Genomic DNA, 43,574 nt, shown 5'->3' with positions numbered 1-43,574 from the left:
TACACAAGCCAATAAATAAGGTGTTAATGCCTGAAAAGTAATTAATTTCAAATGGTTCTATTTGCTTTACTAAGGCATCTAAATCACGAGGATTTGGTATAAGCACATTAAATTGTCCCATTGCGAATAGGCCAACCATATTCACCGTAAAGGCGTAAATATGATAAAGCGGAAGTGGACAAATACCCGTTTCTTGGCCAGGGGTTAAAATTTCGTCAAAGCGTTCATTCATTTGCTCGGCATTAGCTAAGATATTGCCATGACTAAGCATTGCAGCTTTAGCAACTCCTGTTGTTCCCCCCGTATATTGCAAAACGGCAATATCATCACGGCTTGCTTGGTGTGGTTTAAGTGGAGCGAGTTTTTCCCCTTGGTGAATGAGTTCAGGTAATGACAATTGGCCCGGTTGCAGTGAAGGTTCACCCACCGCTGAAGTAACAATCACTTTTTCTATGGAGGTTTGACTAATGATAGTGGCTAGTTTATCGGTTAGTGCGTCCAGTATTACGATGGCATTTACGCCTGCGTCATTGAACTGATGAAGCATTTCACGAGCAGTATAAAGCGGATTGGTATTAACAACGATTAATCCGGCACGAAATGCAGCATAAGTAACGACAGGGTAGTCAACTATATTAGGCAATTGGATCGCGATTCGGTCGCCAACCTTAAGGTTACTTTGCTGTTGAAACCACTGAGCTAAGTAACGAGATTGCTGTTCGATTTGTGAATAAGTAAGTGTTTTACCCGCACTATTATAGGCTGGGAGTTCTGCATAGGTTTGACATGTTTGGTCTATCAATTGCGTGAGGTTATCATGTGTGTTCATGGTTGTTCCTTAGCGTGTTGTTCTTATTAGTTGTTGTTTGATGAGGCGATCCATTACAGAGTCCATAACCCAATTAGGTAAATAATGGCTCATGACATAAGTTAGTTTAGATTGTAAGCCAAGGATCACCATTCGTTTTTGTTTATCTAAGCTTTTTACTATTTGCTTAGCTGTGTCTGCAGCATTTTCTGAGGCGTTATGTGCTTTGTTGAAACACATCAAGCTGAGTTTAATTTTGTTTGGCTTAAACGTTTGGCGTAGTTCCTTTGCAAGTATCAATACACTTGGTTCTGGTGAAACTTGAGCTTTATTTGTAACAGGAATCATTAATGCAAGGTGGCTATTCATCGCTAGTTCTGGGCTTATAACTGTGGCAATGTTTCGTAGTGCAAGAGCGTGATCACAGTTGGTTACTTCATCCGAACGGTCACAATAAATTGCCAATTCAGGTTTACCAATAGCGGCAATTGCATTATTTACTTGGATTTGTAACCCTTCAATATCGCAGATATGGGTGGCAAAAAATTCTATATATTGATTGCTGTGTGCAAGGCTACACAAGGTTTGCTTTGTTATATCGCTAAATTGCTTGTCGAATAACGCAACATCATCACCACGACGAATATATTGCTTTGCTAATTCGAACCCAATACCACTATTACTACCGGTAATAAACACTCTTCTTAACATTACACGACCACTGATTAGCGAAACTAGCTAGTCAATATATATAAATTGTTAACCAATTAATTAACTTTATACGACCTGTTTTTAGCTTTTTGCGCCATTATAATCAATGTGACTTACGATAGTCTTTTGGTGGCATGCCATACCAGCGTTTGAATGCTCGGGTAAATTCGCTGTAATTAGAAAAGCTTAAGATATCTGAAATGTTTGATAAGCTTAGGCTTGATTCAGTTAAATATTGGTGAGCTAAATTGCAACGAACCTCATCAACGAGTTCGCGAAATGTTGTGTCATACTGGGCTAAATGTCGCTGTAGACTTCGCGCACTCATTGACAACTTTTCAGCGATTAAATTAACACCAAATTGTTCATGAAGTAGATATTGTTTTATAAGCACTTCAACATGTTCACAAATATTTTCGCGTTTAGACTCGTTCGGGTGTCCAAGTTGTTGACTAAGAATAGAAAACAACTGCTTATCTGAGTTCTTAATGGCCAACTTTAGGTATTTTTTCTCAAACACTAATGCGGTATGAGCACAGTTAAATACTGGTATTTGACCAAGGGCTTGGCGGTATACACTGGTGTTTGCATCACAGCTGTGAGGCAGTTCTAGGCGGTGAAGTTTTATTTGGTCATCGGTTAATTGTTTTAAAAGATTAACCCCAACACTCAGAGCTAGGTCTGCTCCGTGATATACACCGACTTTTAAACTACTGCGCACTAAAAAAGACAGTTTTACAAAGTCTTGGCCACTTTCGAGCAACAGATCAGCACTATTTTGATGAATATGATAGTACTTGGTTAAGTTTTTTAACGCCATTTCAAGAGTCTCGCAGTTACCCATCAAATAACCAACCGAACCTAAGATGTTGAGACTTTGCCAACGACCTAGCTCTAGGCCGAAATAGGGCAGGTTTAATTCTTTCGCTGTGATTTCTAGTAACTCAATGAGCTGCTGATATTGCACAAAATTATTGGGCTCAATGAGCTGTTTTCTGTCTAAGCCTACGCGCTCTAATAGTGCATCTGGGTTTACTAATTTACTTTCAATCAGTTCGACATAGCCATGTAAAGCAGATGCTCTAATTAGGTCGGGTGTGTGTGTTTTGCGAGGCATAGTTTGCTCTTTTTTAGTGCGCTGGCGTAAAAAGTAAAAAATTTTGCGTAAAAAGTAAAGTAATAAAGGTCATTAAAGTTTAACAATGTATTAACCAAATGGCCTGCTAAATGCAATTGAGGCTTTAACGTGCTTAGAGGAACACACAATGAACTACTCAAAAGTTTTTATAAGTGGTGGTAATGGCTTTATTGGCCGCACGCTGGCGCGCTACTTTGAAGCGAATGGAGTCGATGTATGCGGCGTTGATTTAACGCCCTCTAAAGAATTCAATATTGTTGCAGGTAACTTGAATGAGCCTGCTGGCTGGCGTTCATTATTGAATGACTGTGATTTGGTTATTCATACTGCGGCAATTGTTTCAAATGCGTTTAGTTACAAGCAAACATGGCAGGCGAATGTAGGCTGGACGAAAAACTTACTTGATGCAGCGGTCGCAGCAAACACAGTAAGGCGTTTTATTCATATTTCGTCGACTGCCATTTATGGCAGTAATTGGCAAACAGATATTAAAGAAGATGCGCCTTTGTTACCTGATGGGCGAGCCTATAACGACTCAAAAATGATGAGTGAACATTTAGCGCTAAGCTATCACGCCAGTAAAAAACTCAATGTAACAATAATTCGTCCTGGCGATGTTTATGGCCCTGGTTCAAAGCCTTGGATAGCTTACCCATTGCAAGAAATCGCCAAAGGCACGTTTATGGTGCCACAGGGCATGTTCGGCCCTGTTTATATTGATGATTTAGTGAGAGGCATTTATCAAAGTGCCATGAGCGAGGGGGCAAATGGTGAGATTTTTAATCTATCAGGCCCAGAGCAAGTAACTAATCAAACTTATTTTAATTATTTAGCGCAAGCACAAGGGAAAAAGCACGTCACAGTTGTGAACTTGTCCTTAGTGCTAAAACTAACGGGCTTTATAGAGTGGTGTTATCACCTTTTTGGTAAAACCACCGATATCAATCCATCAACTATGCGCATGCTAAGCCGAAAAAGTGCGGCATATAGTAGTGAAAAAGCGCACCGTGTTTTTGGCTATCAACCTGAATTTACCTTACAGCAAGGTATGCAACATGCGTTGCAGTGGGCGTATGAGCAAGGGCTTTGTAAAGAAGAGCTATGCACTAATACCGTAGAAGCAAATTAAAGACAACTAGTTAACTTATTGAAAGCAATTGAAAAGAGGGCACACATATGGCATTACCAGATATTATTAACCATCAAGATTTCTTACTGACAATTCATACCAATGATGAAAAGCTAATCAAAAACGCCTTACCGGGCGTGCATATCTACCCACTGATGCTGGATTCTGAAAATGGAGTATGGGTTTTGCGTGTTTTATTTGAACCAGGTACGGTTTTACCAAAACATTTTCATACTGGTGTTGTGCACTTATATACGTTAGCGGGAAGTTGGCACTACACTGAATATCCAGATGATTTACAAGTGGCGGGCAGCTATTTATTTGAGCCAGGCGGTTCGATTCATCAATTTCAAGTACCTGAAGACAACACTGAAGTGACAGATACCTTTATGGTGGTTATGGGTTCTAACATCAACTTTGACCCTGATGGCAACTATATGAACATTATGGATGCAGGTTGGATTGAGCAAGTGATGTTAGCAGCTGCAAAAGAGCAAGGAATTGAGCCTAACTACATCAAACCTAAGAGCTTATACGGCTTTAGTAAATAATTTTATTCCCTGAAGCAAAGCCCTTAATTGCAGTAAGCTATTGAGGGCTTTATATTTATTACGGGTTATTTGTAGTTCAATCTAAAAAACAAATCAATTTAATCTAAACAATCAATTTTATTTTAATCGCTCACACCTCTATTGTATTAATCAAGCAGACGCAAGGCTGCGTTAATTAAACTTTTTTAAATACATCAATGAGGAATACTATGAGCACTTCATTAATTAACACAAAACTACAACCATTCAATGCAACAGCTTACCACAATGGTGACTTTGTAGAACTAACAGAAAAAGACGTGCTAGGTAAGTGGTCAATCTTCTTCTTCTACCCAGCAGATTTTACTTTTGTATGTCCGACAGAGCTTGGTGATGTTGCAGACTACTACGAGCAACTACAAGAAATGGGTGTTGAAGTTTACTCAGTATCAACCGACACGCACTTCACTCACAAAGCATGGCACGATACGTCTGAGACAATTGGTAAAATCAAATTCCCAATGATTGGTGACCCAACAGGTCGTATTACACGTAACTTCGGTGTGATGATTGAAGATGAAGGTCTTGCACTTCGCGGTACATTCGTAATGAACCCTGAAGGCGAAATCAAAGTAATCGAAACTCACGACCTAGGTATCGGCCGTAGCGCGAAAGAGTTAGTTCGTAAAGTACAAGCTGCACAGTACATTGCTAACCACGACGGTGAAGTATGTCCTGCATCATGGCAGCCAGGTGAAGAGACACTTGCTCCTTCATTAGACCTAGTTGGCAAAATCTAATTTGCCACGGCATTAAATGATAGCAAAGCTTTGCTTTGCTGTCCCAATGCAACCTTAATTGCCCATCACAACTCACATTAAGCACATTAGCGGGTGGTGGGCAGTTATACCCAAAATTTTTCTAGATTATTTATTCTGAACTCAAGGGCTAAGCCATGTTAGATACGAATATCAAAAACCAATTAACAAGCCACTTTGCTTCTATTACCAGCCCTGTTGAGCTGCTTATCGCCTTGGATGACAGCAATAAATCAACAGAACTTAAAAACTTAGCAAACGATTTAGCATCGTTAAGCGACAAATTCTCGGTGCGAGATAACCCTAACCAAGACGTACGACGTCCGTCTATGGTGGTATCTTCACCTATTAACAACACGCAAATTACATTTGCGGGTGTGCCTATGGGCCACGAATTCACCAGCTTGATCCTTGCACTTCTTCACACAGGTGGTCATCCAAGTAAGGCATCACAGAGTGAAATTGAACAAATTAAATCATTACCTGGGCCACTTAACTTTGAAGTGTATATTTCATTAAGTTGTCAAACCTGTCCGCAAGTAGTGCAAGCACTCAACTTAATGGCAGCACACAACGAAAACATTACGGCCACTATGATTGATGGTGCTTTGTTCCAAGACGAAGTGAATGAGCGCAATATCCTAGCGGTGCCAGCGGTGTATTTAAATGGCGAGCTGTTTAGTCAAGGTGCAGTTAATCTGACTGATATCTTAAATAAAGTAGATACCAAAGCGGCTGCACGCCAAGCCGAAGCACTAAACGACAAAGAGTTATTTGACGTACTTGTTGTTGGTGGTGGTCCGGCAGGGGCTTCTGCGGCAATTTATTCAGCACGTAAAGGCTTAAATACAGGCGTGGTTGCAGAGCGTTTTGGTGGTCAGGTTTCAGACACGTTAGCAATTGAAAACTTTATATCAGTTAAAGCGACCGAAGGTCCTAAATTAGTTGCTCAACTAGAAGAGCACGTAAAAGAATACGACGTTGATGTTATGCAAAACCAACGTGCGGCATCACTTACTAAGCAAGGTAATTATCAAATCACGCTAGAAAATGGTGCGATTTTAAATGCTAAGTCAGTGGTATTAGCAACCGGTGCCCGCTGGCGCGAAATGAACGTACCGGGTGAGAAAGAGTATCGCGGTCATGGCGTTGCTTACTGTCCTCACTGTGATGGTCCGTTATTTAAAGGCAAAGCGGTAGCGGTTATCGGTGGTGGTAATTCAGGTATTGAAGCTGCAATCGACCTTGCTAACATTGTTGAGCATGTTACCGTGCTTGAGTTTGCTGATACCTTACGCGCTGATGAAGTCCTTATTCGTAAAGCAAATAGCTTAAACAACATTACGATTATCAAAAACGCGCAAACGACAGAAGTTGTTGGTGATGGTAAACGAGTAACAGGCTTAAACTATATTGATCGTATCTCTGGCGATGAAAAATCACTTGAGCTTGCAGGTATCTTTGTGCAAATCGGCTTGGTGCCAAACACTGAATGGTTAAAAGATTCTGGGTTATCACTAACTCGCTTTGGTGAAATCGAAATTGATAGCAAAGGTGCAACATCATTACCGGGTGTTTACGCGGCAGGTGATGCAACAACAACACCGTTCAAGCAAATCATTATTGCAATGGGCAGTGGTGCAACGGCCAGTTTAGGCGCATTTGATTACTTAATTCGCCACAGCGAAGAGGTACAAAGCACTGAAGATGCAGCTTAATTAGCGACTCTTGATTAGGCAGCTCACACCCATAGCTGCCGCTTTAAAGCCGCCCTCTCCAAAGGCGGCTTTGTTTTTATTAATCCAGCTATTGATACTGTGCTGCAGTAATAAATTCCTCAAAACTTTCACACCAAATAACCACTGTATTGTAATCGCTGACATCAATACCTTGTGGCACAACTAATTTAAAGCCATTGAATGAACGTACTCCTGCAACACGTTGCATGGTTCCTTTTTGTGCTAAAAAATCAGCTTCGTTATCAACAAAATTGCGCGATAAGTAAAGTTGATAGTCAGGTCCAGGTGATAAAGTACCTTGCATAGAAATAGCATCATTTGTTAGATAGACCATCCCATCACCATAATGAAGGCGATCTGAGCCTTTAAGGTCTGGCTTAAACGCGGCACTAAACTGAGCTCTATCTTGATGCTGCTTCAAAATAGCAACATCGGGCGCTGGTTGCTCCGTTAAAATAGGCAAACTGTAAACCCCTGCCATAAAACCCATGGCAAAAATAGCCAATGCCATGATGATAATTAGCACTGCTTTTAGCATGCTTACTCCTTGTTCTTTAGCGTTATGGTGTGGCGTTGATTTAAAGAGTATTGTTTTTCAACATCACCAAAATATTGCAAATAGAGCCGCTCAAGTTCACCTGATTGCTTTAGCTTTTGCATACCTTGTTCTAGCAAATCTCTAATGTGTTGATTCTCTTTGCTTAAGTAAAAGTAATAGTCGCTGGGATATTGCAGCATAATGTCTGGTGCAATGATAAAATTGAACTGTTTGAGTCTATTGAGTTCAGTGCCAATAGCCAGTACTGAGCGTGGAAAGTAATCGGCAAAACCTGTCTCTAGAGCTTTGATCATGCCAGGATAATCAAGCTCGCCATTAACAGTTAAGTCATTGTCTCTTAGCACCGTATAATCAGACCAACTTTGCTGCTGTAATGCAATTAATGGTTTTAATTGATCAAGGCTTTTTATTGCACTGAACTTTGCTTGGTCATCACCACGAATAATAAGCAAACGCTTACCGTGCAAACCCTTGTATAAAGGAATTGTGGTGTTAACTAATGAAGTGGGTTGCTTATAAGGGAAAGACAGCCAAGCTAAGGTAATTGTTTTATTATGACTAAGTTGTTCAATAATACGTTTATCATTCATTGGCTTGGCGTTGTACATTAATACAGCGTCTACGCCCATTGCGGCGAAGCTTTTAATGAGAATATCGTGGATGTATTGATTTTTTACCGCGTCGGTATAGCTCGGTTTTGCAAGTTGAATAACAATTTGCTCTTGACCAAAGCTCTGTTTAATGAATAGCGCGAATACCATCAATAAAATAAATATTGTTCTATTCATTTATTTGAGTCTCTGCATTTATACTTTGAAAACATGCACCTGCTGTTGTAAACGCGAAGCCAAAGAAGCCAATTCTTGGCTGGCTTGTGCATTTTGTTGTGAACTTTCGCTAACCAGTGAAATACTGCTACTAAATTCATTAATATTACAACTTAGCTCGTTTGCAACAGTCGTTTGCTCATCTGTTGCGGTGGATACTTGGTTGTTCATATCGGCAATAAGTGCCATTTCTTGAGTGATTTCAGTGAGTAATTGTGAAGAGCGCTCAGCGTACTCAACACTTTGTTTGGCACTGTCATCTGCATTACCCATGGCGGTGACTGCTTGCTGTGCCATTGCTTGTAGTTTAGTAATCATTTCATTGATATTAGCGGTCGCTTTTTGGGTGTTATGTGCAAGCTGTCTGACTTCATCAGCCACAACTGCAAAACCACGACCTGATTCTCCCGCACGAGCTGCTTCAATCGCCGCGTTAAGAGCTAATAAATTAGTTTGTTCAGCGACTCCTTGGATCATCATCACGACTTGGTTTATATCAGTTGTTTGTGTATTTAACTCATTGATAAGTTGTGTATTTGCATTAACTATTTGCGATAAGCGGTTTATTGCATCAATGTTTTCTTGTACTGATTGCTGGCCAAGTTTAGCTGTTTTATCTGTGTGGGTGGCTTTTTCTGAGGTTGAAAGCGCATTTGCGGCCACTTGCTCAATCGCGCTACTCATTTGCGTAATTGCGGTGGCAATCATTGCTGATTGATGCTCTTGCTCAGTGGCAGTGCTTGCTACTTGATCACTAATTGAGTTCATTTGCTCTGCTGCTGAAGATAAGGTTAATGTTGCATTAGTTACATCATTTACTAGGTCGTGTATTCGCTTCATCATCGCGTTGAAATGAGTGGCTGCTTGAGCTATTTCATCGTTGCCATAAGTTTCTGCTCTGAGCCGTAGGTCAGCACTTTTAGAGATAGAACCAATAGTTTTACTTAATGATAACAGAGGGTTATGAATAGAGCGATAAATGACAAATGCAATAAATAATAAGATGATTATCAAAATACTGATGGATGCGCTCATGGCTATAGTGACTTGTTTAAAATCTTTTTCAGATGCAAGTTTAAACTTATTAGCTTCATTGATTTGAAGGTTTATCAACCCTTGATAGCTTTCGCTGAGTGGGTCAAACACATCGTAAAGGCTTTTTACAAACACCTCATTAGGAATTGCTTTTAATTCATTGTTTTTAACTTGATTTAAAAGTTTGCTGAGTTCGCTTTCTACCACAGTGAGATTCTTTTCGACGATATTTACTAAGCGTTGCTCTTCATTGGTGAGCTTGGTGCCTAAATAGCTTTTCCATTTGTTGTCGGCAACACCCTTTGCGTTTTCAACCGCAGCAAGAAAATCATTTTTTGAAATTTGCTCAGCACGGTATTTATGAAATAAATCGACAATGCTAACGGCATAATTGTCCGATACTGTTTTTATTTGCTCAAGCGGGATGACTCTATCGTCGTAAAGACTGTCGATGCCTTTTACCATGCTCGACATAATGGACATCGTAAATATTGACGTAATCACAAAAACGCAGACCGGTAACAAAGCCAAAATGGCTAATCGCGTACGAACGGTATAGTTGTTTAACATGAGCATTAGAATGTTTGTAAGGACTTAGTATTAAAACTAATAGAGAATATTATTTAAGCAAGTTTTTGCAATAATTTGGGGTGTGTATTGCAAAAATTCGTTTCTATACGCGACTAGCTATTAAGCTAAATTGCTTAAAAACTGTTTTCCTGCCGCAATACCCATTTCATATCCTGCTGATAACTTAGCGTAAGACTTTGTTGTTCGACCTACAGCAAAATCAGGAGGAGGAGCGATGATGTTAACTTTACAGTCACTCGGTGGATTCATAACAAAGTCAATGCTTTGATTATAGTTTTCTGCTCGTAAGATGGATGCCTTAGCAAGCGCGGGTGTTTCTTTGTAAAGTCGTTTAACTAGCCAAGGTGCTTTCGATGGTTTTTTTCGATAGCCAATCGGCTGAGACAAAATAACTGTAATTTCCTTATTACCCATTTCGTAAGCTTTACGAATAGGAATAGAATCGGCTACACCACCATCTGTTAATTGCATACTGTTGATCTGTGGGTATTGGCGGTATGCAATTGGTAGTGCACATGAGGCTTTCAATTGCTCTTCTATAAGTTCAGCAGTTGCTTTTAAATACTCAGCATTACCTGTTTTAATATTGGTTGCAACGATATAAAACTCACTCGCTTGTTTTTCGAAGGTGTCTAAATCAAGGCGAATATCTCGAATGGTTTCTTGCCATAGCCAGTCTAAATCAAACAGGTGACCGCCTTTTAAAAAGCGAACATAATTAATGAACTCAGGTCGACACGAGTAATCTGTGATCACAGCATGGTTACGTTTATATTGAGCACATAAATAAGCTGCGATGTTGGTGGCTCCTGCTGAAACACCATAGCATTGCTTGAAAGGTTGGTAGCTTTCTTTAATAAACGTATCAAGCACACCTGTGGCGAAAATACCGCGCATAGCGCCGCCTTCTACAACGAGTGCCTTGTTATTATCCATTACTGCTACCTTGCTTATAACCGTGATTGCTACTAACCATAACAAACACGGTTACAAAATTAAATAGAGTTTTGACTCTAAGCGAGTTAAATAGCTTCAACCCAAAGTACACCGACTTGTTTGTCGGTGACTTTTACAGTGCTCCCAGCCGCAATGGGGGAGTGGCTTTTTAGTTGCCACTGAATGCCCGAATATTGGTGTGTGGTTAAACCTTGGTCATCAACATCTGCATTTACAACAAAGGTAAGTTCAGCAAAGTCACTGTGAACAGGCTGAGTCTCTGTTTTATCTTGCATGCGTTTTAGGGGACGCCACAGCACGACCGCAAAACCAAGAGTAAACACAATATTACTCCAAAGTGCCGTGGTGTAAGTACTTGCAAGTAGCTCTATATTCATAAGTAAGCCACTGGCAAATAAAGATAAGCCTAAAAACAATAATACGTAGGTGCTCATCCCCAGTACGGCAACCTCAACGATTAGCGCGATAACACCTAAAATCATTAATGCTTCGGCTAAATGGGTATCTAAAAACGCCATCGCTTCACCTAATTTTGTTGTTTCTTATTTAAAGAATTAATAATAGACATACCTTGAGCAACCAGTGAGCTTGCATCGGTACCGCTCTCAGGAAGTAATACCACAGATGATTCACGAGCAATCGCTTCTTTAGCGGCAATGGCTTTAGTGGCTAGGTCTAGTTGAATTGCTTTTTGGCCTTGTTCAGTGTCAGCGGCTTCACCGACTTTACGAAGTGCATCTGCCTGCGCTTCAGCAACGGCGATAATCGCTTTAGCTTCACCTTCAGCGCGTAAGATTTGCTCTGCTTTTTCAGCTTCTGCTGCAAGAACTTGCGCTTGCTTCTTACCTTCTGCCACGTTGATAGCAGACTGACGGTCGCCTTCAGATTCTAAAATTTGTGCACGCTTTACTCGCTCTGCTTTCATTTGTGCTTCCATGGCTTCCATTACAGAATTAGGCGGCACAATGTCTTTAATCTCGTAACGTAAAACTTGAATACCCCATGGCTCAGAAGCCTGGTTAATAGCACTAACTATGTTGGTGTTTAACATGTCACGTTCTTCAAAGGTTTTATCTAGCTCCATTTTACCAAGCTCTGAACGCATGGTTGTTTGCGATAGCTGAGTAACGGCAAATACATAATCATCAACACCATAGGTTGCTTTATAAGGATCAAGTACTCGGAAATACAGTACGCCATCGACGATAAGTGAGATATTATCTTTAGTGATAGCTGACTGAGAAGGCACATCTTGTGCTTGCTCTTTTAAACTTCGGTCTGCTGCAATTCGGTCGATAAATGGCACAATAAAGTTTAAGCCCGCTTCTTTAGTTGAATGATATTTACCAAATCGCTCTATAAGCCAAGCGCGGTTTTGTGGCACGAATTTAACGCTGCTTTTTAGTAGCACTAATACAAAAATAAGAATAAAGGTTTCGACATTCAAAAGTAAGTCGAGAATTTGTGATACTGGATCCATGTACTTTCCTTAGATACGGTTAATGTTTTTACCAAATATTGAGACTATCACTACAGGATAAGTGCTGCCATCATTTTGCAATATAAAAATACAGTTGATAGCTCCCATTTTTTAAAAAGAAGTATGTAAGGCTTTGGTAAATGAACGTTTTTTCATTACAGCAAAATGCTGGTGTTGGCCTGGTGTCACAAACGAGTAAAAACAAAACATGGCACTATGAAAAACTCTGTCATCTGGGCCTATAACTAGATAAAAATTAGCGAGTGACACCACCTTATTGCATTAATGAGGTGGTGTTTATGATTTATGCTATTCATTACACATCTCTAGCTAAGCTCTTTTTGCTAATAGGTTAGCAATCAATACGTTTGTTAAGAGAGTGTTTTATGAGATACATGCTTTGATCAGCTTGAGCAACGACTTCTTCAGCACTTTTGGTATTACCATAAAACATGGTAACCCCAACACTAGCCGAACCATAATACGTAACATGAGGGTGTCTAAATTCGACCTCTATTGCTGATTGGATCTTATGGGCAACTCTACGCGCATTATCTTTTGCATGTTGCTCTTCACGTCCAAGTCCTTCTAAAAGAATAACAAATTCATCTCCTCCTAGACGCGCTATACAGTCGTTATCACGCATAGTGGTTTTCATTCGCTTTGAAATTTCTATTAAGTAGTCGTCACCAACATTATGGCCATACATATCATTTAGCTTTTTAAATTTATTGAGGTCGATAAAGATAACAGCACCGTAAGTTTGCTTGCTTTTACTTAACTGTAGCGCGAGAGCGAGGCGAAGGAAGAAATAACGTCGGTTTAATAAATCGGTTAATGGGTCTGTGGAGGCATCGTATAGGAGTTGTTGTTCAAGTTCTTTTCGTTCGGTTATATCGGTTGAAATTCCCAATATGCCAATGACTTTATTAGGATCCGAATCGGAAAAGATGGGGGATTTTACCTCCCAGAAAATACTTTTCTCTCCTTTTGATAAAGTAAGTTCAATTTCTTCACGAGTGCGCTCTCCACTAAGAACACGCGCATCGATGTTTAATAGTTTTTCTGCAGTACTTTGCGGAAATAGATCCATATCGGTTTTAAAAAGCAGCTCTGATTCATTACATGCTAATAGGTTTAACGATAAACATATCGTGAGTAATCATCTTTGATGTACACATACGCAGGTAAGTTGTCGAGCGCTAGCTTTAACTCGGCGGTATGAATTGGTAATTGAGTATCGTTATATTTGGCCACACTATGTCCCTATAAAAACAGCCATACAGAGATATTGACCCAAAAAAAGCCGATGTACAAGAACGATTACAAATGTAAAAAGCGCCAAGTAAGTCCTTGGCATGCTTTAGTTTTAAGGTTGTTTTTTTTGGTCAGAAATAGGTGTGATTGTTATGGCTTGTCTTTAATAAGTTGTAGCGCTTGTCTGTTATTTTGTAACTTGAATAGAGCACAAAAAGCATACCCCGTTACGAACATAAATAAGCTGTAAGTTGCCCCTGGAATAGCAATTGTAGGGTTATTCATTAAAGTGCTGGCAATTAAAATCGCCAGTGTGCCATTTTGCAAGCCAACCTCTACGGCAATACTCATTTGTTGTTTGTTTGATAACCCCGACATTTTAGCAATTAAGAGTCCAAGTAATAAGGTACTCACGTTTAATGTGAATGTTGCGATACCGCTACTGGCGAAGAAGCCAATCATTTGCTCTGAATTTTTATGAATTATTGCAATGACAATAATGATTAAAAAAATACTAGAAAAACTGCGAGTAAGAGGCTCAAGTTTTTTACTTATGTGTGAGCGATAATGATTAAACAGCATTCCCAAACTCACTGGTAGTAGGGTGATGACTAACATTTGCACAATTGTTTTTACGATAGGTAACTGGAATTCGTGTCCTGGAACGCTAAACATTTCCATTGCAAAATGCATAATTATTGGCAGTGTAAATGGCGATATAAAGGTTGCTATTGTTGTTAAACTAATTGAAAGGGCAACATCACCCTTAAATAAGTATGTGTATAAATTAGAGGTCACTCCTCCTGGACAACAGGCTACTAAAATCAAGCCTATCGCCAGCTCTGCTGGTAAGTTAAAACTTACAGCTAGTAGAAACGCCACACAAGGCAGTAATAACAGTTGGCAGCTTAGACCGATACTGAGCGCTTTGGGGCTGATAAATAAAGCCCCAAAGTCTTTCTTTTTAAGCCCTAAGCCCATGCCAAACATGATGATAAATAGTGCTAAAGGCAGCACTACTTTAGTCATGATATCTACTTGCATAGGTAATCCTTATTGATCATATCCGGGGCTCTTATTGTCCAATAAACGCAATAACGCAGGCCATGCGATTGCACCACCTAGCCCTTTAGTTGCTATTTCTGTTTGTCCTTTAATCCCATCAATGATAGCGCTTGGCACTTGCACGAGTTGCTCGGTGTTTTGTGACGTACGGGTTTGCACAGCACACGCTGCTTCAAATACGTACATAAATAAAAATGCATCAGCAACAGTTTTACCTACTGTTAATAGGCCATGATTGCGCAGCATTAAAAAGTTGTTACTACCTAAATCATTAACTAATCGGTCTTGCTCAGCGGGATTTAGCGCAATGCCTTCATAGTCGTGATAACTTAACCCTGAATGCACCACAACAGCCTGTTGTGAAATTGGCAGTAAACCATCTTTATTAGCCGACACAGCTGTGCCATTTAGTGAATGAGTATGAATAACGCAATGGGCATCATTGCGCGCCATATGAATACAGCTGTGAATATTAAATCCCGCAGGATTGACCGGGTATTCACTGTCGTGCAGCTTATTACATTGTTGGTCTACCTTGATAAGACTAGATGCAGTGATTTCGTGAAACATCATGCCGTAAGGATTGATCAAAAATTCGTTTTCAGTGTCTGGTACACGCATAGAAATATGGGTAAAAATCAAATCATCCCAGCCATACAATGCAACCAATCGATATGCGGCAGCAAGCTCAACACGGGCTTGCCATTCTTGCTCTGATACTGTGTTTTTTATGGTCATGATAGCTTCCTAAAATGGCACTTTACGAATAATAATGTCTTTAAACATCACCCAATCGCCTATGAAGCTATAAAATGGGTGCGTAAAGGTCGCTGGGCGATTTTTCTCAAAAAAGAAATGCCCCACCCAAGCAAAGCCATAACCCACAAGTGGGCATAAAATTAGCCAGCTATATTGCTGTTGATAAATAGCGGCAAACAAAATTGCCAAAACTAACCAACTGCCAAAGAAATGTAAGCGACGACAGACTTTATTTTTGTGTTCTTGTAAGTAGTAGGGGTAAAACTCTTTAAAGCTCGCGAACTCGCGTTTACTTGCTACAGTGCCCATATTGTTGTCTCCTTTGTTAATTACAGGTAAACAATAGGCTTTTATTTATTATTTTACTTGATAATATGGGTCATTAAATTGTTTTTACAGGACATGTATGCGCACCCTATCAAGCTGGTGGCTTAGGGCTATGGCTGAGTCATTTAAGTGGCAAGGTTTGCCGATTAATGAGTTATTTGCACAAGCTAATATTCCGTTAGCCGATTTGAGCAGTCAAACAGCACGGTATCCACAGGCTAATGTCAGTACACTATGGAAACAAGCACAAGCTTTATTGCCCGATACGCACTTGGGGTTGTATGTAGGCAGTAATATGAATGTGCGTGCTATTCCTGTCGTTGGTATGGCCATCATTCAAGCAACACATTTGCTGAGTGCATTTCGACTGATTTTACGCTATCAAAAACTGATGGGAGATACCCATAATGTGTCGTTAATTGATCATGGTAACGAGTATGAGTTGCGATTTAACTTTAACGATGGTGAACGCGATATGTCCTTACTTAGCTATGAAGCGCCAATGGCATTTTGTTTAAAAATAGCTCGAACAGTAAAGGGAAAGGACTGGTGTCCAAGTCGAGTTTATTTACAACGTAAAGAGCCTAATGCCGAAATTAATGAACATTTTAACTGCCCAATTGAATATGGCGCTAAAACCCATAGCTTATTTTTTAGTGAATTAGTAGAAAGCCAGTCAGTCGTGTCAGGTCAAATTAAAATCACAACTCAAACTAATGTCACAGATATTTTGCGCATTTTACTGGAAGAGCATTTAACCCAAGGACAAGTTAGTTGCAGTGTAATGGCGCACGCACTAAATGTGAGCGAGAAAACGCTGCAAAGGCGCCTTGCAAAAGAAGGCACGACTTTTAGTCAAGAATTAACCAAACTTCGACAACAAAAAAGTACTTCGCTTATAAGCGAAACAGACTTATCACTAACAGAAATTGCTTTTTTGTGTGGCTATTCAGAGGTTAGTGCATTTCATCATGCATTTAATCGCTGGTACGGCATGTCACCTAAAGCATATAAACAAAAAATAACAATAATCACCGAACCTTAGAGTCAAAGTATTTACGACAATCAGCGTTAATTTAGTGAGTCTTTTAGAGTGGGAGAGAAGCAGCGTGGAATCTGTTAATGGTGTGCTTGAGTTTGATAGTCATTTAACTTAAAACAATAATAAAAGCTTAAATTGCAATTGCTTAACATTGACTTGTTATCTAAAATTGCAAATAAGACGCAAGGATGGCCTCTAACCTAAAAATCCACTATTAAAGTATGAGGTTTGCCACATGCGAAATCTATCGCTGCGGACTATTTTTATTAGTTTTGTATTAATTGCACTATTTGTTGTCACTGTGGTTAGTGCTTTAATCAACACCAGCCAATTTTCAGGGCTTTATTATCAACAAACTGAACAACAGCTTCTGCCAGATGCTGTGGGTAAAGTTGCTGCTGAAATTGATGCTCAAATGCGTTACCCCATCTCTGTTTCAAAATCATTGGCAGGAAACCAAATTCTGCATACGTGGATGACCGAAGGTGAGAAAAACTCGCCTATCCATCAACGCGTAATGGCTTACTTTGCTGATTTACAAAAAAAGAGTGGTGCATCATCGGTGTTTTGGGTGAGTAAAAACTCGATGAGTTATTACACACAAGATGGCTTTTTTAAATCAATCTCACAAAGTGAGCCAAGAGACAGTTGGTTTTTTGATTTCATCCGCTCAGATAAACGCCAAGCGCTCGCATTAGATGTCAGTGAACAAGGTGGACACCTGACTCTATATGTAAATACTTTGGTTGAAATAGCAGGGCAACGTCTTGGTGTTGCTGGGCTTGGATATGATATTTCAGATATTTCTAGTATTGTCACGTCGCGCAAAATAGGCGAGCAAGGTTACTTATTTTTAATTGACGATAGTAAGCGCATTATTGCCCATGCAAATGATGCCTACATTGGCAAACCAGTTTCAGATGTAAGTTCATTGAGCACATTGCAGCAGCTAATGAAAAACCAACATGATGGTTTTATATTATCGCAAGTAGAACTGAGTGGTGAAGATGTTTACGCTGGGGTTATGCCAATTGAGGGGACAGGTTTGACCTTAGTTGCGATACAGCCAAAGCAAGAGATTTCCAGTGCGATTAATAAGGTTGTTTGGATATCTATTGTTGTTAGCGTTGTGCTTGCTGTTATCTTTTTGGTACTGACTCTGTATTTTGCGAATTGGTTAAGTAAGAAAATACGCGGTGTGGGAGACGAACTGCTCGGTATGGCCGGCCACGGTGGTGACTTAACAAAGCGTTTGGACGATAGCGTTGATAACGAATTGGGTCATCTTGCTAAGGGATTTAACGCAATTATAGGCAAAGTCGCTGAGCTCGTTGATGAAATCAGTGTTACAGAGCAAGCCATGCGTGAAGGCATTGATGAGCTAGCAAGTTTTGCAAACAAGACATTTACCGCAACTGATGACCAACGAGCCCAGACCGATCAAGTTGCGACAGCTATCACAGAAATGGGACAAACGATCAATGAAGTGTCTGATATCGCCCATCGTACTGCTAACGACACCGAAGAGGCCGTAAAAGAAACCGTTGCAACGAATCAAAGCATGGCTGCGACCGCTCAAACTATGAATGAACTTAACGACATTCTGCTCACGGTTGATAAGAGTATCGGCGAATTTGCCAATCAGGCTGCAGAAATTAACTCAGTTGTTGAAGTGATCAATGCTATTTCGGAACAAACTAATCTGTTGGCGCTCAATGCTGCTATAGAAGCCGCCAGAGCAGGTGAACAGGGGCGTGGTTTTGCTGTTGTTGCAGATGAGGTGCGTTCACTTGCACAACGTACTCAAAAGTCGACATCAGAAATAAGAGAGCAGGTATCACGTTTACAAAGTTCTTCATTGCAATCACAAGAAGCGATAGCTGAAGGTACTCAAAGTAGTCAAAAGGTGACTGAGCTGACACATATTGCAGTGTCTGCGTTGCAATCTATTCAGCAAAAGTTTGAAGTTATTAGTCAAGGTAATCATCAAGTTGCTGCTGCGACTGAGGAGCAGGGCACAGTCGTTGAACATATCAATCAGTCGGCACATGATATTTCAGACAGTGCAACACAAATTCATGATAACGCAGAGCAACAACAACGTGGTACGCAAAGCTTATTATCGCGTGCACAGCACCTTAAAGATTTAGTGAGCCAATTTAAGGTGTGATTTGTCATTGTCATAAGTGTTAACCATTTCGTTGTTAACGCTTTACTCTCTTCTGTAGGTTGAACTCTTTTTAACTTATGAATTGCGCAAATAACTTTCAAAAAGGGCTAAGTACCTAAGTTTTTAGTGCGTTTAAGTGCTTCTCGTATTACAATTGCTACTTTATATCATTTCTTTATACAGCGAATAGGTTTTTCACTTCTTCATGACAGATATTACTACGCACCAAGCATCTAGACGCCGCTTGTTAATTGCCTTAGCAATAACATGCTCGTTTATGGTTATTCAAATCATCGGTGCCTACTTTTCAAACTCGCTTGCTGTACTTGCCGATGCTGGGCATTTATTTGTTCATAACAGCTCTTTATTTATTGCTTTGATCGCTTCAAGCATGGCGATTCATTTTGCAAAAAATTATAACGATGGTTACCAGCGTGCTGAACTGACAGGGGGCCTAATCAATGGCATTTTGTATCTGAGCATTAGTGTGATCATCTTATTTGAAGGGGGAGAGCGGTTTTTACACCATTCTGATGGACATGATTTACAGATTAATAGCTATTTAATGTCTGTGATTTCAGCGATTGGCTTCTTATTTCATGGTGCTGCTGCATGGGTTCTGTATAAAGGACGTAAAGCCAGTATTAATGTGTATGCGGTATTTTTGCACTCATTTTTTGACTTAATCTCTACAGTTTCTACTTTCTTTGCAGGTATTTTAATTCATTTAACTGGCTGGCCTGAAATCGATATCATCTCAAGTATGTTGATCGCTTCCTTTGTTTTGTTCACGGGAGTAAAAGTAATTACCCGCTGTATCAAAGGACTTATGGAAAACAAAAGTAAACTTCCAGATGTATCAGAGATAGAGCAAAGTATTGCCTCAGTTGAGCATGTACAAAATGTTCATAATGTTACAGTGGTACGCCATGACAAAGACATCGTGGTTGGTGCGCACGTGGTCTTAAAGCGCCATTGTACTGTTGAAAAGCATGATGAGGCGTGTCGCTTAAAAATTGAGACGCTCCTACGTGTGCGCTTTAATATCGAAAAAAGTGTTTTGCAGGTAGAAAGTCATGAATGTCACCATGTTAATTAAATTGGTAAAATGTTAATTTTTCTTTTAAGTTAAAGGTAGAACATATTAGTGGAATAGCGCCTTTGCTTAAAAATAAACCAGTATATTTTAACTTTATGACTGCGGTGCTTTTAGGATGCATCGCAGGTGTTGTTAATTTACTGCCTATTTGGTTTCTAGATAGCTCTGAATTTTTACTCGGTCAGCTTTTCGTTATCTTAAGCTTATTGCTTTTAGGCTGGCGATTTGCAGTTATCACCTTTATTTTGAGCACTGGATTTATCTTTTATCGATGGGGTCATGCATGGCCGTCCATTGTTTTTGCACTCGAATTAATTTATCTGCAGATAGTTTGTTTATCTAAAGCAAAGCCGGTTTTTCTCAGAGGGATGATGTTTTGGTTTGCTTTAGGGTTACCTGCATTGTGGGCCTTTGGGCACTTCTTCTTAGCTCTTCCTATTCTAACTATCGCAATTGCGTTGGCTAAATATTGCTTAAATGCCGCGATTTATCTTTCGGTTATCGACTTATTAAGTTTCTTTTTCAGCCGTTACTCTTGGCATAAACATTACTCGTCTCTTTATAAAATTTTAAATTACGTTGTTACCCTACTCGTTGTGTTAGTTGTTATTTTGACCTCAATAGTATTAACCAACAATCACTATGCACGGATTGAGTATGAGATAAATGCCCAATTAAAAGAAAAAGCTAAGGAGATCACACGTAATATTGATGCGCATCTTGATCATCACAAGAAGGGGGTTGTTCTAACTGCAAAAAGTATTGCTAGTGGTGTTCCTAAGCAAATTGCCCTCGAAAACATGGCGCATTTATACCCTGGTTTTAGGACACAAATCATCGTTGATGCGCTTGCTGATGTTACACATTTTTATCCTAAGTCATTAGCTGTCAGCCTACAGCAATCTAATATTCGCGCCAATGTTGCAGATAGAGACTATTTCATTAACGCCCCTAACAATCACAACGGCTACATATCAACAATCTTTAAAGGCCGGGGATTTGGCTCTTTACCTATAGTGGCTGTATCTGCGCCAATATACACCGATGGGATGTTTTCTGGTGTTGTAGAAGGTTCACTGATGTTTGATTATTTTGCTGGCTTGCGACCAAGTTTGTTTACGCACGAAGGTGAGTTATTAATACTTGATGCATCAAACAAGGTTGTTTATAGCACTTTAGATGATTTTACTGAGCTACAGCAACTGACAACTGATGAACTAACAACCTTTTACGATGATACACGCTTTAAAATGTTTAATATTGAAAATGAGCAACAATTTTATGCTCGTGAGGCGCGTTCAAGTGAGCATAATTGGTTGGTTGTAACCATGCTTAATCGTCGTTATGCAAATGACGTTGCGGTCAGTGCATGGGGGCAATCTATTGTGATGATTATTTTTATTATCTTACTGACCAGTATTTTCATCACTCAACTTAGCCGCTGGCTTACTACGCCAATATTAAAGTTGGCAGAGCAAATAGATAAGTTTGATCCTGAAAATGCAATTACCAAAGCTCACTTACCCGAAACATGGTTAGAAGTAAGTCGATTGCAGGCTCAGTTTTCGAGTTTGGCAAATAAGCTTGCCTTGAGCTTTAGTCGCTTACATCACGCTAATCACGAAAATGAACAGCTTAATAATAAATTACAAGACTTTAACGCCAAACTCGAGCAGCAAGTAAATGATAAAACGAATGAGCTTGTTGAAGCGGTAAGGCTTGCCAATCAGGCTAATAGAACTAAGTCACAGTTTTTAGCAAATATGAGTCATGAAATACGTACCCCACTCAACGGCATTTTAGGGATGACGCAACTGTTGTTAGATAACCAAACCTTACCTGAGACTGAGCGTGAAGAGTTGGCGATGATACATCAAAGTGCTAGTAATTTACTGCTGATTTTAAATGACATTTTAGACTTTTCAAAAATTGAAGCTGGGGCGCTTAAATTAGAGTATCGGGCTGTTGAAATCAAAGCTTTGCTTAGTCAACTCGCCAAGGTGTTTAGCAATACAAGTGTTAAGCCGACAGTAAAGTTCAGCTTGTCTATTGCAGACGACATTCCAAATTATATTAGTTTAGATCCATTAAGGTTTAGCCAAGTCGTTAATAATATTTTGAGTAATGCGGGTAAGTTTACAGAAACTGGTGAAATTTCATTAAACTGTACTATTGAAGAGCCGTATTTAGTTATTCGAGTGCGTGATACCGGTATTGGTATTTCAGCTGAGCAGCAAGCTAAACTATTTAATGAATTTACCCAAGCAGATATTTCAACTACCCGTAAATACGGTGGAACGGGTTTAGGCTTAACAATCAGCCAGCGTATTGTGGAGTTGATGAGCGGTACGTTATCACTGGAAAGTCAACAAGGCCAAGGTAGTGAATTTACAATTAAAGTGCCTATTGTGCAAAGTGACGCAAAAGTAATGCAAAGCCAAAATGTACAAAAACCTGATTTAAAAGGGATCCAAGTTTTAATTGTTGAAGATAATCCTATAAATCAAATTGTCCTTAAAAAAATGATGTTAGATACCTCGTGTTCATTGCATCAAGCTAATGATGGTATTGAAGCGCTTGCGCACTTAGAAAAGTCTGATGTAGATATCATTCTAATGGATTGTCAGATGCCAAATATGGATGGTTACCAATGTACTCAAAAAATAAAACAAAACCCTGAACGTTATGGTGATGCAGTCATTATTGCTATCACTGCAAATGCGTTTGAAGAAGATCAAAAGCGTTGCTTGGTCGCGGGAATGGATGACTTTATATCTAAACCAATAAACAAAGATGAGCTTTATCAGTGTTTAAATAAGTGGCTTACAACTCGTTTAAACGATCTACAATAGCTTGAATGGTACTTTCTTTGATTAGATCTTCAGCTTCCATTGGCTTTGCAAAGTAATAGCCTTGTAAATCATCACAACCCATATTGCGTAAAAAGTTAATCTGCTCAAGTGTTTCAACACCTTCGGCGATACAATACAAGCCTAGGTTCACGGATAAGGCGTGAATGGTCTTAATGATTGATTCATTACTGTTATCAGAACCAATGTTACGTACGAAACTTTGGTCAATTTTTATGACATCTATCGGGAATTGGTTTAAATAGGTTAGTGACGAGTAACCAGTTCCGAAGTCATCAAGTAACAACTTAAAGCCTGCATTTTTGAGTTTTTGCAGTTGTTTTGATGCTTTGTCTTTGTCTTCGAGTAGCGTGTTTTCTGTGATTTCAAGACGCAGCTGAATAGGTTTAACTAGATGATTGTTGAGGATCATTAGCAAACGTTCAGTTAAGTTTGACTTTAGAATATGGGTGGGCGACAAGTTCAAAGACAAGTAAAATTTTGGGTTGGCACGCAGTATAGGTTTTAGCTCTGTCAGTGCTCGGTCAAGTGCTTGCTCGGTCATTAAATCAATCAAACCAATTTCTTCGGCAATAGGAATGAACTCTGCAGGAGACACATAACCTTGTACGGTCTTCCAGCGCATTAGAAGTTCTGCACCATTAATGGTTTTCGTGTTTGCATTGACAATAGGTTGATAATTGTTGAATAAAATATCGTCTTTGAATGCGTCTTTTAACGCATTTTCTAGCAATAACTTTTTAGTTAACTGGTTATTCATTTGCTCAGTAAAGTATTTAAAGTTATTTCTGCCAGATTGTTTGGCATGCATCATAGCAATATCTGAATTTCGAATGAGATCATCTGCTGTTTTTGCATCGAATGGGTAAAGTGCTACGCCGATACTTGCTGATATATTGATAGAAAAATCATCAATGATTACTTTATTGGCAAGCTCTTTGGTGAGCTTTTTAACTAGCTCACTCAATGCTTGAGGAGATTGTAAATCTTTAACAAGCACTAAAAATTCGTCACCACTTTGACGGCCAACGAGCGCACTTTGTGGCAGTATCTGTTTAACTCGTTGTGTTACATTACATAACAGTTGGTCGCCGACAGCATGACCAAATGAGTCATTTACAGGTTTAAATTTATCTAAATCAATGAATAACAAAGCGGCTAACTTATTGTGCTTTTTAGCGCGATTAATGCTGCTATTGATTTTTGCATACATTAAGGTACGGTTTGGTAGCCCAGTCAAAGAGTCGTAATTTGCTAAATATCTTAACTCATCCTCAGCGCGTTTTTGTTCCGTTAAGTCAGAAATCACGATGACGTAATAGTTAATCGTTTGACTGTCTTTAGCAACCGCTGTGACACTAATATGCACCGGGTGCGAAGCATTTTTTAAGGTGCGAATAAAGGCTTCTGTTTTCCAGTTTTGCTTGGGTTTGAGTGTTTTTAAAATACTTACATATTCAAAGTATTTAGTTCGACCTATCGCGTTGATAAAGTCTCTCGTTGTTAAGTCAGCAATATTTGCTGGTGTTGCAAATGCTTCGCTAAAACTGGCGTTTGCAGAAAAAGGCATGAGTGTATTATCTAAAATAAGCAGCCAATCATTAATTTGACTAAAGGCTTCCCCAAGTACACTTGCTTGCTGGGCATTAGCTCTTTGTTCGGTGATATTAGTGTAAAAGCCCGCAACCTTTAAGGGGCCGCCTGTCTCATTCGTTTCTACTACCCGGCCAACATCTTCATACCAAAGCCAATCGCCATTATTATGTTTTAAACGATAGGTAATATTCCACTGTTGTTTGTTGGCTTCTTTTAAGAACAACTGCCATTTATTGATAACATAATTGCGATCGTGTGGGTGAATTAAGGCAATAAAGTCTTTAATCGCTATGCGGTCTTTGAACTCATTATAGCCAAGTTCAGCCGAAAAACGGTTGGTGTAGAGTATGTCATTGTCTAGATTGATCTCCCATACGCCACTTTTGTTACTGCTTAAGGCAAGCTCTGTTTGTTGTTGTGATTTTAAAACCTCAACATGAGCACGACTGATCGCTTGTTGGCGAGCTCGATATTGCCAAAAGATGATCAGTAATATTGTAAAAATAATTACGCCATATGAGGTCTTTGCTATGGGGGATGTCCAAGGGGCGTGAGCGACATTAAAGCGCAGTTGCCTTGTTGCTGAAATAGCCTCACTCATTTCTGATGAAGACGAAATCGATAAAACGTAATCACCGGGAGGTAATTTTGTGAAGAAAACTTCATTGGTCTTTAATTTATCGTATTGCAACGATGTTGGGCCATCCAGCGTAACCTTATACAGTGTCTTATCTTTATTAATGGTATCAAAATTAGAAAAACTCACACCTAAGCCCATATCTTCTGAGGTGATCTGCAATGGTGAGTTTACATACTTGTAAGGATGATAATTGAGCTCTCGCGATAGTAATGATACATCCGTTATTTCGGTCGTGATGTTACCTATTTCTACAGCAGGTGATAAGAAGTCTTCGGGAGCTGCGATAAGTACACCACGGGTAGAGCCAAAAGCAATCTCACCGTTATCAAAAGTCGTATCTGCGTCGAAATTAAATTCATTAACAGCCAGACCATCTCTTATAAAATAGCTATCGAGCGCAAGTGAGCTCAAATCTAAACGATATAGACCATTTTGTGTACTCATCCATAAAAAGCCGAAACGATCAATTTGAAGACCGAATACTGATTTAGCTTTTAAACCTGATTGACGATTAATGCGGTGTTTTATTTCGTATGTATCTGCATCAATACCTATTAACCCTTCATCAGAAGAGGCGAGCCAAAGTATATTGTTATAATCAATCACCCAATCATGGATAGTCGCAAAAGCTAATGGGTTAAAGTTTGTAGCCTCGTAGACAAGCGTGAGCTTTTGCGTGCTTTCATTATACCTAAACAGCTTACTAGACATACTGATTAGGTACTCGTCAGGGTGAGTTGATAGAGGTTTTAAAAAAGTGTAAGTGTTCGCGGCCTCTAGCTGTTCTTTTAATCCTTTTATAGGGCTAAGTTCACCTGACTTACCATTGTATTTGTAAAAATTTTCTTCATCTACAAATGCAAACTGGTCTGGTCCCATGGTATGAAAACCCCAATTAGGCGTTTTGGTAAGCGTCTCGATTGTTTCTGGGTCACCGTTTAGTTGCACAAGCTTGCCTGTTTGTTTATCAAATAGGCCAAGCCCTATGTACTTCATTAACCATAAAAAGCGGTTATTGCCATTAAGTTCGGCTTTAGCTATTCCATAAATCCCATGTTCACCATGGAAAGCTTTTTCATCATTGCTTACTAAATAGGGCGTTAGCTCTTTGTTGTTTTGGTTATACTTTATAAGGCCATTATCAGTGCCTATCCACAACACATCATCTTCTTGTAATACGGTCCATACATTATTGTTATAGCTATATTGAGGTGTTTTTAACTCAATATGCTTAAACCGCCTTGCTAGTGTTGACCATGTAAACACCCCTTGCGAGCGCGAAGCAAGCCAAAGCAAGCCAGTTTTATCAACCATAACATCAGGTATGGTGTTATCAGTCATCAAAAACTTACTTTGGTCGAAGCTTAGGATAAAGTCGATAGCTAAAGATTCACGGTTGAACTCATACAATCCTTTTTCGGTGACAATATATTCACCAAATGAACTTGCAGAATAGTCCCAGATATTTAACTGAGGAATTAAGAGATTGACCTTTTCAAATGCAAGTAAACGATTAGCGTTAAAGGGAATATCATACATTCCTTCAACTGTACCAACGAGTAAGCCTAGTTGAGGGTCAACATGAAGAAGTTTGACGTTTCTATTATCTTCGGTGATATTTTTTTTCTCGGTGAGCGGGATATGAGAAACATGGTCATCCGCTAAATTTTTAGAAAAGAGCCCCGTCGATGTCCCTATGTATAAAAAGCTATCGTAAATTGTTAGTGCACGAACAATATGTTCTTCTTTATTGATTGAAAACTCATGTAAAAACTTTTTCGACTGCTTATTGTAAGAGTAAACGTGCTGAGAGATTGCAAAATAATAAAAATTATCATCTTCTGTGATAGATAAAATCGGTGAAAAGTAGGGATCTTCTGGATTGAGTTTGCCTGAATATATTTTTTCGACTTTTAGAGTCTTTGGATCAATAAAAAACGCCCCAGAAAACTCCGTACTCACAAATATTTTACCGTTTTGTGTTTTGGCTAGAAATGTAATTTGGCGTTGATCGAGAATATACTCACCAGCAAAAGAGCTTACTTTATAGCCATCATAACGGTTTAAACCTTGATAAGTACCAATCCATATAAAGCCCAGATCATCTTGAACAATTTTAGTTACGCTACCTTGTGTTAGGCCTTCATCGGTAGAAATGCGTTGGATTTGCAGTGCATAGTTTTGTGCCAACGCAGTGGGAATGAGCGCGGAAAAGACAAATAAGAAAACAAAAAGAAAACGTTTAGGCACTGACTGATTAACCCTAAATTAGTGTTTGCGCATAATTTTTAACAAAATATAGCACAATTATGAACGTAATTTATGGTTCTGAAAAGATAATTTAGTAACAATGTCTGCTTAGTTCATATTTAGAAAGCTATGCTATAACTTTAATAATTATCATAGTTTGAGGAAGTAATGCGCCATTCATATATATGCCAACAAAGCCAAGCAATGCTGCTGATCATTGATGAGCAAGCTGGATTAGCCCCTGTTATTGACGATTTTACTAATGTTGTACAACACACAGCTACCTTGTTAAATAGTGCTAAGTTACTGGCGATCCCCTATTTATTTACAGAACAAAATCCTTCGAAATTAGGCCATACCAGTGAAGAACTCGTGCCGTTTATTACAGCAGAAAATTGTTACCATAAAATTCATTTTAGCGCCTGTTTAGAAAATGATTTTAACCACAAGTTAGCTGACTATAAACGAGCTCAGGTAGTAGTCACAGGAACTGAAGCACATGTGTGTGTGTTGCAAACATGTTTAGACTTGCTGGCTGCAGGCTTTCAAGTATTCGTTGTTGAAGATGCCATTGCTTCTCGAAATCAAAACCATAAAAAGCTAGCTATTAAGCAGCTATCTGCAGCGGGTGCTATTATTACTTGTACAGAGAGTGTGATATTTCAATGGCTAGAAAAAGCAGGGACCGATCAATTTAGAGCATTATTGCAATTAATAAAGTGAACCGTTATGCGTATCAAGCCGTATTGGCTCGATTAATTGTGTTTTTGTAAATTATTTAATAATTAAGGCTTTAACTATGACGAGTGTGCGCCGCCTTTTTACTTATTTGTTCCTGTTGTTGTTTATTGAATCTTTGGTTTTAGGTTTTGTTTATTCGACGCTAATAACGGGTGTGGTCACAGGCCTATTACTGCTGTCTTTACCACTTTGGATGCTCTATCAATATCCAACGAGCAAATTAACAGCTCATGTAGTCGCTGCCGGTTGCATGATGTTTTCGTTTTTACACATCCAACAAAGCTACGGCCTCATTGAAGTTCACTTTGAAATATTTATTTTAATGGCAGTATTGATCATGTTTGTTGAATGGCGCGTGTTTATTACAGCGCTTGTCTTTGTTGCCGTTCACCATTTGAGCTTTTACTTTTTACAGATAAACGAGTCTGGTTTTTATGTTTTCGATCCAGACAGGCTGTATTTTAGCACTGTACTTATTCATGCTGTGTATGCCATCGTTGAAGCATTTGTGGCAGGTTATATTGCCAAAACTTTGCATCTGGAGAGAAGCTCGGGTCTTTCTTTAAGCGATACAACAGAACAAATTATGGCTGATGAAAACCGTATAAATATTAGCCTAAGAGCAGATGAGCGCCATAGTAAAGCTGTGGCGGGTTTTAATCGCTTACTTGGCTTTTTATCTCGGGTTGTGGGGGATGTGAAAAGTCAAACTAATGTTCTTAAAAATCAATCTAAACAATTGCTTGAGGTTCATGATGAGCTGCATGAGCAAGCCGTGTTACGTGAGCAGTTGTCTATAGATATTGCACAATCAGGCGAGCGTGTTGCTGAAGGCTTTGCCCATGTTGAACACGAAAGTAATGAATTACAAATGCAATTTGAGCAGTTGCATGTTAGTGCCGCAGACGCATTAAATGAAGTTGCAAATACCGATACCAAAGCAGCAGAGTTGGCAAGCAACTTACAAGAAGCTGATCAGAATATTTCTCAGTTAGTGAATGCTTGTAGTCATATTTCTGAACTCCTTAATGAGATTTCATCAATTGCTGAGCAAACTAACTTACTTGCGCTAAATGCAGCTATTGAAGCTGCGCGTGCTGGTGAACAAGGCCGCGGCTTTGCTGTAGTGGCTGATGAAGTCAGAAACCTGGCAACGCGCAGTAAACATACCACCGATAAAATAACCAATACGCTCGAAAGCTTGATGCAAAACAGTGCTTCATCAACTAAATCAATGCAAGGCAGTGTGGCGTTAATTGAGCAATTGTCAGCGATAAGCTCACAGATGAAACTACAAATTACTGAAATGACAGAGCAAGTTAACCTTGCTGCAAACAGCTCTCAATCGGTTGCGCATGTAGTACAGAGCCAAGCGGGAAATACACGTGCCATTGCCGAGAATTCACAAGCATTAATTGCCAACCAAGCCAAAGACAACCTGATGATCGAAAAGCTTACCGAACGCGTGCAACTCATTGATGAAAGTATTGATGTGATGGAGCAGGGTATTGCCAAATTCAAGTAGCAAGAGAGTGATTGTGGCAATCCTAGTTTGGATTGCCTTGGTTGTAGCTGCTTTATCGATTGCCTACTCTCAACAAATCACACTTTTTGACCCAGATAGAAAACTAGCAAAGCCAAATTGGCTGTCATTATTTCAAACCTCCATGGGGCTTAGCTCAAAGAACAGCAATACCTTATATATTATTGATGATAATAGCTGTGTCTGTTCAGCTCGCTCCCAAGCCCATATTGCTAGCCTTACAGATTATGCTACTGAACAAGATGTTAAAGTTATAAAGCTTAAACCAACCTCAGCAGTGGCGGCACTATTACCCGCTTACCCGGCTGCTGTACTAATTTCGGAAAATCAACAACTTGTATACGCAGGTCCATTGTCAAAAGGACTAGCGTGTTCAAGCTTAGATGGCTTTGTCGAGTTAGTAATTGCAAACTTACGTGCTGGGTTTAATAGTCGGTTTATTAATTCAGATGCCGAGGGGTGTTATTGTGAGATTAGGTAGCAAGAAAATTACACATTCGCTATTTACAATAAAGTTGAAAGTATAATTTTAATTATAGGGTCTAATTTTCGCTTAATTAGATAAAGAGGCCAATTAACTATTGGCCTCTGTAACACGGGAATTATTGAATTTGGCCTCTTATCTCTCCATTTGGATTAGCAGGAGTATGTACATTTACATAATGACCTCCTGAAGCGAGAACAGAGAAAATTTCAGCATTAATCATTAAGCCTGTAGTGCTCATCCAGCGATTCATATCATCATTGTCTTGCTCAAGAGGAGCTAGCACAGGGCCATTTTCACCTGCAAAACCGGTATGAATGTGCGCAGCGCTCGCATCGCTTACTCCTGATGTAAGTACTTGCAATTCAACGCTGTAATCATTGGTGTTTACTAATGCATAGCCATCGCCAGAGGCATCTGTTGTCACCGCAGGAACTTGTTGTTCACCACTTAGTGGGAAGGTCACGAATACATAGTTATCGGTAAGGATTTGGCCTCGCAGTTCACCACTTGGGTTAGCAGGCGTATGCACATTAACGTAATGGCCACCTGATGCGAGTATTGCGAAAATGTCGGCATTGATCATGGTGTTTTCAGGTGTTTGCCACAGATTTGTATTCTCGCTTGACTGCTCTAGCGCAGCAAGTACATCACCATTCATACCGATACGGCCAGTGTGAATGTGTGCAGCAGTAGCATCACTAACACCTTCAGTTAATGCTCTTAATTCTAGATGGTAATTATCCATGTTCACTAATGCATAACCACTGCCTGATGCCATAGTGTCGACAGCAGGAACTTCTTGCATTCCACTGAGTGGGAAAGTAACAAGCTGATAGTTGTCTGTTAGGATCTGGCCTCTAATTTCGCCACCTGGGTTAGCTGGCGTATGAACATTAATATAATGGCCACCTGAAGCAAGTACTGCGAAAATATCAGCATTAATTTGCGTGTTTTCCGGTGTCATCCACATTCCTGTGTCAGTACTTGATTGCTCAAGCGCAACTAATACATCGCCATTTGTGCCAATCCGGCCTGTATGAATGTGAGCGCCTGTTGCATCATCAACGCCCATGGTGCTAACACGTAGTTCTAAGCCGTAATTATCCATGTTAATTAATGCATAAGCTTCGCCGCTAGCGTTACTCATAACGGCAGGTACCTCTTGCTTACCGCTAAGTTTAAAGGTTGTGAAGATATAATTGCTGGTAAGAATTTGTCCGCGAAGCTCGCCACCAGGGTTACCCGGAGTATGGACATTCACGTAATGGCCTCCAGAAGCCAGTACTGCAAAAATATCAGCATTGATTTGAGTATTGCTTGGCGTCATCCACACGTTGCTGTCGTCCATTGATTGTTCAAGAGCGACTAATACATCGCCATTTGTACCAATACGACCTGTATGAATGTGCGCAGCGCTGGCATCGTCTAGGCCTGAAGTTACAACAGTAAGCTCGACACTGTAGTCGGTAGTATCAACTAATGCATAGCCATCACCACTTGCCATTGTGTTAACCATTGGTACTTCTTGATTGCCACTTAAAGCGAATGTAGCAACAGCGTAGTTATCCGTTAGGATCTGGCCGCGGATTTCACCACCGGCATACTCCGGCGTATGAACGTTGACATAATGACCACCATCTAAAAGGATTGCTAGGGTATCACTATCGATTGTTGTACCTTCTGGGACTACCCAATCTGTCATTACTTCATCATCTTGCTCTAGAGCAACAAAAACATCACCATTTGAACCTAATTTTCCAGTGTGGATATGAGCCGCCGTTGCGTCATCAACACCCATAGTCACTGCACGAAGGCGCAATTCTGTTGTGACACTGTCGTAAGACGCATAGCCATAACCCATTGCGTCGCTGTCGTTCATAGGTACTTGTTGTTCGCCATTTAAAACAAAGGTGATGATACTGGTTGTATCAGGCACAATTTGCGCACGTAATTCACCATTAGCATACTGCTCAGTGTGTAGATTTATATACCAATCGCCATCCATCAAATCAGCGATTAAGCTTTCATCAAGGTCAGTAATTGCGACTTCATACATACCATCGGTGGTGGCTTCAAATGTGAATGCAACATCGCCATTAGCACCTAAGTCGCCGTCATGTATATGTGCTGCGCTAAAGCCCTCGACTGAGCTTGCGTCAAGTGTTGCGCGAAATTGCATTAAACTTTCGTCAAGCTCTACTGTTGCAGTTGCTGTTTGCATTGAGTTATTCATCGGCACTTCTTGCTTGCCGCTCAATGTAACGGAGTAGGTCATACTTGGGCTGAATTCTTGAACTGGGGGTGGAGTAACCACTTCGGTTTTTTCGTCGTCATCATCGCTGCATGCTGTGATAAATAGCAAGCTTGTTGCCAAGAGTAAGTATTTCATCGTTCTGCCTTATATATTTGTATGTTCGGACGTTACGACGTGTCCATCACAACAAAGTGAACGAGGGAGATTTGAAAAGCGATCACAAAAGGTTATTAAAAAGTTATCAAATAGTAATTTATAACTAGTTTTTGCAATTAACTAAATTATGCTTTGGGGAAACAAGTACAAGGTGAGTGCTTGAGTATGCTTTAAGACTTTAAATAGAAAGATTTGGATGCTTAATAGGTACGTTTTGTGCATTAATTTCTTTTTAAACAGCACAGCTTAAAAGTGTCAAAAAAATAACCTTAGGAATATCATGCAAGTTACTCCATTTTCATCTTCTGTATTGTCAGACCCTGTGGGTCAGAAAAATAAAAATGATCTAAATCTAAACACCAATAATGCAACAAACAGCTATGCCAAAAATAATGAGCAAAATAACAATGTAGATTCTGACACAGAGACAAAACCAGATACCCCACTCACTCAGCAAGAGTTAGTTGCTAAGATTAAAGAACTGCAAAATAAAATTAATATTGTAGAGACAAATGAAGAGTTAACGCCTGAGCAGCGTGAAGTGCAACTAAAAGAATTAAATGAGCAGTTAGACGATGAGGTTAATGCTGTTCAGCGAGCAGTGAAAAGCAATGTTTCTTCGATGATCAATTCACTATTTTCAATGCCTAGCAATAATCACTCAGGTATGCTTTTCAATAACAAGGCATAAAGTGTAATTAGAGGGACTCTTTTGCGGTTTAAAGTTTGGGTAAGTAGTGCAAAATTGCCGCAGGCTTTAATAGCTAAATTATTAAGCCTGTTAATTTGGGGTTACTGAAAAATCATTAACTTTAGTTATGCTTTTGGTGCGGTCGTCTTAAGTAGCTACTTGCCCACATTACTGACAAACAACAACTAGCAAATTAGATCTTACAAAAAAATTTAAAAATTTTTCTTTCCCCGCCTTTGACTAACCGTCCATAACATAAGGGGAAATTTTTATGCGTGTGCCATTTAGACAGTTCTGGTTCAAAAGTTATGTAAATATTGTCTATAACACTATTGCGAACTATTACCGTTTAGATTAATATGCATTCCATCAACAGAAATGAGAGTGGTTTGCATTCATGTATATTTGCCTTTGCCATGGTGTAACTGACAAAAAAATTGAACAAACAATTGATGATGGCGCGATGACTATGCGTGAATTATCAAAAGAGCTGCAGGTGGGTACCCAGTGCGGCAAGTGTTGTGGTTGTTGTAAAAAAATTCTCAATCGTAAACTAATCGAAATTGCTGATATTACTGAGCAAGTAGCTTAATCTATTTGCTCTTAAAGCCGTTAAAACCTTTTTATTACTACTTTTTACTTCTTTATCCCTCCATATTAGTTTTTATTTGCTTTTAATCCGTTCATTTATTAGGGTAATAGTATAACGATCACGTGTATCTCACGTTAAATCAATGGTAGGAAGCCATGATACTAGACTCTTCAAAACTCCTTTTTTGTGTATTATTTTTGTATATTTCTGGTTGCGCACAATTACCTTCAAGAGAGTCTATTCAACCAAGTTATGCCATTGCAGCAGATACACCCAGTACTATAGGAGATGCGGTGGGTAATAATCATCCTGGATTATCTGGTTTTTATCCTCTAGCAGATGGGGTCGATGCCTTTGTAGCTAGATTGGCACTTATTGATTCTGCAGAGCACACCATTGATGTGCAGTACTATTTATACCACAGACAGCAAACCACTATATTATTTACGGCTTTTTTATTAAAAGCTGCGGAGCGTGGGGTAAGAGTACGTTTACTACTCGATGATTTATCGCAAGCAGATAGTGAATTAGACCTCGCTGCACTGGCTGTTCATCCTAATATTGAAGTTCGTTTATTTAATCCCTTTCCTAACCGTCGTTTTAAAGCGCTTGGCTTTCTAAGTAATTACAGTCAACTGTCAAGACGAATGCATAATAAGAGTTTTATTGTTGATAATCGGATTTTTATCACTGGTGGCCGAAATATTGGCAATGCTTATTTTTCGGCAGAAGATCATTCTGAATTTATTGATTTAGATGTCATGAGTGCTGGAGAGATTGTTCCAGAGGCATCAAAAGCCTTTGATTTGTATTGGAATCATCAACTTTCTTACCCTGTTGAAGAGTTACATGGTTCACGAGATGAGCAATCTTTGGTTGATATTACAAACACACTTTCAAGCTATGTTGAGCAAAACCAGCAAAGTAATTATGTTGAACAATTACGTGAAAGTGAGTTTGTAAAACGGCTTCAAAATGATGATATTAAGTTTGATTGGCAAAAATCTGTGCTGTTTTACGACCATCCCGATAAAGTGATGAATGATGTCAATGAGCGCTCTGCAAACATGTCACCACTATTATTTAAAGAAATGGGTGAGCCCAAGCACAGAGCAATTATAATTTCACCGTATTTTATTCCTCGCGATTCAGGTGTGAAACTGTTAACAAACTGGGCTCAAAAAGGTATTGATGTCACTATTTTAACGAATTCTTTAGCTGCTACGGATGTATCCGCGGTGCATGCCGGTTATAAAAAATACCGAGAAGATCTCATCAAGGCTGGGGTAAAGCTTTGGGAATTAAAACCCAGTGATCTAATGGCTATTAAGCGCAAAGCAGGGCGCAAAGTTACAGGGTCATCGCAAGCAAGCCTACACGCAAAAACCATGACCTTTGATGATGAAAGGATTTTTGTGGGCACCATGAACCTTGACCCTCGCTCACTTGATTTAAATACCGAGATGGGAGTGTTAATCGAAAGCGAAAAGCTTAGTCGCTTTTTAGCCCATTGGGTTGATACGCAAATGCCCGAATATGCCTGGAAAGTTGAACTTAAAGATGATGACTTAGTTTGGCTCGACACAGTAAGTAATGAGCAGTTTGATGAAGAACCACAAACATCATCTTGGCGGCGTTTTCAGGTTTGGTTTATTTCGCTATTCCCCATAGAAGATGAGCTCTAAATCATTCACTCAGTATTTGTATCTAAGCCCAACTTTTTAGTTGGGCTTTTTGTTCTCAGTCTTTAGTTGTTAGCTATTTCGGGATAAAAAATTGCAATTGAGCGTACACGTGTAAACCCATTGTATTCAAGTGCTTAGCATACAAAGAAAAAATAAATATAAAAAAATGTTAAAAAAACTGGTTGGACCAATTGATCTATTGCTCATTTTGTGACGTAATGTAGGTATTACTATCTGGTCGGATGAGTTTATTATGAGCTTACGTACAAAATTAAAAAAAGTATTACCTAGTATTTCAATTACAGAACAAGAAGCGTTAGATGCGGGTGATGTTTGGTTAGAAGGTTCAATCTACCAAGGTAAACCTGACTTCGATGCACTTCGTGACGTGCCAGCAGCTAAGCTGAGCGCTGAAGAACAGGCATTCTTAGATGGCCCAGTTAAAGAATTATTATCAATGATTGATGATTCTGAAATTCAAAATGGTGTACATCTTCCTGACTACATTCTTGATTTCTTGAAAAAAGAGCGCTTTTTCTCGCTTATCATCCCTAAATCATTCGGCGGTTTAGAGTTCAGCCCTTATGCAAACTCTACTATTGTTGCGACTATTGCGACTAAGAGTTCTGCGGTTGCGGTAACCGTGATGGTTCCTAACTCTCTAGGCCCAGGTGAGCTATTACTACACTTCGGTACTAAAGAACAGCAAGATCACTACTTACCACGCCTTGCAAATGGTCGTGATATTCCATGTTTCGCGCTTACTAGCCCAGAAGCGGGTTCAGATGCGGGTGGTATTCCAGATATCGGTGTTGTTAAACGTGGTCAATTCAATGGCGAAGAAGTTTTAGGTTTAGAAATTACTTGGGACAAACGCTACATCACACTAGCACCTATTGCGACAGTATTAGGTTTAGCATTTAAAGTGGTTGACCCTGATGGTTTACTAGGTGGTAAAGAAAACCTAGGTATTACCTGTGCGCTTATTCCTAAAGATCACCCAGGTGTTCAGCTTGGTAATCGTCATGACCCTATGGGTATTCGTTTTTACAACGGTACGACACGCGGTGAAAAAGTATTTGTACCAATGGACTTCATCATTGGTGGTCAAAAGAACATCGGTCGTGGCTGGCAAATGCTGGTTAGCTGTTTAGGTGCAGGCCGTGGTATCTCGTTACCGGCACTAGGTGTTAGTTCATCACAAGTGGCATTTAAAGGTGCTTCTGAGTACGCAGCTGTGCGTGAGCAGTTTGGTTTGGCGATTGGTCAATTCGAAGGTATTCAAGAGAAGCTTGCTGATATCGCAGGTAAAACTTACCTTCAAGAAGCAATGCGTGTATTAACAACAGAAGGTTTAGGCATGGGCTTAAAACCATCTGTAGTCACTGCGATTGCTAAATACCACATGACAGAAATTGGCCGTAACGTGCTTGATTCAGCAATGGATATTCAAGCAGGTAAAGCGATTCAAAATGGTCCGCAAAATACATTAGCAAGTGGTTATGTTGCTCAACCTATCGCAATCACGGTTGAAGGTGCAAACATTCTTACTCGTAACCTAATGATTTTTGGTCAAGGTGTAATGCGTTGTCACCCTTACCTGCAATCTATGGTTGAGTCTATCCACAGCGAAGACAAAAATGCAGACAAAGAATTCAACAGTATCTTACGTAAAACAGTGGGCTACAGCGTAGCTAACAGCTTACGAGCTTTCCGTTTAGGTGTATTACCGTTTACTGCGGGTGCTAAATCGTCACTACCAGAAGTACGTGAATACGAAAAAGCAGCGCACAAACTATCTGCAAAACTTGCAGTTTACGCTGACTTCTCGTTATTGGTACTGGGCGGCAAACTTAAGCAAGCAGAAATGTTATCTGCACGTTTAGGTGACGTAATGAGCTTCTTGTATGCGGCGATGGCATCGATTAAATACTACGAGCAAAAAGTAGCAAGCAGTGAACGTGAGCAAGCTGCGCCTTACTTCCACTATGCGACTCGCTTTGCACTACAAAGCGCTGAAGAAGCACTGCATAAGTTCCTAGATAACTTCCCTGCAAGTGGTACTCGTAAGTTTATGCGTTTCATTACTATGAACTACTCAAAGAAAATGCCTAAGATCAGCGATGATTTAATCCTTGAACTTGCGACTCAAGCGCAAATGGATACGGCATTTAAAGCGCAAATCACTCACTTGGTTAATCCAATTGAAGGTGATGGTCATTACATCAATGAGCAAGCGTACAAAGCGAAAATGGCGTGTCTTGATTTACTTGCAAAAGTTAAAAAAGCACTGCGTGCTAAAACTATCAAGCCGGGCGTTCGTTTTGCAGAAACTCTTGATAATGCACTTGTTGCAAGTGTTATCAACGAAGAAGAGTATGCAAAACTGATTGACTACAACAAGAAACGTGAGAAAGCGATTCGTGTTGATGAGTTCGATTTTGATATGAACTTACTGGATGACAATGCAAAGCCAGTTAACCCACTTAAAAGTGTGGTAAACGAGTAATTCAACAATGCAAGTCCTTAGCAGTATTAGGACTTTATCTTCGAAAACCCGTGTTTAGCACGGGTTTTTTATTGCCTATAGGCCGTTGTGCCAGTAGCTAATTTCACCTACCATTGCCATTCGTTTTTTAAATCATAGAGCGTTATGGATCTTAGGCAATTTGTTACTTCTCACTTTTCAAACATTACAGAGCTACAGCAAGCGGCATCAGTATGGAGCGGATGCGGTGAGATTATTCGTTGCCAAATGAATGGTGCTGCTACGGTAATTAAAGCGATTGAAGTGCCTAGCCAGATTAATCATAGTCGTATAAAACAAAGTGATTTTGCACTTGCCAGAAAGCGCCAATCTTACTTAGTCGAATTTAACTGGTATCGGCATTATTCTAATCAATTACCCCATGAAGCTGCAACAATCCACTGTGTTGATGCAATACAAGAGGGCACTAAGCAAGCGTTATTATTTAGTGATTTCGTAGCACATGGTTACCAGCAAGCACATGCTACACACAGCCACATTCAAGCAATTATAAACTGGCTTGCACATTTTCATGCTTTTCATTTAGCAAGCTCATCCGAGGGACTTTGGCCTCGAGGTAGTTATTGGCATTTAGCAACACGGCCAGATGAGTTACAGCGTATGAGCGATTTAAGCTTAAAAGCGCAGGCGCAACCTATTGATACTGCGCTGAGTGAGTCACCTTACCAAACGTTAATTCATGGTGATGCTAAGCTTGCCAACTTTGCGATTGCGCCACAAAACCAACATGTTCTTGGCTATGATTTTCAATATGTTGGCAAGGGTGTTGGGGTGATTGATCTGATGTATTTTTTAGGCAGTTGTTTAGATGATACAGCATTAAAATCAGTTGCAGATGATTATTTAAATCGTTATTTTGACACTCTTACCCTAGCACTAAAACGCTTTCAACCGAGTATAAATCCTGTGCATGTTGTTAGTAGTTGGCGAGCGCTATGGTGTTACGCATGGAGTGATTTTTATCGTTTTTTAGCAGGTTGGAGCCCAACTCATGCAAAAATAAATGGCTACATGCAGCAGCAATTTGCAACGTACTTAACAAATACAAAGGAATAACAATGAATAAGCCAATGCGATTTGCCATTATTGGCTGTGGTGCTGTAACCGAAGTGAAAAGCGGCCCAGCTTATCAACAAGCAGAAGGTATTGCGCTTATTGGAGTGACACGCCGCGACCTAGAAAAAGCCCATGATTATGCTAAACGCCATAATGTAGCAAAGGTGTACACTTCGCCAAGTGAACTAATAAACGATAACAGTGTTGATGCAGTGTATATCGCCACGCCGCCAGATAGCCATAAAGCGTTTGCTCTTGAAGTGGCAGCGGCAGGTAAACCTTGTTGTATAGAAAAGCCACTTGCGCCAAGTTATCAAGATAGCCTTGACATTGTCGCAGCGTTTAAAGAAGCTAAACAGCCGCTGTTTGTGGCTTATTATCGTCGTTCGTTACCGCGCTTTAATCAAGTTAAACAGTTACTTGAACAAGGTGCCATTGGTAAGCCGCGTCATGTAAGTTGGCATTTAAGTAAGTCGCCGAATCCCCTAGATTTATCGGGAGAGTATAATTGGCGTACCGATCAAACAGTAGCACGAGGCGGTTACTTTGACGATTTAGCCAGCCATGGCCTTGATTTACTTGCCTACCTTTTAGGTGATTTTAATAAGGTGCATGGTTTATGTGCCAATCAACAAGGCTTATATTCTGCATTCGATGCCATAACCGCGCACTGGCAGCATCAATCTGGTGTTACAGGCACCGGAAGCTGGAACTTTGCCTCAGCAAATCGTTTTGATGATGTAATGATTTATGGCAGTGAAGGCGAGCTTAGCTTTAGTGTATTTGATGAAAAGCCCATTGTGCTTAACAACGCAAAGGGAACACAACAGTTTGTAATTGATAACCCAGCACACATTCAACAATATCATGTTGAAAACATGGCGAATTATTTTTATGCCCAGCAACCACACCCATCAACTGGTGAAACTGCACTACATACAAGCTGGGTTATGGAGCAGATTTTATCGGCTTAGTGCTCAAACGCTGCATTGAAGGCATTTACAATTTGTGTGTTTTCACCTTCGTGAAATAGCGCCATTAAACGCTGAGTAATTAATGTGCGTACCTTTTCGGTTTTAAGTGCTTTGTCGAACAGTGCTACGGCTTGTTTGCCGACCTCTGTCGGTGAACAGGCAATATAACCAAACAACGCGGCTTTTTCTGGCTTAAGGCTGATATAGCGAATGTGACTTAGACCCGGTGCTCGCTTATAGCGATTGTTAAATACAGTTTGGTATTCTAAAACTGCATCAATTTTATTTTGAAATAGCATCTGACCAAGCCGAGGTGCATTGGTTGCCCCTTCTAACATAAAAAAGTGCTCATCATCTAAGCGTATAAAGTTATCAATTTCTTCTGAATATGAGCGGCCCTTGATGATGCCTATTGTTAAATTGAAGTCATTAATAGCTTGTAGCAGGGTAATGGAATCAGGGATCTTTGGCTTGTTGAATACCACCAATTTGTTAGCAGGAAAAGCCATCAGAGGGTATTGACTAAATACGGCTTGGGCCTCACGGTCAGGGGTTTTTAATTTATTGTATAAGCAAACATTATTCATTTTGCTCAACTGCTGCCATTCTCTTAACCGACTTGCCGGTATAAAGTGCAGGCTGATTTCATCACCTAACTCAGCGGCAGCAGCAAGTAAAAACGTAGTGGCTTCATTTTCTGGATTGCCGCCATCTTGGGGGATAAAGTCAGCCATCATCTGAATATTGAGTGTTTCACTGTGGGTTGGTAAGGAAATGCAACAAAATAGTATTAAGGTAAATGTGAGTGTTTTCATTACAGCTTAACCCAAAAAATAATTAAATCTTAAATATTGACCGTACGTGTTGTTGCAAAAAAATTAAAATTTGCACACAGCTGTTTAATTTTAGACCAGTTGTTCGAATTAATGCAGTAAGTATGCAATTTTTGCAGTCGAGTAGACTATTTTGCGCTAAAATAGGCGTAATTTATTTCATTTAGGTTCTACTTATGTCTATCCATGTTATTACTCATCCGTTAGTTCAACACAAACTTGGCCTTATGCGCGCACAAGGTATTAGCACAAAAAGTTTCCGTGAGCTGGCGTCTGAAGTAGGTACTTTGCTTACATACGAAGCAACAAAAAACCTACCATTAGAAAGCGTGCAGATCACTGGATGGGATGGTTCAAACCTCAATGTAGAGCACATTAAAGGTAAAAAAATTACTGTTGTGCCGATTCTACGTGCCGGCCTTGGTATGATGGATGGCGTTATGCAATTATTACCTGCTGCAAAAGTAAGTGTTGTAGGTTTGCAGCGTAACGAAGAAACATTGGAGCCAGTGCCATACTTTGAAAAACTGGTTGGTAAAATTGATGAGCGTTTAAGCCTTGTTATTGACCCAATGCTGGCAACGGGTGGTTCAATGATCGCCACAATCGATATGCTGAAAAAAGCAGGCTGTAAAGATATTAAAGTGATTGTACTAGTGGCAGCACCTGAAGGTGTAGAAAAAACCCTTGAGGCGCACCCAGATGTTGAAATCTTCACGGCATCACTAGATAGTCACTTAAACGAAAAAGGCTATATCATCCCAGGCTTAGGAGATGCCGGTGACAAGATCTTTGGTACAGTGTAAGGCGTGCACGTGGAAAATCATCAAACATTTTCGTTAAAAACAATTCTAACCGGCGCGCAAATGCTGTTTGTTGCATTTGGCGCACTGGTACTTGTGCCGTTACTGACAGGCCTTGATCCCAATGTGGCTTTATTTACCGCAGGCCTAGGAACCTTGCTGTTTCATGTGGTTACCAAAGGCCAAGTTCCTATCTTTTTAGCATCGTCTTTTGCTTTTATTGCACCTATTATCGCCTCAGTACAAATGTGGGGTATTCCTGCAACTATGGGCGGTTTAATGATGGCAGGCTTTTGCTATTTTGCACTTAGCTTGATTGTAAAATTTAAAGGCGTGAATGCACTGCATAAAGTGTTACCGCCTGTGGTTGTTGGCCCAGTCATTATGGTGATTGGTTTAGCCTTAGCGCCCGTTGCTGTGAATATGGCAATGGGTAAAGCAGGGGATGGCAGTGCGCAACTAGTTCCTTATGAACAAGCTATCTGGGTGTCTGGTTTATCATTATTGGTTACGCTGATTTTTGCGGTATGGGGTAAAGGTGTATTTAAACTTATTCCTATTCTTGCTGGTGTTGTAGCAGGTTACCTTGCTTCGTTATTTATAGGTATTGTGGAATTTAATGCGGTTACTGAAGCTCGCTGGTTTGCTGTACCTGCATTTACTTACCCTGAGTTTAAGTGGCAAGCTATTTTATTTATGGTGCCTGTGGCCATTGCGCCAGCTATAGAACATATTGGCGACATGATGGCAATTAGCCAAGTCACGGGTAAAGACTATTTAAAGAAACCGGGCTTACATCGCACTTTATTGGGTGATGGTTTAGCAACCTCAGCGGCATCGGTTTTTGGTGGTCCACCTAATACAACCTACTCTGAAGTAACGGGGGCGGTCATGCTTACGCGTAACTTCAACCCTCGAGTGATGCTTTGGACTGCTATCATCGCGATTGTGCTCGCATTTGTGGCAAAAATGGGTGCGGGTTTACAAACTATTCCGGTTCCTGTGATGGGCGGCATCATGATTTTACTATTTGGCTCAATTGCCGTTGTAGGCTTAAATACTTTAGTAAAATCAGGTGAAGACCTTACCGCGCCTCGCAACTTGACTATCATCGCACTGATTTTAGTGTTTGGTATTGGTGGCATGCACCTCGGCGGTGACGAGTTTAGTTTGCAAGGTGTGAGCTTATGCGCAATTTTAGGGATTATCTTAAATGCTGTCCTCCCCAAAGCAGTGCAACAAGTTGATTAGAACTTAAAAACTGCTTAAATATTGCACCAAAAAAGCGCGTTAAATACGCGCTTTTTTTGTAACTATATAAAAAATAACGAGTTATAAAACTGGTCTACTAACTGCATTTATCTCTATGTCATACTGGTAGGAGCGATTATGCAAGAGGCAAATGTTGTGGATATTACCCCGTTTTTAGCGAAACATCAGTTACCACTCAAGTATCAATACTTAAGTGAGCAGTTTTTTATACCCCTCGCGCAAGATATTTTGAGCGCAAAAATGACCGGTCAATCTATGCTGGTGGCTATCAACGGCTGCCAAGGCTCAGGAAAAACAACCCTCGCTGATTTTTTAGTGACTTGGGTTAATAGCAATACTGAATTTAACAGTGTGTCATTATCAATCGATGACTTTTATTTAAGTCGTGATGCACGCACTGAGTTTGCTAAAGATGTTCATCCCTTGTTTGCCAGTCGTGGTGTACCAGGTACGCATGATACGCAATTAATGGAGCAAACCTTATCGGCCTTGTTGGCAGGTAAAGTGGATGTGCCATTACCTCAATTTGATAAGCTAACCGA

At 39.9% G+C, this 43,574-nt stretch carries 35 protein-coding genes and 1 pseudogene; 20 read left to right on the top strand and 16 right to left on the bottom strand.

The window, feature by feature from the left end:
* The 3 genes from L1267_RS18215 to L1267_RS18205 form a co-directional block, all read right to left on the bottom strand.
* A partial coding sequence (locus L1267_RS18215; protein WP_235383710.1) for an AMP-binding protein occupies positions 1 to 829 on the bottom strand: 829 nt, incomplete at its 3' end.
* A gap of 9 nt (positions 830 to 838) precedes the next feature.
* Positions 839 to 1,519: a hypothetical protein gene (locus L1267_RS18210; RefSeq protein WP_235383709.1), complete on the bottom strand. Its 681-nt coding sequence runs from the start codon at positions 1,517 to 1,519 to the stop codon at positions 839 to 841.
* Positions 1,520 to 1,622: 103 nt separating this feature from the next.
* A complete protein-coding gene (locus L1267_RS18205; RefSeq protein ID WP_135926907.1) occupies positions 1,623 to 2,636 on the bottom strand; it encodes an AraC family transcriptional regulator in 1,014 nt (337 codons plus the stop codon).
* Positions 2,637 to 2,784: 148 nt separating this feature from the next.
* On the opposite strand from L1267_RS18205, the gene L1267_RS18200 reads away from it, so the two are divergent.
* The 4 genes from L1267_RS18200 to ahpF all read left to right on the top strand — a co-directional run bounded on the left by L1267_RS18200 (position 2,785) and on the right by ahpF (position 6,852).
* A complete protein-coding gene (locus L1267_RS18200) occupies positions 2,785 to 3,786 on the top strand; it encodes an NAD-dependent epimerase/dehydratase family protein (protein ID WP_235383708.1) in 1,002 nt (333 codons plus the stop codon).
* 47 nt (positions 3,787 to 3,833) lie between these two features.
* The gene (locus tag L1267_RS18195; protein ID WP_138557779.1) at positions 3,834 to 4,337 is read left to right on the top strand and encodes a 2,4'-dihydroxyacetophenone dioxygenase family protein; all 504 of its coding nucleotides are present in this window, start codon (positions 3,834 to 3,836) and stop codon (positions 4,335 to 4,337) included.
* Between the two features lie 209 nt (positions 4,338 to 4,546).
* Positions 4,547 to 5,116: an alkyl hydroperoxide reductase subunit C gene (gene ahpC / locus L1267_RS18190; protein WP_135926910.1), complete on the top strand. Its 570-nt coding sequence runs from the start codon at positions 4,547 to 4,549 to the stop codon at positions 5,114 to 5,116.
* Between the two features lie 155 nt (positions 5,117 to 5,271).
* Positions 5,272 to 6,852 carry an alkyl hydroperoxide reductase subunit F gene (gene ahpF / locus L1267_RS18185; RefSeq protein WP_235383707.1) on the top strand — a complete coding sequence of 527 codons (1,581 nt, stop codon included), beginning with the start codon at positions 5,272 to 5,274 and terminating at the stop codon, positions 6,850 to 6,852.
* Between the two features lie 88 nt (positions 6,853 to 6,940).
* On the opposite strand, the gene L1267_RS18180 is transcribed toward ahpF, so the two are convergent.
* The 10 genes from L1267_RS18180 to L1267_RS18135 all read right to left on the bottom strand — a co-directional run bounded on the left by L1267_RS18180 (position 6,941) and on the right by L1267_RS18135 (position 15,712).
* On the bottom strand, positions 6,941 to 7,411 hold the full coding sequence (locus tag L1267_RS18180; RefSeq protein WP_138557777.1) for a DM13 domain-containing protein: 471 nt from the start codon (positions 7,409 to 7,411) through the stop codon (positions 6,941 to 6,943).
* 2 nt (positions 7,412 to 7,413) lie between these two features.
* The gene (locus L1267_RS18175) at positions 7,414 to 8,220 is read right to left on the bottom strand and encodes a substrate-binding periplasmic protein (RefSeq protein ID WP_235383706.1); all 807 of its coding nucleotides are present in this window, start codon (positions 8,218 to 8,220) and stop codon (positions 7,414 to 7,416) included.
* An 18-nt stretch (positions 8,221 to 8,238) separates the two neighbouring features.
* Entirely contained in the window at positions 8,239 to 9,864 is a 1,626-nt protein-coding gene (locus tag L1267_RS18170) for a methyl-accepting chemotaxis protein (RefSeq protein WP_138557808.1), read from the bottom strand.
* 120 nt (positions 9,865 to 9,984) lie between these two features.
* On the bottom strand, positions 9,985 to 10,821 hold the full coding sequence (locus L1267_RS18165; protein WP_235383705.1) for a patatin-like phospholipase family protein: 837 nt from the start codon (positions 10,819 to 10,821) through the stop codon (positions 9,985 to 9,987).
* Between the two features lie 86 nt (positions 10,822 to 10,907).
* Complete coding sequence (locus tag L1267_RS18160) at positions 10,908 to 11,360, bottom strand: NfeD family protein (RefSeq protein WP_138557774.1); 453 nt, start codon at positions 11,358 to 11,360, stop codon at positions 10,908 to 10,910.
* 8 nt (positions 11,361 to 11,368) lie between these two features.
* A complete protein-coding gene (locus L1267_RS18155; protein WP_135926916.1) occupies positions 11,369 to 12,322 on the bottom strand; it encodes an SPFH domain-containing protein in 954 nt (317 codons plus the stop codon).
* Positions 12,323 to 12,674: 352 nt separating this feature from the next.
* Positions 12,675 to 13,433 (bottom strand): GGDEF domain-containing protein, encoded by a 759-nt coding sequence (locus tag L1267_RS18150; RefSeq protein ID WP_328248225.1) that lies wholly within the window; start codon positions 13,431 to 13,433, stop codon positions 12,675 to 12,677.
* A gap of 296 nt (positions 13,434 to 13,729) precedes the next feature.
* Positions 13,730 to 14,623, bottom strand: a complete 894-nt coding sequence (locus tag L1267_RS18145; protein ID WP_235383703.1) for a bile acid:sodium symporter family protein — start codon at positions 14,621 to 14,623, stop codon at positions 13,730 to 13,732.
* Between the two features lie 9 nt (positions 14,624 to 14,632).
* The gene (locus tag L1267_RS18140; RefSeq protein ID WP_135926919.1) at positions 14,633 to 15,382 is read right to left on the bottom strand and encodes a class II aldolase/adducin family protein; all 750 of its coding nucleotides are present in this window, start codon (positions 15,380 to 15,382) and stop codon (positions 14,633 to 14,635) included.
* A gap of 9 nt (positions 15,383 to 15,391) precedes the next feature.
* Positions 15,392 to 15,712 carry an Mpo1-like protein gene (locus tag L1267_RS18135; RefSeq protein ID WP_135926920.1) on the bottom strand — a complete coding sequence of 107 codons (321 nt, stop codon included), beginning with the start codon at positions 15,710 to 15,712 and terminating at the stop codon, positions 15,392 to 15,394.
* A gap of 97 nt (positions 15,713 to 15,809) precedes the next feature.
* Here L1267_RS18135 and L1267_RS18130 point away from each other — a divergent pair, with 97 nt between their 5' ends.
* The 4 genes from L1267_RS18130 to L1267_RS18115 all read left to right on the top strand — a co-directional run bounded on the left by L1267_RS18130 (position 15,810) and on the right by L1267_RS18115 (position 22,893).
* Positions 15,810 to 16,775, top strand: a complete 966-nt coding sequence (locus tag L1267_RS18130) for an AraC family transcriptional regulator (protein WP_138557771.1) — start codon at positions 15,810 to 15,812, stop codon at positions 16,773 to 16,775.
* A 232-nt stretch (positions 16,776 to 17,007) separates the two neighbouring features.
* Positions 17,008 to 18,942 (top strand): methyl-accepting chemotaxis protein, encoded by a 1,935-nt coding sequence (locus L1267_RS18125; protein WP_138557770.1) that lies wholly within the window; start codon positions 17,008 to 17,010, stop codon positions 18,940 to 18,942.
* A 205-nt stretch (positions 18,943 to 19,147) separates the two neighbouring features.
* Complete coding sequence (locus tag L1267_RS18120) at positions 19,148 to 20,041, top strand: cation diffusion facilitator family transporter (protein ID WP_135926923.1); 894 nt, start codon at positions 19,148 to 19,150, stop codon at positions 20,039 to 20,041.
* Positions 20,042 to 20,136: 95 nt separating this feature from the next.
* Entirely contained in the window at positions 20,137 to 22,893 is a 2,757-nt protein-coding gene (locus tag L1267_RS18115) for a response regulator (RefSeq protein ID WP_235383702.1), read from the top strand.
* Here the strand turns inward: L1267_RS18115 and L1267_RS18110 are convergent.
* A complete protein-coding gene (locus tag L1267_RS18110; protein WP_235383701.1) occupies positions 22,865 to 27,397 on the bottom strand; it encodes an EAL domain-containing protein in 4,533 nt (1,510 codons plus the stop codon). The genes L1267_RS18115 and L1267_RS18110 overlap by 29 nt on opposite strands.
* 168 nt (positions 27,398 to 27,565) lie before the next feature.
* Here L1267_RS18110 and L1267_RS18105 point away from each other — a divergent pair, with 168 nt between their 5' ends.
* The 3 genes from L1267_RS18105 (at position 27,566) to L1267_RS18095 (ending at position 30,162) form a co-directional block, all read left to right on the top strand.
* Entirely contained in the window at positions 27,566 to 28,120 is a 555-nt protein-coding gene (locus tag L1267_RS18105; RefSeq protein ID WP_235383700.1) for an isochorismatase family protein, read from the top strand.
* Positions 28,121 to 28,196: 76 nt separating this feature from the next.
* On the top strand, positions 28,197 to 29,663 hold the full coding sequence (locus L1267_RS18100) for a methyl-accepting chemotaxis protein (protein WP_135926925.1): 1,467 nt from the start codon (positions 28,197 to 28,199) through the stop codon (positions 29,661 to 29,663).
* Positions 29,664 to 29,676: 13 nt separating this feature from the next.
* On the top strand, positions 29,677 to 30,162 hold the full coding sequence (locus L1267_RS18095; RefSeq protein WP_235383699.1) for a DUF6436 domain-containing protein: 486 nt from the start codon (positions 29,677 to 29,679) through the stop codon (positions 30,160 to 30,162).
* A gap of 121 nt (positions 30,163 to 30,283) precedes the next feature.
* Here the strand turns inward: L1267_RS18095 and L1267_RS18090 are convergent, their stop codons facing one another.
* Positions 30,284 to 32,557, bottom strand: coding sequence for a CHRD domain-containing protein (locus tag L1267_RS18090; protein WP_235383698.1), 2,274 nt, complete (start codon positions 32,555 to 32,557; stop codon positions 30,284 to 30,286).
* A 301-nt stretch (positions 32,558 to 32,858) separates the two neighbouring features.
* Between L1267_RS18090 and L1267_RS18085 the strand changes: the two genes are divergently transcribed.
* The 6 genes from L1267_RS18085 to L1267_RS18060 all read left to right on the top strand — a co-directional run bounded on the left by L1267_RS18085 (position 32,859) and on the right by L1267_RS18060 (position 40,124).
* Positions 32,859 to 33,269 (top strand): hypothetical protein, encoded by a 411-nt coding sequence (locus tag L1267_RS18085; RefSeq protein ID WP_235383697.1) that lies wholly within the window; start codon positions 32,859 to 32,861, stop codon positions 33,267 to 33,269.
* A gap of 397 nt (positions 33,270 to 33,666) precedes the next feature.
* A complete protein-coding gene (locus tag L1267_RS18080) occupies positions 33,667 to 33,861 on the top strand; it encodes a (2Fe-2S)-binding protein (RefSeq protein ID WP_135926929.1) in 195 nt (64 codons plus the stop codon).
* A gap of 155 nt (positions 33,862 to 34,016) precedes the next feature.
* Entirely contained in the window at positions 34,017 to 35,546 is a 1,530-nt protein-coding gene (locus tag L1267_RS18075) for a phospholipase D family protein (protein WP_135926930.1), read from the top strand.
* Between the two features lie 253 nt (positions 35,547 to 35,799).
* Positions 35,800 to 38,055: an acyl-CoA dehydrogenase gene (locus L1267_RS18070; protein ID WP_235383696.1), complete on the top strand. Its 2,256-nt coding sequence runs from the start codon at positions 35,800 to 35,802 to the stop codon at positions 38,053 to 38,055.
* 144 nt (positions 38,056 to 38,199) lie between these two features.
* Positions 38,200 to 39,150 carry a phosphotransferase gene (locus tag L1267_RS18065; protein ID WP_235383695.1) on the top strand — a complete coding sequence of 317 codons (951 nt, stop codon included), beginning with the start codon at positions 38,200 to 38,202 and terminating at the stop codon, positions 39,148 to 39,150.
* A gap of 2 nt (positions 39,151 to 39,152) precedes the next feature.
* A complete protein-coding gene (locus L1267_RS18060) occupies positions 39,153 to 40,124 on the top strand; it encodes a Gfo/Idh/MocA family protein (RefSeq protein ID WP_235383694.1) in 972 nt (323 codons plus the stop codon).
* On the opposite strand, the gene L1267_RS18055 is transcribed toward L1267_RS18060, so the two are convergent.
* Positions 40,121 to 40,939 carry an ABC transporter substrate-binding protein gene (locus L1267_RS18055; protein ID WP_235383693.1) on the bottom strand — a complete coding sequence of 273 codons (819 nt, stop codon included), beginning with the start codon at positions 40,937 to 40,939 and terminating at the stop codon, positions 40,121 to 40,123. The two genes, L1267_RS18060 and L1267_RS18055, sit on opposite strands and share 4 nt — an antisense overlap.
* Positions 40,940 to 41,133: 194 nt before the next feature.
* Here L1267_RS18055 and upp point away from each other — a divergent pair, with 194 nt between their 5' ends.
* The 3 genes and pseudogenes from upp to L1267_RS18040 form a co-directional block, all read left to right on the top strand.
* The gene (gene upp / locus L1267_RS18050) at positions 41,134 to 41,763 is read left to right on the top strand and encodes a uracil phosphoribosyltransferase (RefSeq protein WP_135926935.1); all 630 of its coding nucleotides are present in this window, start codon (positions 41,134 to 41,136) and stop codon (positions 41,761 to 41,763) included.
* Between the two features lie 9 nt (positions 41,764 to 41,772).
* A complete protein-coding gene (locus L1267_RS18045; protein WP_235383692.1) occupies positions 41,773 to 43,011 on the top strand; it encodes a uracil-xanthine permease family protein in 1,239 nt (412 codons plus the stop codon).
* Between the two features lie 138 nt (positions 43,012 to 43,149).
* A pseudogene (locus L1267_RS18040) lies at positions 43,150 to 43,574 on the top strand (HAD-IIB family hydrolase); the annotation flags it as partial.

Source organism: Pseudoalteromonas sp. OFAV1, assembly GCF_021532595.1.
GTDB classification, from domain to species: Bacteria; Pseudomonadota; Gammaproteobacteria; order Enterobacterales; family Alteromonadaceae; genus Pseudoalteromonas; species Pseudoalteromonas lipolytica_C.
This window is presented reverse-complemented; position numbering and strand designations above follow the sequence as displayed.

Excerpts from the sequence above, each read along its gene's own strand:
- L1267_RS18210 (WP_235383709.1), bottom strand. The coding sequence starts at position 1,519 with ATGTTAAGAAGAGTGTTTATTACCGGTAGTAATAGTGGTATTGGGTTC.
- L1267_RS18205 (WP_135926907.1), bottom strand. The coding sequence starts at position 2,636 with ATGCCTCGCAAAACACACACACCCGACCTAATTAGAGCATCTGCTTTA.
- L1267_RS18200 (WP_235383708.1), top strand. The coding sequence starts at position 2,785 with ATGAACTACTCAAAAGTTTTTATAAGTGGTGGTAATGGCTTTATTGGC.
- L1267_RS18195 (WP_138557779.1), top strand. The coding sequence starts at position 3,834 with ATGGCATTACCAGATATTATTAACCATCAAGATTTCTTACTGACAATT.
- ahpC (WP_135926910.1), top strand. The coding sequence starts at position 4,547 with ATGAGCACTTCATTAATTAACACAAAACTACAACCATTCAATGCAACA.
- ahpF (WP_235383707.1), top strand. The coding sequence starts at position 5,272 with ATGTTAGATACGAATATCAAAAACCAATTAACAAGCCACTTTGCTTCT.
- L1267_RS18180 (WP_138557777.1), bottom strand. The coding sequence starts at position 7,411 with ATGCTAAAAGCAGTGCTAATTATCATCATGGCATTGGCTATTTTTGCC.
- L1267_RS18175 (WP_235383706.1), bottom strand. The coding sequence starts at position 8,220 with ATGAATAGAACAATATTTATTTTATTGATGGTATTCGCGCTATTCATT.
- L1267_RS18170 (WP_138557808.1), bottom strand. The coding sequence starts at position 9,864 with ATGTTAAACAACTATACCGTTCGTACGCGATTAGCCATTTTGGCTTTG.
- L1267_RS18165 (WP_235383705.1), bottom strand. The coding sequence starts at position 10,821 with ATGGATAATAACAAGGCACTCGTTGTAGAAGGCGGCGCTATGCGCGGT.
- L1267_RS18160 (WP_138557774.1), bottom strand. The coding sequence starts at position 11,360 with ATGGCGTTTTTAGATACCCATTTAGCCGAAGCATTAATGATTTTAGGT.
- L1267_RS18155 (WP_135926916.1), bottom strand. The coding sequence starts at position 12,322 with ATGGATCCAGTATCACAAATTCTCGACTTACTTTTGAATGTCGAAACC.
- L1267_RS18145 (WP_235383703.1), bottom strand. The coding sequence starts at position 14,623 with ATGCAAGTAGATATCATGACTAAAGTAGTGCTGCCTTTAGCACTATTT.
- L1267_RS18140 (WP_135926919.1), bottom strand. The coding sequence starts at position 15,382 with ATGACCATAAAAAACACAGTATCAGAGCAAGAATGGCAAGCCCGTGTT.
- L1267_RS18135 (WP_135926920.1), bottom strand. The coding sequence starts at position 15,712 with ATGGGCACTGTAGCAAGTAAACGCGAGTTCGCGAGCTTTAAAGAGTTT.
- L1267_RS18130 (WP_138557771.1), top strand. The coding sequence starts at position 15,810 with ATGCGCACCCTATCAAGCTGGTGGCTTAGGGCTATGGCTGAGTCATTT.
- L1267_RS18125 (WP_138557770.1), top strand. The coding sequence starts at position 17,008 with ATGCGAAATCTATCGCTGCGGACTATTTTTATTAGTTTTGTATTAATT.
- L1267_RS18120 (WP_135926923.1), top strand. The coding sequence starts at position 19,148 with ATGACAGATATTACTACGCACCAAGCATCTAGACGCCGCTTGTTAATT.
- L1267_RS18115 (WP_235383702.1), top strand. The coding sequence starts at position 20,137 with ATGACTGCGGTGCTTTTAGGATGCATCGCAGGTGTTGTTAATTTACTG.
- L1267_RS18105 (WP_235383700.1), top strand. The coding sequence starts at position 27,566 with ATGCGCCATTCATATATATGCCAACAAAGCCAAGCAATGCTGCTGATC.
- L1267_RS18100 (WP_135926925.1), top strand. The coding sequence starts at position 28,197 with ATGACGAGTGTGCGCCGCCTTTTTACTTATTTGTTCCTGTTGTTGTTT.
- L1267_RS18090 (WP_235383698.1), bottom strand. The coding sequence starts at position 32,557 with ATGAAATACTTACTCTTGGCAACAAGCTTGCTATTTATCACAGCATGC.
- L1267_RS18085 (WP_235383697.1), top strand. The coding sequence starts at position 32,859 with ATGCAAGTTACTCCATTTTCATCTTCTGTATTGTCAGACCCTGTGGGT.
- L1267_RS18080 (WP_135926929.1), top strand. The coding sequence starts at position 33,667 with ATGTATATTTGCCTTTGCCATGGTGTAACTGACAAAAAAATTGAACAA.
- L1267_RS18075 (WP_135926930.1), top strand. The coding sequence starts at position 34,017 with ATGATACTAGACTCTTCAAAACTCCTTTTTTGTGTATTATTTTTGTAT.
- L1267_RS18070 (WP_235383696.1), top strand. The coding sequence starts at position 35,800 with ATGAGCTTACGTACAAAATTAAAAAAAGTATTACCTAGTATTTCAATT.
- L1267_RS18065 (WP_235383695.1), top strand. The coding sequence starts at position 38,200 with ATGGATCTTAGGCAATTTGTTACTTCTCACTTTTCAAACATTACAGAG.
- L1267_RS18060 (WP_235383694.1), top strand. The coding sequence starts at position 39,153 with ATGAATAAGCCAATGCGATTTGCCATTATTGGCTGTGGTGCTGTAACC.
- L1267_RS18055 (WP_235383693.1), bottom strand. The coding sequence starts at position 40,939 with ATGAAAACACTCACATTTACCTTAATACTATTTTGTTGCATTTCCTTA.
- upp (WP_135926935.1), top strand. The coding sequence starts at position 41,134 with ATGTCTATCCATGTTATTACTCATCCGTTAGTTCAACACAAACTTGGC.